Source organism: Haladaptatus ordinarius (assembly GCF_054177595.1).
Window position 1 is genome coordinate 1 of the sequence record NZ_JBPEHH010000039.1, and the last position, 42,872, is coordinate 42,872.

Here is a 42,872-nt window from a genome sequence, read left to right on the forward strand (position 1 = left end):
GTAGCCTCATTACGCACCAATCCGGACAGCGGCTGAATCAGGCGACTGATTCAGTCGCCTCATTCTGACTACTACGTGTCAGCAACTGGTCTCTTGAGCCAGAGTGGACAACTAGCGACTATTCCGGGTGCTTACTATTCCTCCGTAATCCGCCAGACAACCACTCGCGAACTCAACTTCCCTCGCTCGACTTTTCCATTCTCATGCAACGTTTCAAGCCGTCGATGAGCGGATGGCCGCTCAACCCTAAACGTGTCCACCACCACCGAGCGGTCACAGCCCGAAACTCGGACTCATGCTTCGGATTGCTGGTTCTTTTGCGCTATTTTGCCGCTGTCTTTTTGTAGTATTATACCGTCTGGACGCTTGTATGGCTGATTTGATTGTCAAAGCCGCAGTGAAAGACCAGCTCGAAGAACACAATGTGGCGAGTGATTTCTACGATGCACTCGATGAGGAAGTCGCAGAAGTCCTCGACAACGCTGCCCGACGAGCTGAAGAAAACGATCGCAAAACCGTTCAAGCGCGCGATTTGTAGCGATTCATCGCTGCAATGTAGCATCAACCTGTTTTTGTCGCTACACAGAACTCATTTCCCTATCAAAGACCACGTCTGTATCCCATTCATCGATTCCAAGAATTTGGATATCACAAGCTTGGTCAGTGTTGATCTTCGGGGTCGAACTGAGTAACAGCGACATGACTGGATCAGTTTTGTATATCCCTGCTCGGAGGCACGCCATGGCACGCGTTCGAGCAGGAAGGAGGGGTGGCGAGGAAGAGGGCGTGTGGATCGGGAGTGATGGCGCCAGACCCACGTGGGAGCCCATTCAGGGTGTCAGAGACAACCGCGCCACACCTGGTCCTTTGAGGGTTCGGTAAATGCTTTGTGTTACTATTAAAAAATGAGACAGTCAGCATGATGACTATATGCGGGATTTTCACCAGTTGATTGGAGAGCCCACGAATGCGTACTGCTCATCCGATCAGAGGTTCTACTCCATGAAAGGAACGCTACAAATCATGCCTCTCTATCGACCGGTACCCGCTCGAACCCCATCGTCGAAAAGTCACTGTCGAAGGCAAACATCTGCTCTATCCCGTGCTCTCGAGCAAGCACCGCACTCGTCTGATCAACAAAGGAAATCTGCTGATCGTCAAAACGCTCGAACTCCTCACAGGCCTCGTCGAACATCTGCTTTCCCACTGGCAGAATATTGAACGTCTGTGATTGGCGAACCGTTGAGAGCGCCTCAACAGCTGCTGTATGCCCAATCTGGTACAGCATCAGTGTCGCAAACTCCGAAAGCACATATCGACTCGTAAACACCGGTCCATACTCGCCAGCTTCCATTCCATCGAACACAGCATTCGCTGCTTCGTGATTCACATCGTTATCGTCAAAAGCAGCGTACAACCCACCGGTATCGACGAACAAGGGTAGTGGACGACTCATCTCGACCGATTCCCATAGAGAATATCATCTACGTGCTCGGACGCTTCAGTCAGCTCTCCAGAGCTGTAAGTCGTCCGTGAAAAGATTGGGTCACTCGGATCAACTTCATTCACCGAATCCTCATCGACGAGCCACCAGACGACTCGCCCGGCAGTCTGACGACTCTTCACTCGACCCTGGTCTTCGAGTTGGCCAAGCTTTCGCCGAGCAGTCTCTCGTGAACACTCAAGGGCATCAGCGACATCACCAGAGGTCACTACTGGTCCCTCCACTTCCTCGAAGATGGTGAGTACGTCGGCGAGCGTTACTGTCTCGACGTACCGCCCTGAATCACTGCGGTCTTTGGACATACTCCACAGTACACACTACCGAAGTATAGTCCTGTTGGTGTATGCCATGTGGTGAATGCCAACCTTTATGGCCATATGGCGTATACAATATGGTAGGAAGAACGGTGCCCTCGGGCGTGTGTAGAAACGCGCCGGGTGCTCTAACACCCGGCACCGGTCTTCCAATTGGACCAGAAGACCATGAGTACAAAACAATCCGCAGCCCTTGAAGCTGACGAGGCGGCACAGAAACGCGCACAGGCCGAACAATTTTCCTTCGACGTCGATGCCCCCGGACTCATCGAAGTCACCAACGAGAACCACGAGAACCCCGCAGCCCACCAGTACACAGTCTCCATCGACGATGTGACCGAGAACCTGATGGCCTGCACCTGCCCGCACCACGTCCACCGCAACGCATACTGCAAGCACATGGCTGCCGTCGAGACCGCAACCGACGACGGGACGCTTGACGCATTCCCGTCCGCGGACGAAGCCGATGCCGAACTCGAAGATTGTGACTGTGATGGCCTCGGTGACTTCCCGTGCTGGCCGTGCGTGAGAACGGGACGAAAAGAACTGCCGAACTAACCACTGCTTCAGCCTTTTTTCTCCATGGCACGCCAAGTGACGTTCTCAGATATCACCAACCAGCGAACGCTCATGCAAAGCGCGGATACAACGACCGACAATACACCGGAGACACCGACAGCCCTCCTCGACCGAGCACAACAGCACGCAATGAACGTCGCCACCGAGCACTTCACTGACCTGCCGATCGAAGCCATCGACTGGGAGGTTTCACATCGAGCGCAACGACAGGCAGGGGTTACGAAGTACGACCCCAAGATGGACGAGAGGACGGCTTATCGGTCATGGTCAGTGTTTCGACAATGGTGTCTATGAGGTTGCTGAGAGTGCAATTCGACCCTACTCAACGTATTTGCTGAGCTGGGCAACAGCTTGGTCGACAACATCCTCATGGAGTGTTCCCTGTCGATAGCTGATCCAGTCGCTCTTAATAGAATTCACTGATCACGGCATTATCGAACTTGACTTAGGAGCACCACCATCAACCCACTGCTCGTCCGTGAGCGGAATCCGTTCATTATGCCATGTCCGCGTGGTGAGAGAACACGTGATATATTGTTCGCCGTGGAATGGTGTCTCAGTGCGGTTAATAACGAGGAATGGACGACCAGCCATTTCGTCGTCTCTGAACGGGTCAGTTGCGACCACGACGTCTCCGCGCTCCGCAGTCATTCCTGCGGTTCCTCGGCAGCATGTTCACGCCATTCGTCTAAGTCCTCTGCTCCAAACCGCTCATCCAAGTCATCCATGGTCTGATGGAATCGAAATGCGTCTCGGACGCGCTCCTCGCCCCCAAGGGCCCAGTAATCCCCCTTATGCTGAACGAGCTCGCGTTCCTTGAGTCGGCGGAGGACGGTGCTGATGGACGTCTTCTTGACGCTGGTTCCCTCTGCGATTTCGGAGGGAGTGAATGCCTTGTCGTTGTTCTGGTAGAGGAACCGAATAACCTTCTCGGCGTTTGTTACCTCGGTCAACTCTTCGTTGCTAGCCTCAGTGAAGGTCTTGATGTCGATTGGCATGTCTGTCAGTAGTGTCTCCGATGTCTTAAGCGTTAGTTCGTCACCGCTTCAATAGCGGCGCTATTAATGTATTTAAGACGGACGAGATTACCTGAATTGCAGGCGGGTAAGGCCCCTTCCGCAAGGAGCGACCGAAGGGAGCGAGGAGGGAGGGGATACGCCCGCCGACTTTGGTCACTTTCACTGTCCGGCCTAGCCTTCCGACGTCCGCGTTCGACCATTGTAGTAAGGCACTCACTGCAATGTGTCCGGTGTTTGAATGCAAAACCACGCATGCACCGAATGCGGTAGGTGAGTGTCCACCCGGTAGGAGTGGGACACTCCGACCACCTATCAAGGGAAGTCGCCTGCGGAGTCTGGAACCGTCCTCAGAACCATCGGTTCTGATGGGCCGCACAAGAGCGTCGCTCTTGTGGACGCTGTGGAAACGGGGTCTGCACGTTTCGACACAGAAACAGGAAGCTCCCACCGCAACAAGTGAGGGCCGAGGAGGCCCGAACGCGGTAGGGCGGGGTAGTTCACTGTGACACGAGAGAGAACACGTGTGGTTTAAAACAATCCACGTCCCCGTAGTGCGAAGTAGCCGACTTGCTCTGAAATGTGATTCGTCTCAGTATCACCGCTCTTTTCTTCTTCAATACGTATCTCAACGCTGTCCCGTCCAACATTTCGACATCGAACGCCTGCGGTATCAGATCCGTTGAATGTCTGTATATTCGCTAGAAAAATCGGATTAACTCCATATTTTCGTGTCAGTTTGGTCGATTTCCATGTATTAGTACAGTTCGAGATACGCTTTGCTTCGAAGATCTTCGCTCCGTTACGACCACGGCCATGATCGATAGCGATATATCCGACCCGCTCACCCGTATGTGAACCCTTGGTCTCTTCTTCTTGGAGACGAACGTCAAACCCGTTTGTTCCGATATTCTTCAAGCGCGTAACAATCGCGTTCGGTCCGTTGAACGTCTGAGCCTGGCCAAGAACGATCGGTTTCCGATTGAACGACTGGGGGAAGTTGACGAACTCGAAGGTCTGATTCACTCCGTTCACTTGGTGGACTTCTACGTGCGTGCCGTCCTCAAGGATGTGCGAACCAGCCTCCATGACTAGATAGGAGAATTCCTCGGTTGTATGGCTCCCATCCAGATAATCCCATTCTTCGAGTTTGTATTCGAAGCTGCTCTTAGTCACGTTGCGAATTCTGACATGACACGGCTGAGTGCCATTATACGACCCCGGAGTCATGATTACGACCGGATTGGCGTACGAGCCTTCAAAAGAGATTGTATGCCACGTTCCAGGGCTTGATTGATTACTGGACACGCGATCGACTTCGCCGATGCTAGGGGTCTCCTTTGCGGCTACAGCGTCGACTAATCCGAACCCTTGTTTGTCTTCCGAGAGACCAATGTCTTCGGCGGTGTCGCGGAGGTGCTGGCGAGCTTGCGTATGTGAAAGGCTCCCCCCTTCTGGGGACATCAACAATCCAGCCACACCGCTAACGTGTGGACACGCCATCGATGTACCCGACTTATATCCATAACCACCGGGAAGAGTCGAGTATATCTCCGATCCAGGGGCAGCCAGTTCAACCTCGGAACCTACGCTCGAAAACTCAGACAGTGTATCGCTTTTAGTTGTCGAACTGACTGCGATCACTTGTGGGTATGCACCCGGATATGTAACTGGTCCGTGATAGTTATTTCCCGCACACGCAACGAGAAGAACACCTTTGTCGTGGGCATATTTGCAGGCATCCGCGACCGTTTGTGAATAATCATCGCCGGCAATGCTCATACTTGCAACATTATATCCCTGGTCGGCCGCCCATTGAATACCCGCGGCAATCCACGACCATCGCCCCCAGTTGTCCGAGTTAAGAACTTTCCCGGCGTGAAGCTTTAGTGCAGGCGCAGCTCCGATGATACCTTGTAAATTGTCGTTTGCAGCAGCAATGCCCGCACAGTGGGTTCCGTGTCCCGTATCGTCATCCCATGAATTAGTATTTGGAACAAACGATTTCCCAGTCCCGAGATAGGCTTGTAGATCTGGATGATTCTTATCAATTCCCGAATCGATAACGGCAATGTGAGCGCCTGAACCGGTGAATCCAGCATTACTTGTTTTATTGGCATCAATGCGATCAACGCCCCAGGGCAAAGTCTGCCCACCCCCCCGGTATTTACCATCTCGCTCGATATAACGTACATCAGGACGCCGCTCAAGTGCTTCGATAGCCTGTCTTGAGAATCTACCAGCTACCGCTTGCTTGTCTGACTCAAGTTGCAGAATATGGTCAATTGAGTGAGCATGTATTTTCGCGGCGTGCGTACTACCAGACGATTTAGTCCCAACAATATACTGATTGGAGTCTGAAGCGCCGGTTTGTTCTCGGACTTCTCCGAGTCCAATAATCCCTCTGAAAACACTACTTGTTGCGACCCCTCTTAATAATTTTCGTCGCGAAAATATCCCATCAACATTTTTACCAATATCTGTTAACCACATTTTGTAACTACGTCAATTAAAGCGTATAATAAATATTTTGTGTGATGTTACTTGGTTAACGCCAGCACTCGGCATAACGTCCCCTCTCACAACCATTTCGCGTGCACGGAGTGCTTTCTTCTGGTTGGGCTCTGGTGAATCGCCAGACAGCGTTTGATTTCACTGCATCGCGGCACGCTTGATGTTGTGAACGATACATTTTACGACGAGTTCACGAAATTCTCGGTAATTACTGTGAGAGAAAACAAGAAGGGAATTGCAATAAGGAACCAGCGACGTTCCCGCTTGAGGTGAAGCTGTCGTACGCCGTCCGCCCAGAAGTTGAAGAAGACCACTGCGTCGCCGTCTCGAAGCGCCGGTCGGTCGGTGACGAGCGTCGGTTTCACGAACTCGTCGGTTTCGCCGCGGGCGTAGTTTTCCTCGACCGCTTCCACGGCGGCCTCGTACTCGGCCTCGCGGTTCATGACGGGGTCGTTGATTCGGGTGTTCGCCTGGTAGACGACGCGTCCGGTGCCGATGTTAACGTGATCTACCTCGCTGTTCCCCATCTGCCCGTCAAGGAGGCCGACCTGCCGACCATGGACCGTGAGTGATATCGTACGCGCCCCCGCTCCTGCCCGGGTGCGAGTTCCCAGCTGTCGATGATGACGAGTGCCGCTCTCATGCGCTGGAGGATTCGCGGCCGTGACAAGACGGCTTCGATAAGGGTGTGTCGCGGCCGATAGACACATAACCCTCGTGTGTACGTTGATCAGGTATATGCTGACCGAGTGGTTCTGCCGCGCCACTCACTGCGGGGTAGCGTGCCGGAAGCGATTCGAACGATCCGCACGCGGTGGAACACGTCGCTGCGAACCTACAGTTGTATTCGTCTCGCAGCGGTTGGAGAGCCGCCGCTCACAGCGACGGCGCTCCCCTGTCTGTACGTTTTTGTCCAAATCCGGAGGATCACTCGAGATGGACGTCCTCTCTCCCGGCTGTTCTTCCTGAGAATGTTGTGCTGTTCGAGTATATCTACAGTCGTTCGATGGCTTCTGTCGATTTACAGGCTTAACAGGCGCAATGCCACGTCCTTTAGGGCGTGGATACGCGCCGGAAGCCTGATTCGGTTTCGGCCGGTCACTGCATTGCCGGATATTCCACGAGCGATAGGATTAAGCCTCTTACTGCCGTATCTATGGCTACCGACGTTCCCTCGTTGGCGAACACAGTCTTTGACCGTTCCGATACGGTTCGAGAGACACCGCGTCTCTCGTCATCACGAGACGGCTTGCCGTCTCGAACGAATTCGCATCGACTCGCCGCGTGGTAAGAAAGTCGATGCCCAGTCCACCACGTCCGGGCCTCCGGGTCGTCTGACGCTGATGGTGGTACCCAGCAGGCTGAATACCCTGTCGCGGAGGGACGGACGGTATTCCGTCCCGGTGACACGCCGATTGCACATCGGTGGGAAGGCTGCTTTGATACGGCTCCACGCGCTGCAAACCACGTCCGTGGTCATAACTGGACGGGAACCAACGAGGGAGGACGCGAAAGCGTACTTCGCTCCCGAGGAAACGCGCACGCTTAATATCCACGTCGTGGATTCCCGCGTCTTTCGGCGCGGGAGCAGATCAATTGCTCAGTGACTTTATCAACTCGAAACGGGACGGGTCGGAGCATCACTCTATGGCCTCATCGATTGATTTGCCCTCACGTGTTTCATCGGATTCGGTAAGTTCCCCTTCAAGTGTATTCCGCCGTACTTGAAAGATTACATACGCTCCAACAAACGTACCTACAATTGCAGTGGCAACCGAAAGCCATTGTTGTCTTCCACCGACATCGGACGCATACCAATAAATGATAGCGATCACTAAACTTATGACAACCGTGACTCCGAGTTCCGTTCGCTTTAATCTGTAGACCATGAACCCTGACTTTGCTATCGTAGAAGGTGCTTTTGAACGTTTTTGAATGTTCTTTATAACTAATATCTGAACTATGGGTTTAAATTATCAAATTATTAGAGTTCTACTGTCCAATTGATTTTATAATGCATCTCTTGTATGTGTGGATGACAATTCTATTTCCGCTCATGGTTTGAATTGTATTTTTCTCCAGAAAGGGCAATGGCTAGCTAACGAGCGAGCAGTTATTGGAGTCGGGTATCATGGAAACCATGGATCCTTAGAAATTTGCGTTATTGGATTAATTAACAACCGATTTTGTCCGACAATCACTTATTCATTTAAAACTCATAGCTATCACGAATGTAATTCTATGTCAATGGGAACATTCGACGCAGAGGAGTACAAACGTCGCGAGAAGAAAATCAGCTCTGTTGTCGCTGATTCTGACGATCAACGGACGAACTTTGAAGGTCACGTAGAATACACTGGCGATGACTCAATCGAAAAACTCCTCGCACGACTAAAAGAAGTGAAGGCAAAGTAGCCCATAGGTTGTTTGATCACTGTCCTAGCGTATTGTGACAACTCATTCATGACGTTCAATTGTTCGCTAACAGTACATGTACACGTACCACTAGCGGCCAGGCCGCTTGTCTGAAGACAGTTGATCTTGTTTTGTGACTTGGCCACCACATTCCGGACACACTCCTTCCGTGGTATCGAAGGTTTCACCACACATCTGGCATGCAAATCGCGCATCACTCTTTGTCGCGAAGAGCTCTTTGAGTTTGTTCATAAATCCCATTGGTAGTAATGTACTCTCTTTGTGGTATCGGAAAAGTCTGGGGGACTATGCAGTCTCCACTATTCGAAAGCACCCTGCTTCCGATGTCGTTGACGTTGCGGGAGAAGAGTTAATACACTATCCATATGACATGTATTGTGATGTCGACGGACGACCGAATCTCGACGACCCCCAACCACGAGGAGACGTTCAATGACCTCCTCACCTATGCCGAACTCCTGAAATCCCCACAACTGGCTCGCCTCTACATCTACATTCTCCAGAGCGGGCCGGTCGCAATCGAGACGATCAAAACGGATCTCGATATGGCCCATTCGACGACCTACAAATACATCGGGCAGCTTGAAGAGATGGGCGTTCTGTCCCGCCACGACGATGAGACACCAGCAATGGTCACTGTGGAGCCGATTCGCCTGCAAATCGAGACCGAACATGGCAACGTGTCTGCAACACCAACGCTCATCGACGCAATCGGCCGCCAGCACGATACGGAAGATATCCGCGTCTTCGTTGAGCGACAGGGAATCGCCAAGCTGGCCGCGGCGCTCCACTACACGCTACGGGTCATGAATGGTGAACTTACACAACGGACAGGGGCATCCAAACTCGGTGTTCACCCCGTCGAGGGAATGACTGTCTTCACTGCGTTACAAGATGTCGTTGAGAAGGCGGCTGACTACGACCCATATCTGGAGCAGGCCGAATAATGGTAGGGCGGAGATTCCGAGCGGTAGCACTGCGATCATCGACAGTAGTGTCCTGTTCGCGATGGGTGGGCCATCGAACGAAAAATACCAAGCGTTCGAGCGATTCGTTCGCCAACGAAACCTCACCGTCACAGTTCCCGAACAGGTCGCTGCGGAGTTGGGCGAGGGTCCCGACGCGTATGCCTACCAGCGTGATCGATTGCGAGCAGCCCAAGATGCTGGGTGGTTAGAGCCAGGTCGGATCGATTTCTCAACTCCTCGTGTTCCGGAAGTCGTCGACAAAACGCGAAAGCGGATGCTGAGCCTCTCTGCAGAAGATGCTACGGAAGACGAGATCGAGAAAACGGATACTATTTTCGCTGGGTTAGCCTATCAATACGTCACCGAAAGTCAAACTCACGTTGCGGACCGGGAAGACGTCACTTCGGGAGATACTCTCGGTGACGGCATCGTACATGACCAAGGAGACGATTTGTGAGGGCAAAGAGCACGAACAGACGTTTCCGCTGGCGGTGAATGTCACCTACCAGAACGGTGATTGTGAAAAGTCTGGCGTGAAAACGACAGGCTACGCGGCGTACGGTCTGGAAGACCGCACGCCGCGGTAAGTCGCACGTATCTACGATGATCGGTCACGGATCGAGAAGAGCTACGAGAAGTTCCGTGAGGCACGGGCGGTAACGACAACGCCGTCACCGACAATTCGACTGTTCTACGTGGGCGTCGGCTTCCTGTTAGAGCAGTTGTGCATCGTGATCCAGTGGGCGAGCACTCCCCGTGGGGTTCACGTTCGGTGACGCGTTTCTCCATGGGATCGAAGAAGTATTAGACGATGAGCTGGGGTGGAGGGAGAAGTATTGGACAAACGGGGTTGGATTGCCGGCCGGGTGCGACCACGGTCTCAGCTGAGCCGCCTCGCTTCAGGCGAAGCGAGGCTGGCGAACAGCGACAGCTGTGTTCTGAAGGTTGCCTCAGCGACGGCCACAGCAGGAACAAGTGTTCGATTCGACATTCTCTCAAATCCTCGTGTGTTCTTGTCGCTCTTCGGTTCTTTTTCGGTGTCTTTCCGGTGTAAAACCGAGCTTCTGCTTCCGCCTCTATCGATAGAGTGGACAACTAGCGACATTGACCGTGTGCGAACTACCCCACCCTACTTCCTGTTTGATGGCTTACGCTTGAGGGTGGGGCTTCCCGGTTCGACGCCACGCTTTGCAGATTCTGAGGCAGCTATAGAGAACACAGTCTCCACAAGTGATGATTCGGTGCGTCCCGCTCCATCCTCTGTGGGGCTGTGAGACAGAATGTTCCATGCCGCAATTACGTTTCAATTCACTTTGAACCCATACGCAGGACAGGAATGCTCCCGGACCCATAACAGCTTGTCTCTCGTGACGCCACAGGTTGCACACGCTCTGGTCCACTCTGGTCGTTCCATATGAATTGACCGCCATGAAGAAGGAATTTCAGCTAATCTATACCGCGACCCAGAGCCACTCCTCTTTGACCGAGCTTGATTCATCAAGAGATGAGCTCGACCGATCAGTAGATGAGCTCGACCGATCAGTAGATGAGTTCGACGAGCATATATATTCGTTACCTGATGTACTCATGTCTTCAGACTCTGAGGAATCTATTGCTTGTCCAGAGCCTCCGTCGCTGGTCGAGTCTGTTGAGCTGCTATCTTCGTCGCTGGTCGAGTCTGTAGAGCTGCTATCTTCGTCGCTGGTCGAGTCTGTAGAGCTGCTATCTTTGGTGCTGTCCTCGCTTGACGTATCGGAGCTCGTCTCATCACTGGTCGTATCCGAAGACTTCGAGAGATGGTGACTGAGCCAGTTTAGCAGCTCGTCGACATCGTGGTGGGGTGCGATGGTTTCGCCGTTCATGACAAGTGTCGGGGTGAAGCTAACGCCATATTCGCCAGCTGGATAGCGGCTTTGTCTGACGGCGTCCATGTACTTGCCGGACTCGGCGCGGTCGATAATCGTGCTGATGTCATCCACATTACTGGACTGCATTCGGCTTGCCATCTCACTGAATGAAACATTCCCCGAGATGAGATCCGAAAACATGTCGTTGAAGAATTCCCAGTAGTCATCAGGGGAAACGTCCCACACACCCATTGCAGCTTCCGAAATATGCGGATCGCTCTCGGAAATATAAACGTCTGAAGTACCATGGGAAGTAGTTCCAGGTGGCTGGTACGCGAGTGCCCGGAACCGAAGGTTCAGGTCACCAGAGGTCACATACTCGTTTAGCACGGCTTCAAGATAACCTCCACGCACAAATTCCTGTGTGTAGGGACACTTAAAGTTGCCATAAACCGTCGCCGTAGGGTTGTCTTTGTTAGTCCCCATAGTTGCGTACGTGAGTGAGTCAGTGTCATCGGGTATCGGCGCAGCAGGCATTTCTGCAGCACTTCCGCGAGTGCTACCCAGAGCGGCTGCAGTTGCTACTACACCAGTTGTTTTCAGAAACTTTCGACGGGATGCATTTGGGGCCGACATATACGGAGATAATGAAACACCAAGCTTATAATACCCACGCATTCGTTCTACAAATTCTATGATTTTGACCCATTGTATAACTGTTTCATTCACTCTCAAATTGATATAGCCGGATAGGACGTGAACTACCCCACCTTACGCTTCGCGCGTTGAAGGAGCGGCTCCTGCTTCGAGGACGCGCTTTGCAGGAACCGGAGTGGTTCCCGTAGGAAGCGCAGTCTCCACAGGCGTTTCTTCGGAGTGAACCACTCCTAGCTCGTTAAGGCCGCGAGAAAGAACGTTCCACGCCGCGTTCGCATCCCGATCCGCTTCGAAGCTGCACGCAGGACAGGAATGTTTGCGCACCCACAGCGGTTTAGCTGTCTCAACGCCACACTTGAGACACTCCTTGGTCGTCCCTTCGGGTTCAACCACCACGCAGTGCGTGCCTTCGCGTTCACACTTGTATTCAAGCTTCCGTCGGAAGGTGTGCCATGCCGCCGATGCTATGTTGCGACTGTTCTTCGGCAATTCGAGCATCCCCCTCACGTCGAGATCTTCGGCCGCTATGAGGTCGTACTCTTGGGCGTAGTACGCTGAGAGCCGATGGAGAAAGTCACGCCGCTTACGCTTGATGCGCTGATGGCATTCCGCAATACGACGACGTTGTTTTTCTCAATTGTTCGAGCCGTATTCTTTCCGCGAGAGTTTTCGTTGCCCGCGTTCCAGACGTTCCCGCTCATCCGAGAGTTTGAGTGACCCGACGGCGAATCCGTCCGTGTCGTGGGCGTACTTCAGAAACCTGACGTCGATGCCGACGCATTTCTCGGGCGTCTCGGGTTTCGCTGGTGGTTCCGTTCGCGTTCGATGACGAAGATGGCGAATTAGTCGCCAGTCGGTTCGTTTTGAGCGTGACTTCTTTGATCGTCGCGTCGTCGGGGAGTGGGCGGTGGAGTCGGATGGGAATGTCTGCGAGTTTCGACAGGGACAACATGGTCTGACCACTCTTCTTGTCTTGTTAGAAACCAGACTGGTTGTACGTGAAACTGCGGAACTCCCGTGGCGACTTCCACCGAAGCTCACCACCTTGTAGCCTTGCTCTTTGAGCTTCCCGAGTGCCTTGACGTTGTGAGCGAGCCGCATGACGGTGGGTTGCAGTACCTTCGAGTAGATGGCGGTCAACTCTTCCCACCAGTCTTTGAGATCAGGAAGTTCGTCGCGTATCTTCTGCACACGCTGTTTGACCGTTCCCTCGTCCTCGGGAATTTGGGTGCAGCGGTGCAGCGCGTGATTGTAGAGTAGTCTACAGGTATCGCGGTGGTAATCCAGAGACTCACGCTGGTCTTCGGCCGATTCGAGGTGATACCTGTAATTGTAGTTCATCGGTTAACTATCGCGTTCTTCGATGAGTTCGTCTAGTTTCTCCTGCACGAACGAGGAGAGGTTCAGGTGGTTCTCCTGAATCTACTTCTCTTGGTCGTCACGGATAGTGATATTCTTGCGCGTCGCCACACGAGTATTATGCGCATAGTACAAGATAACGCCTGTGATGCGATGTGGTGTGCCTGTGAACCGGCAACAAGACGGTGTGTGGAAGACGATGACTACGCTGTATCCCCGTCGTTCACGACGGGGTTTTAGTTCCTGCAATTCAGGCAATTTAATTTTTGGGTAGAACGACGAATCACGATGAATGAGGTGACTCTACTGGATGTATCGGTCTCATTCGAAGTGACGGATGTCGATTTCATCCCGATACTGCAATCGCCAATCAGTTGCCATCGGAGAATCTCTACTGGTCAATCGCTTCGCGCGTGAACGTTATGTCATTGTGCTCTGTTAGCAGAGTGCAAATGACTTGATTAGCACATCGGAAGAACGCTTTGACGACCTCCCCGAATTTCCGTACGACCCACGGTACGTCGAGGTCGACGACGCGAAAATGGCCTACGTAGACGTCGATGCGGACGTGAGTGCGGGTGACACAGACGAGACATTCCTCTGTCTGCACGGCGAACCGACGTGATCGTACCTCTATCGCAAGATGATTCCGATGCTATCGGAACGTGGGCGAATCGTCGCACCCGACTTCGTTGGGTTCGGTCGTTCCGACAAATACGACGAGATCGAGGAGCACAGCTTCAGCCGTCACTACGATCAATTGACTACTATTATCTAAAATATCGATGATATCTTCATACTGTTTGAAAAAGTCTATTAGACTGCTTTCTATGTACTAAATTAGTAATGAGTCGACGGACACGCCGACAATTTCTCATAAAATCTGGAGCAGTTAGCATATTCGGGGTTACAGCCTATGCTGGCTTACAAAATCAAGGTGATAAAGCACCACCTGCGATTAAGGCGACGAACTCAAATAATAAAACCACTTCTACAACAAATAGACAATCGACAGAGGATGAGACGTCCACAAATAACAACTATCAGATAAAAAGCCCCCAAACGTTCGAGAGCTTCGAAACACTCGATGCTTGGAGTGCTGTTGAGGGTCAGGGAACGTTAAAAAAGAGTACAAAGCAGCCATATGCGGGCTCACAATCGGCGCGCATTATCGGGAGTAATGAGACTATCGAGGGGAAGATTCATCGTATAAATTTTGGCAGTGATCCTGCGGATTTTCATAACAAAAACTTCTCGTTAGCCTTCAAGTGTACGTCACATGACTTTGTGAAAGTTGCCGTCCAGTTGTACGCACCTGACCAATCACATGTTGTTGAGATGAAACGTACGCTCTATGGGCCAAAGGGAAAATGGGTTCGTGTTAATCTAGGCGTCACAAGTACTCAGCGCCACCAGACGATTGATCTCTCACGGGTGTACGAAGTGCGGATCATTGGTCGGCCTGTCGACCCTAATTCCACTACTCCCGTCGAATTTTACGTTGATGACGTGAAGACTGTCCCGACTCCAAATAAAGGGATGGTGATGCTCACGTTTGATGAGGGCCGCGAATCGCAATATTCTGTAGCATACAATAAATATATGAAGAAATACAGATTCCGGGGAGTTGGTGCTATCATTCCAGATGCTATTTCTGATGATGGCTTCATCACACAACCTCAAATGAAGGAGATGATGCAGGATGGCTGGGATATGATTGCACGTCCAAATGTCGGTGCAAATTTGATGTCGGAAATTCCCCCGAAAGAGCAGGAACAGATTATGAAGGACGCGAAAAGTTGGCTCAAACAACACGGCTATGAGGGGTATAAATATATAGCTATCCCAAAGAACGTCGTTGGTCCCAAAACGTTTGATCTTGCAAAAAAACACTTCGACATTACGCTAGCATTTGGTGGATCACCCAACGCCTTGCCAGCAATTCAGAAAGAGACAATTCTTTCAAGAATATATGGTGATAATAATATTGACCAGACAAAGCAGATGGTTGATTATGCTGCGGAATTTAAGCAGCTATCCATTTTGTTCTTCCACAGAATTGGAACAGATGGTATGTCAGAAAAGAATTTTGAGGCCATTCTCCAACATCTCAAACAAAGTAACGTAGAAGTCGTAACAATCACCAATTTGAAAAATAAGGGAATGTTGATGTAAATGAAAACTCATTCCATGATAATTAAGTAAAAACCAGTAAGAACTGACATTATAGCAATCATCTCCATTGGATTTGTATATGTTAGGGCCATGACATAAATTCCGCCAAATCCACCCAAGAGTATTTTGAATTCTCGTTCTAGGCCTGCGGTCGGATTCTTTGTGGGTGCGAATGCTCTCCAATGGTAGATTGCGTTATAACAGTCCACACAGAGCGTCTGGAGGTTGTTCATATGGTGTAAACCACCCTTACTTGTTGGAACAACGTGATGGACGCGCAGTTTTAGATCACCGCTAGTATCACTTTTCCAAACGCGGTTTCGATTACCGTGAATACGATTTTTCCGACCGCAGTTCTGACATTGGTACCCGTCACGCTTGTAGACTTGCCGTTTGCGATACTCCCAATCGTCGGGATACTCATCTTTGCTTTTTATGATTGCACTAATGTACCCAATCATCTCTTGTAGAGTTTTCCACGAAGAGCTCATTTTCCACTCTCCTGTCGCGCATCAGAAACTTCGGTCAACCGCAAGATGATGTCTTCGTATGAATCACTCTCATTACTGTAGTTAAGAGGTCCGTCTGCGCGTAGGGGCGCTACTCTGAAGCTGTTATGTTCAATCATATTCTATGGCTTTAGTCTATTTCTATACTTCAGTATATACTCTCTTTTGAGTTCAATCATATGTATTTAATCCTTTTGGTGCCACTTGTACGGCTGCTTGTAGGTGTAGGCTCCCTTCAGACCAGTATAAAACGAGGAGAGCCGCTGTTGTCCGTCAAGAATAAGTTTTAGACCACCGGCCCCATCGGGCTTCACTTTCGAGTTCCGGGACTGGGCGGGCCTATCAACTCATTTCGTCGACGTGATGTAGTCCTTAATGAACCCGTACATTGTGTATTCGCCCCGATTTTCCTCCTCTATATCCCAATAAAGGAAGGTTCCTATTGGAAAGCCTTGGAGAACTGAGTCAAATAAATCCGTTACGCTCTTCAGAAGCAGATTGTTGGTCGGGGATAGCTGCCGCTAGAAATCGTAGTGGACAAGGGTGACGTGAACGCGTCACCCGATATGTTCCCATTTGAATTGCTGAACTCGGAGGCGAGCGCCACGAACCTGCTCCAGCAGGTTCGCTGGCGCGATGGCCTCCAGTGCCCGCGCTGCCGGTCTGAGTCAGTGATCAAACACGGCAGCTACCAAGAATATCAGTGGTATCTCTGTAAGGAGTGTGACCGTACGTTCAACAACAAGACCGGCACGATCTTCGCACGCGAAGATCGGCCTCGACAAGCTCTTGTTCACGTTCTACGCGTTCCTTCGCTTCAACACGAGTATCCGCCAGCTAAACGCTGAACTCGACTCTCTTACCGGTCACTTCACCGGCACGTCGAGCAGTTCGCAAGTAACGCTCAACGCGCCAGTCATTTCCTTGGTTGGCCCGGTCGAGATTGACGAATTCTACGTCTCTGCAGGAAAGAAAGGACGCGAGCGCGACTGTTGGTCGCGCTCGCGTGGTCTCTCGAAACGGGGGCGAGGAACGTACGCCAAGGACAACCCAACAGTATTCACGCTCGTCGATCGCGGAAGCGATCAGCGATACGTTGTCCCTGCGAAATCCGCTGACGAAACGACCGTCCGACTCCTCCTCGCGCTCAGCGAGGAGGAGTCGCTGATCGTCTATACGGACGGATTTCGGGCCTACGACCCGCGAGAGGACGATGAGAACTTCCACCGAGAAGCAGTCATTCACGGAGAGGGTGAGTACGTCGATGGAGACGCACATGTGAACACCTGCGAGAGCCACGCGTCGCTGGCGCGACGGTGGCTCTCGCCGCATCGAGGTGTCTCAAAGGACAAACTGACAGCGTATCTCAGATCGTTCCAGCTCCGGCGACGAATCCTCCGAAAACCAGGTCGAGAAGCACTCAAATAAATCGTTCGAGCAGTTCTCTGAGTCTCCAACAATGTACTTCACAAGAGCGATTTATTATCTTCCGACGGAAACGCTCTGGAATGCGCAGGCTCCCCGTGCTTCTGTTCGCCCTGCTCGTCGTCTCCGCAGGCTGTGCCGACTTCCTCCCGTGGGTAGAGCAGTCTCCGAAACCGGGGACGACCTCGCCGAACCTGAACCCACCTCCCGGCGCGAACGCCGAGTGGATATTCGACGCGGAGCGATTGCTCTCCGCCCACGAGTCCGCGCTCGCCGAAACGAACTACCGGAAGGAGGTTCGTATCCGGCCGAACCACAGCACTGGCCCGTCGGAGTGGGCGAACTCGACGCTCGTAGCGCACGTCGGAGACGGACGTATCCGGGTCACCCAACGCGGCGAGACACCCGGCTACCTCGGCAGAGGTGGCGCGTACGACGGGTACATCTCGGGGAACACCACGATGTGGTACGTCCCCGGTCAAGCGAACGGCCGGTATCACTCCTCGTTCAACTACATGGACCGTTTCCGGGAGAACGTCGAGAACGAGACCCAGATGGAACGGATTCTTTCGAATTCCGATTTCACGTGGAACGGAACGACGGTTCGCAACGGGACGAGGTTGTATCGGTACAGAGCGACCGGCTACACCGAACTGTCGGACGTGAAATCCATCTCGGCGACCGTGCTCGTCGACGAACGGGGACTCGTTCACGAACTCTCTGGCGTACTCGAGACGACCGGTAGTCGCTCCGTCGCGGTCGATTTTTCCTACCGATATTCCGAGCTGAACGCCCCGCCCACCAAACCGAAGTGGGCCAGAAAGGTACCACAGATGACCGTAACCTTCGAATCCGGTGTCGTCGCGGTCGAACACGAGGGCGGTGCGGTCGTTCCCGCGGGAACGACCGTTACGTTCAGCTTGACGAACGATTCAGACGCCGCACCGGGGACAGTTCGACTCCCGAAATCGCTCGAACCGGGGGACACCGCGTATCTCTCCGTCGAAGGTGTCGAAGCCGACTCCGGACGGCTTACAGCGGACGGAAACATCACGGTCAATCAGCCACCAGCGAACGAATCCTCGCTACCAAACTCCGATTGGGGCGTGATGGTCAGCACGAAGACCGAAGACTGGCGATTCATCGGATTTGCCCGCTCCAGAACGACCGACGACGAAAACTAAGCGTCACCCTCATATTCCTCCTCTTTCTCGAAACGAACAGTGTACAGCCTCAACGTTCCCGTTCCCGGCGAGGTCGCCCGACTCGCTGAAGACCTGCGCCCGTCGCTCCACCAGTTCGAGAGCGTGCGCGACCAGCACACCCTCGTCGTCAAACGATTCGGCGACCGCGCGAACTACAACCGACTGGAGATGCGGGTGCGAACCGCGCTCGTCGGGACGCCGGCCTTCGAAGCCCGCATCGCGGAAATCGATTGTTTCGAACGCCCCGCACGCGGTGACGGCCCGGTCGTCTTCCTCGCCGTCGAGAGTCCCGGCTTGCAGAATCTTCACCGCGAACTGGCCGCCGAGTTCGACCCCATCGAGGACATTGAAGGCGATGACTACGTTCCGCACGTGACGCTGGCGCGTGGCGGAGATCCCGACGTCGCCCGGCAACTCACAGAGCGCGACGTCGCCCCCATCACCTGGACCGTCACGCGACTCCACCTCTGGGACGCGACTTACGAAGAACCCGCCGCGACCATCTCGCTTCCCACGTAATCGGACCAGCGTCACCGCGGCTGGCTTACGGGCTCGGCGGGTTGCCGTCCCACGCTTCCCTGTCGGTAAAGAAGTTCAGCATGGCGAACTTGAGCTTCTCCGGTTCGATGTCTATCGTCTCTTCTCGCTCTTCCGGGGGGAACGTCTCGCGGACGCTGTACTTGCCCATCTCCCTGACGCTGGCCGCGGTGTAGCGTTTGTCGAGGAGGACGCGGACGCCGAAGTCCTCCGGCGAGCGAATCACTCGCCCGAGGGCCTGTCGCGTCTTTCGAATCGTCGGAATCTCGACGGCGTACTCCCACCCCGAATTTCGGCCGGACCGGTCGGCGAACACCTGGTCGTAGGCCTCCTGTACCGCGTCCATCCGGTCGTCGAGATGGGGATAGGGGACGCCAACCACCACCACGGTCCGGGCGTCGTCGCCGTCGAAGCTGACCCCCTCCGCCAGCGTCCCCCACAACGAGGTGAAGAGGACGCCGTTGTCGTCGGCCGTGAACTGCTGGCGGAGTTCCTCAGCGGGGGTCCCGGCCTCGTCGAAGTAGAGCGTCCCGTCGATTCGAGATTGCACAAGGTCGCGGTAGCGTTCGGCCTCGGCGTAACTCGGGAAGAAGACGAGCGTGTTTCCGGCGGTGAATTCGACGGTGTCGCTCAACACGCTCGCGATGGTCTCTTGGGTCTCGGGATTGCCGCGCTCGCTGGCGAAGAGCGCGGGCGTCTCGACGGCGAAGGTACGACGATTTTCCTCGGGGAACTGGAGGCCGTACGCCAGGGTGACCGGGTCGGACAACCCGAGCACGTCCGCCAACACGTCGAACGGGCGGAGGGTCGCGCTCATCAACACCGTCGCGTACACCTCGTCGAAGAGGGCTTTGGTCACCTCGCGCGGGATGCAGGTGTAGAGTTCCGCGCGTCCGTACACCTCGTCGGTGCCCTCGTCGCGTCGAACCGCGACGACGGGATACTGGCCCAGTTCTGCTCCCTCGGCCATGTAGGATTTGACGAACTGCGCGGCCTGCAACGTCTGACACTCCTTTCGCGTCGTCGCGTCGCCCTCCTTGTACGCCTCCTCGTACTGCTGGTCGAGTTCCTTGCCGAGCGAAAGTGCCTCGTCCAGTTCGGCGTCGATACCCTTTCCCGTGTACTCCTGGAGGAAGTTGAGCGTCAGGTCGTCTCGCTTGTTCTCGTTCGCAATCGACACGTCGCGCCAGTTCTCGTTTACCTTCTCGCGCTCGCCGAACCCGAACGAATCCTCGTAGGTCGTCGTGAGCGCGCGCTGGAACGCGGCGAGCACGTTGTAGCCCGACTCGCTCCGGAAGTCGTCGCTCTCCTGTAGTTCGTCCAGTCCGCTGTCGATGGTGTTCTCGGTCAGCGTCCGGGAGGCGTGGTCGCGGGCCGTCCCTTCGATGTTGTGTGCCTCGTCGAAGATGGTGATGACGTCTTCCGGGTCGCGGCCCAGCCACCGGAAAAACTGTTCGCGAATCATCGGGTCGAGCAGGTGGTGGTAGTTGCAGACGACCAGGTCGACGCCCTCCATGCCGTCTTTCAACAGTTCGTAGCCACACAGCGTGCGCTGGTCGGCGTACTCGTAGATGTCATCGGGCGTGCGCACGTCGTCGTAGAGCCACTGGTAGAACTCGTCCGTGTCCTCGGTGAGGTTGTTGTAGTAGTACTCACAGACGTTCGTCTCTCGCAGATTCTCGACCTCCTCATCGACCTGCTGGAGTTCGTCCATGACGGCGCTCCGGGCGTCCGCGGCGTCCGAATCGCCCTCTTGCATCTCCTCTAGAAGTTCGCTCTGGCGCTGTTCGAGTTCCCGTTTGTCGCGCTCTTTGTCAACGACCTCGTAGGTGTTGTCCCGGAGCACCTGACACTCCTGATAGTCCACGTCGATGTGGCACATCGACCCCTTCCCCCGGAAGACGACGGCGCGCAGGGGTTCCTTACGAGTGATTTCGCGGGCCTCCCGGACGAACTGGCGCATCTGCTGGTGAACGTTGGTCGTGATGACCACCGTCTTGTCCTCCTCGCGAGCGTATTCGAGCGCGGGCACGAGCGAAGAGAGGGTCTTGCCCGTCCCGCAGGCTCCCTCGAAGACCACGTCCTGCCCGCGTGCCAGTCCGTTGTAGATGCGGTCCATCGCCTCCTGCTGGTTCTCGTACGGCGAATCGTACGGGAAGAACCGCATGTACTCGTTCGTCGTCGACACGATACGGGATATTCGCGCCTTAGTTCAAAAAGTCTTGCCTACGTGGGAAGTCAGCCTGACAGGTTCGCCCCGAACGCCGGTCGGCGTGCTATTCGAAAGTGACGAGTTTCCGTGGTGCGGTGCGCTCGAATCCACCCCGTTCACAACCGCTTGCGAAGTGCCTGGACCGTCTTCTCACCCACGCCGTCGACCGCCTGCAGTTCCACGTCCGACGCACGTTGGATTCCGTCGAGACTGCCGAACCGCCGGAGCAGTTTGTGGCGCGTCTGTGGTCCGACACCGCGAACGTCGTCGAGGGCAGTCGAGACGTCGTCACGGAGCGTCTGATGGTACTGCACCGCGAACCGGTGGGCTTCGTCGCGCACGCGCTGGAGCACGTGGAGGTGCGGGGCGTCTTGCGGCCAGTCGTAGCTTCCGGTCGGCGTGACGACTTTCTCCTCGGCTTTGGCGAGGCCGACGGCGGGGACGTCCCACCCGACCTCGTCCAGCGCCTCGCGTGCTGCGTCGAGTTGTCCCCTCCCGCCGTCGATGAGGAGCAAGTCGGGGTCGGGCCGGTCGTCGCGCCCCTCGACCGTCCGTTTCGCGCGCCACCGAAGCAGGGAACGCATGTTTGCGTAGTCGTCGTTTCGCTCGTCCAACTTCTTCCGGCGGTAGTCGGCCTTCTCCGGCGACCCGCCGACGAAGACCACGTTACTGCCGACGACCGACGACCCTTGCGCGTGGCTCACGTCGAACCCTTCGATTCGCTCGGCGGCGGGGAGCGAGAGGGCCTCGGCGAGCGCTCCGAGTTCGTCGGGGTCGGTCGCGCCACTCCGCGCGTTCTTCAACGCGAGGTCGACGAGCGTGGCTTCTCGTCCCGCGCCGGGGACGCGCACCGCGACGCCCTCGGCTTCCAGCCAGTCGAGCACGTCCGCGTCGTCGGGACGCTCCGAGAGCAGGAGGGCGTCTGGCATCTCGCGCTCGGCGTAGAACTGCGGGATGAAGGCTGCGAGCACTGCCGCCACGCTGTCGCCCTCGCCGTCGGGCACCGAGAGCGTGTGGCGGTCGCGGTCGACGAGTTGTCCGCGCTCGCTGTGGAGTCGGGCGACCGTCGCCCGGTCACCTTCGACGGCGGCCCCGAGTACGTCCACGGTACGTTCGTCGGTCTGGGAGGCGATGGCGGCCGCGTCACCGCCGTGGAACGTCTCGACGGCTTCGAGGCGGTCACGGAGGTTGGCCGCGCGTTCGAACTCCCGTTCCTGTGAGGCCGCGTCCATCTCCTGTCGGAGGGGCGTGGCGAGCACGTCCGTCTCGCCACCCAGAAATCGTTCGACGCTCTCCACGTCGGCGAGGTACGCCTCGCGCCCGATTTCGTTCGTGCAGGGTGCCGTACAGAGGCCGATGTCGTAGTCGAGACAGGGACGGTCGCGGTTCGCGTACTTGTAGTCCGAACAGCCACGGACACCGTACGTCTCCCTGAGCGCCTTGACGACCGTCTCGACGTGTGATTTGTTCGTGAACGGCCCGAAGACGGTCGCCCCCTCGCGGTCCGGGTCCCGGGTAATCTCGATTCGGGAAAATTCGTGGCCCGTCAACTGGACGAGGGGATACGATTTGTCGTCTTTCAGCCGAACGTTGTATCGCGGCTGGTAGCGTTTGATGAGATTCGCTTCCAACAAGAGCGCCTGTGTCTCCGTGTCGGTGACCGCGAAATCGAGCGCGTCGGCTCGGTCGACCATCCGGCCGATGCGGTTGCTTCGCGGGTCTGCGTACGAGCGCACGCGCGAGCGAAGGTCGACTGCCTTGCCGACGTAGCGAACGGTGTCTCCCTCCAGAAACTGATAGACACCGGGTTCGCGCGGTAGCTCCGTCGCACGCTCCCTGACGGTCGCCGCGTCCATCGACTTCGCCTAGTCAGCGCTTGGCTTTGAACTTGTCCCTACCGCCTCTCGGATGCGCCGGGCAGCGTCTTTCGCTTCCTCGCCGTCGACTGGGACGCGAATGGGGTCGCGGCCAGCACGTTCGATGACCAGCTCCTCCGAGCGGCTGGCGAGATAGAGTCCGCCGAACACGACGGCGGCGAGCAGCAATCCCCCACCGGCCAGAAGGAGGACGTCCGTGAGTACGGTGAACAGCCCTATCATGAGCGTAATCAACTCCTTTACGCCACCGACGACCTGGCCGCTCGTCGTCTCCGCCGCCCCAAACTGTGTGAGGACGCCGCTGCTGTTGATGAGGTAGCCGCCACCCAGGAGGAGGACCCCGTAGACGAAACTCCGCACGCTCCACGAGAGATAGCCCTGGTGTCCTGCCGGTTGGACCTGTGCGTCGAGGACGTTCGGCCTGTCTTCGTGGTCGAACCGACGCTCCCCACCCTCGGGCATGAACGCGAGGACGCGGTGACTGGTCACTGCGATTCGCGCGTCCGTGAGTTCTATCTCGTCTTCGATCTCCTCGCCCGCGAATAGCATGTCCAGCAGACGGTCGTCGGACGCCTGGGACAGCGGGGACTGTTGCATCGTTTATCGGGTCGGTGACTGAGATAAATAATGTTGCGGCTTACTATCCTCGCCAGATACAAACATGTGACTCACGAACGACCGTCCATGACCGACGTGGACGACGTAGACAGCGAGAGCGATGCTAGTGAGGACGCGAACGACTTTCGTGTCTGGTTGGTCGAACGAACGTACTCCGACCGCGACCTGTTGACGCTGGTGTACGCCACTCCAGACGGTGACGAATATCTCCAGAAAGAGCGGGCAGGACGACTCGGCGGCGAGACGACCGCAGCAATCGAAGTCGATTCTGCCAGACTTTCGACCGTCGAAGACGACGAAACTCGACGAAGATATTCGGCGGAGGCAGCGCGTATGGCGAAGAAACACGAACCGGACGACACCGTGTGACATGGAACAGTAGTGTTTTGTATCCGTTGGCGTAACCGAAAACTATGACCGCTATTCGATTCGACGGGGTGACCAAGCGGTACGGTGATGTCACCGCCGTCAACGACCTCTCGCTCGAAGTGGAGGAGGGAGAGGTGTTCGGCTTTCTCGGGCCGAACGGCGCGGGCAAATCGACGACCATCAATCTCGTCCTCGATTTCATTCGTCCGACGCACGGTACGGTTTCCGTGCTCGGCCACGACGCACAGGCCGAAAGCGTCGCCGTGCGCGAGCGAACCGGCGTCCTCCCGGAGGGCTTTTCGGTGTACGACCGACTGACGGGCAGACAGCACGTCGAGTTCGCCATCGAATCGAAGGAGACGGAAGACGACCCCGACGTCCTCCTCGAACGGGTCGGCCTGTTAGACGACGCAGACAGAAAGGCGGGCGAGTATTCGAAAGGGATGGCTCAGCGCCTCGCGCTCGCAATGGCGCTCGTCGGCGAACCGGACCTGCTCATCCTGGACGAACCGTCGACCGGCCTCGACCCGAACGGGGCACGCGAGATGCGCGAAATCGTCCGCGAGGAACGCGACCGTGGTGCAACCGTGTTCTTCTCGAGCCACATCCTCGGGCAGGTCGAAGCCGTCTGCGACCGCGTCGGCATTCTTCGTGACGGGGAACTCGTCGCCGAAGACACCATCGAAGGCTTGCGCGCCACCGCCGGCGGCGACACGACGCTTCGGGTCGAGACGACCTCGCTTCCGCCCGGCGCACTCGAACAGGTGCGCGACATCGAGGGCGTCTCGGACGTGAACAGGGACGGGGAGACGCTGTACGTCATCTGCGACTCCGGCGTCAAGCCGACCGTCATCACCACGCTGGAGAACGCGGGCGCAGACGTCGACGACTTCGAAGCCGAGGAGGCGTCGCTGGAAGACCTCTTCGTGGCCTACACCGAACCGGAGGCCACAGCATGACGTGGCAGGCCGTCGCGCGAAAGGATTTCCGCGATTCACTTCGCTCGCGGTGGCTGTGGGTGCTGTCGGCGATTTTCGTCGGACTGTTCGTCGGAAGCGCGTACTTCGTCGGCTCCGACGTTGCCGGGTCGAACCCGTCGGTCAGTTCCGACGCGTTCATCGCCGCCCTCGGAAACAGGGTCGTCGCACTCCTCGTCCCGCTCATCGCCGTCGTCGTGGCCTACAGTGCTATCGTCGGCGAACGGGAGTCCGGTACGATAAAGCTCCTCCTGTCGCTCCCGCACTCCCGACAGGACGTCATCGTCGGGAAGACGGTCGGTCGGAGCGGCGTCGTCGCCGTTCCGATATTCCTCGGACTCGTCGCCGCCGCCGCCGTGCTCGTCGCCTACGGCGTCGCCATCAAGCTGGTGAGCTATCTCCTGTTCGGGCTCCTGACCGTTGCACTCGCCGTGACGTTCGTCAGTCTCGCGGTCGGGATTTCCGCGGCGGCGTCCACGAACCGTCGGGCGATGGTCGGCTCTGTCGGACTGTACGTGCTGTTTACGATTCTCTGGCGGAGTGTGAGACGGCTCTTGCTCGTCGTGAACGACGAACTCTCGCTCCAGTGGGAGACGATAGAGCTGGTGAAGTACGGACTGTTCATCAAGTTCTTCAACCCGGTTCGAGCCTACGAGACGCTGGTACAGGCGCTGTACGCAGAATCCACGTTGGCGGCTCGGCTGTACGGTGCAGGTCGATTGGCCCCGGTCATCCAACAGCAGATGGGGACGACCCCGTTCTACCTCTCCGACGCCGTCGTGGTCGCGCAGTTTTCGCTCTGGTTGCTCATCCCCGTCGCAATCGGCTATCTGGTGTTCGACAGGGCCGACCTCTAGGCTTTCCGACCGCTACGTTTCGACGCCTTTCTCTTCCAGCAGGCTCCAGAACTGGTCTTCGTCTACCACCGGCACGCCCTCGTCGTCGGCGTCGTCGCGCTTCGTCTGCCCCGGATTCTCACCGACGACGAGGTAGTCGGTGTTCCCCGAAACGCTCCCCGTCGCGTTCGCGCCGTGGCTCTCGACGAGGTCGGCGACGTCGGAACGCGGTCGTGAGAGCGACCCGGTGAACACGAAGGTGAGTCCGGCGAGTTCGTCGCCGCCCTTCCTCTCTTCTCGTTCGGGTTCGACGTGGGTCAGCAGTTCCGCGATGACCTCGCGGTTCTGCTCGGAGTCGAAGAACTCCCGAATCTGTCCGGCGACGGTCGGCCCGATGTCGGGGACCGATTCGAGTTCGTCACGGCTGGCGTCCATTATTGCTTCGAACGTCCCGAACTCGCGGGCCAACTCGCGGGCCGTCTCGGTGCCGACCCGTGGAATCCCGATGGCCGAGACGAAGTCGTCGAGGGCGGGCCGTCTCGACGCTTCGATTTCGGCGAGGAGGTTCTCGGCACTCTTCTCGCCCCACCCCTCCAGTTCGAGCAGGTCGCCCCGGTCGAGTTCGTAGAGGTCGGGGAGCGTCTCGAGGATACCGGCGTCGACGAGTTGCTCGACGCGCTCTTCACCCAATCCCTCGATGTCGAGTCCGTCGTCGCTGGCGTAGTATGCGACGGCGCGGCGTAGTTGGGCGTCACAGGCCAGTCCGCCCGTACAGAACGCGATAGGTCCGTCGCGTTCGACCGGACTGTCACAGACGGGGCAGTGGTCGGGGAATTCGTAGTGGCCGTCGGCGTGCTTTTCGGTCACTTCGTCGACGTACGGAATCACGTCGCCCGCGCGTTCGACGCGCACCTCGTCACCGACGTTGACGTTCTTCTCGGCGATCTCCTCGGGGTTGTGGAGGCTTGCGCGCGAGACGGTGACGCCGCCGACGTCGACCGGTTCGAGGAGTGCGACGGGTGTGAGTCGCCCCGTTCGACCGACCTGTACGATGACGTCGGTTATCTTCGTCACCTCCGAGCGCGCGGGGAACTTGTACGCGTAGGCCCAGCGATAGAAGCGGGCGGTCGTTCCGAGTTCCTCGCATTTCGCCCAGTCGTCGACCTTGACGACGATGCCGTCGATTTCGTAGTCCAGTTCCGCTCGCTCGGCCATCATCTGGTCGCGGTAATCGATGGCGTCCTCGATGTCGGCGACGAGTTCGGTTCGGTCGGTCACCTGCAGACCGTACTTCGGGAGGGTTTCGTACTCCTCCCAGTGGGATTCAAACTCCTCGCTGGCGTCCAGCACGTCGTAGAAGAAACAGTCGAGCGGGCGCTCTGCGGTCACCGAGGGGTCGAGTTGGCGGAGCGACCCGGCGGCGGCGTTCCGCGGGTTCGCGAAGGGGTCTTCGCCCCGCTCGACTCGCTCGCGGTTGAACTCGTCGAAGGCGTCCCGTGGCATGTGTACCTCTCCGCGAACCGCGAGAAAGTCCGGATAGTCGCCCCGAAGGTGGTGGGGGATGCTGGCGATGGTGCGGACGTTCTCGGTCACGTCCTCGCCCGTCTCGCCGTCTCCTCGCGTGGCGGCCCGGACGTACTCGCCGTCTTCGTAGACGACTTCGAGCGATAGCCCGTCGAACTTCGGATCACAGACGTACTCAACGTCGCCGACTGCTCTTCGGACTCGGTCGTCGAACGCACGCACGTCCTCGGCGTCGCCACTGGAATCGAGCGAGAGCATCGGGACGACGTGGTCGACCGTGCCGAGTTCCTCCAGCGGTTCGCCACCGACTCGGCGGGTCGGACTGTCCTCCGTCTGGATGTCGAAGGTCGCTTCGAGTTCCTGGAGACGCGTGAAGAGGGCGTCGTACGTTCGGTCGGCGACGATGGGGTCGTTCTCGACGTAGTAACGGTAATCGTGATGACGAATCGCCGCCCGGAGCAGTTCGGCCTGTTCGCGCGCCTCGTCCTCGCGCAGCGTTTCGACCGGCTCGAACTCGGTCTGTGGGTCTTCGACGTACGGGTTCTCGTCCGCGCTCACCTCTGCCATCGTCCGGGGATTGTTCGCCATCCGGTAAAAACTTCGGCGACGGCGAGTTCCGGACGTCCCTCGCACCGCCCCGAGACTCCGACCCCGCCGAACCTGAGTTCGAAACGTCACGTTACCGTCGACGTCGAAGGCGAAACGATTTTCAACGCGCCATTACTCGCCCGACGTATGAGCGACGATTCCCAGTACGCGTACTCGCTCGCCACGCTCGACTGGGCGCGCGAGGAACACGACGTACTGGGTGACCGGCGACGAATAGACGGTCAGCGACTGCGAGCACGGGTACTGTCACGGATGCTCGGGCGGCTGTGGAACCTGTTCCGGTAGCGGATTACAACAGTTCGGCGACGTTCTCTATCGTGTTCCGACAGAACGGACAGCGGTAGCTCGTCGAGAATCCGTCCGATTGGGCCACCGTGTTGGTTTCGAGTTCGTGGAACGCGATGTTCCGTCGGCAGTCGGGGCAGGATACCTTCGGCACGTGCGATGGTATGCTATCACAGACACTTAAAATCACACGAGATAGGACGGTATCGATGAGAAAAATAGCATCGTGGGTCTCTTTGCTGCGTGTTTTCTCGGTCTCGTTTCCTGTTACCACCGTACTACGCTTCGAATCCATCCTCGAATCGGAACGTCCCGTCGCGTTGGACGACTTCGCCGTCCACTTCGATGAACGAGTCCTCGCTCATATCGACGATCATGTCGACGTGGACCGCACTCTCGTTCGGCTCTCGGTCGTCGGGAACGCAGATGTCGTAGGCCATGCCGACGGCGAGGTGGACGGTGTCGCCCATCTTCTCGTCGAACAGCATGTTGTAGGAAAACTGGTCGATGTCGCGGTTCATCCCGATGCCGAGTTCGCCCAATCTGCGAGCGCCCTCGTCGGTGTCGAGGACGCCCGCGAGTACGTCCTCGTTCTTTCTGGCGCTGAAATCGACGACCTCGCCCGCTTCGAATTCCAGCCAGACGTCTTCTACGATGTGGCCCTGGTGGACGAGGGGTTTGTCGAACAGCACCTCGCCCTCGACCGAATCGGGGACGGGTGCGGTGAACACCTCGCCGCCGGGCAGGTTGTTCTTGCCGTAGTCGTTGATGGTCTTCATGTCCGTGACGGACATGCGGAGGTCGGTGGTGTCGCCCGAGACGATGCGGACCTCGTCTGCGGCATCGAGGATTTCGACCATCTGCTCCTGGAACTCGCGCTGTTCGTCCCAGTCTTTGTTCATCGCGCCGTAGACGAACTCCTCGTAGGTCGACGTGCTCATCTCCGCGAGTTGCGCGCTCCCGGGCGAGGGGTGCTGGGTGAGACACCACGGTTTCGAGAGGATTTCCTGCTGGACCGGTTGGTACGCCTGGTTGTACGCCGCGTGCGTCTCCGCGTCCACGTCGCTCATATCCGAGGCGTTCTCGTAGGCTCGGACGTGAACGATGGCGTCTGCGGCTTCGAACAGGGCACGCTCGTGGTCGGGCGTTTCGACGTCGCTCGGGTCGATTGCACCGAGGAAGGCAGCCTGTTTTCGGTCTCGTCGGCCAGCAGTGACGAGGGGGAACGCGCCGCGTTCACCGAGCAGTTCGGAGAGTGCGACTGCGAGGTCGTCTGCGGGCGTTGGCGCGCGAACGACCACCGCGTCGCCTCGCTCGACGTCGAGCGAGTGGTCGACGACGATCTCCGCGTGTTCCCTGATTCGAGAGTCCATGGTGATGGATTTCGTGGATGGCGGAAACCGCTTTCGATACGCCATCTAGAGCGGGATATGCAGACGAGAGCGGCGTATGAATCGGTCGACACATTCCATCACGGAGAGAAACGATGCACTCGACGCGAGAATCGTGCGTCGCTTTCTCCCATCTCCGTCGATTCTTTCATCCGTCTTCCGTCGCCGAAATCGGAACCTGGGTCCGGACGCCCCCGCGCCTCGCCGGGAACGTCGGCTATTTGCACCAGGGGAACGACGCATCGTACATGATAGACCTTCGGAGCGACACGGTGACGAAACCGAGCGACGAGATGCGCGAGGCCGCCCGCGACGCCGACGTCGGCGACGACGTGTACGGCGAGGACCCGACGGTGAACGAACTGGAGGCTCGCGCCGCCGAGTTGATGGGAATGGAAGCCGCCCTCTACGTCCCGACCGGGACGATGGGCAACCAAATTGCCGCCCGCGTCCACACAGAGCGCGGACAGGAGGTGCTCGTCGAACGCGAGAGCCACGTGTACAAGTGGGAACTCGGTGGCCTCGCACAACACGCCGCTCTCCAAGTTCGAACGCTCGACGGTGGCGCAAGAGGGGTGCCGACGCCCGACCAGGTACGAGAGGGGTACGTCGAAGAAGACGCTCACCGACCCGGAACCGGTCTATTGACCCTCGAAAACACGCACAACAGCAAGGGCGGCGTCGCTATCGACCCCGAGAAGATCGACGCCGCGACGGAGGCGGCCCACAACCTCGACGTGCCCGTTCACCTTGATGGTGCGCGAGTGTGCAACGCCGCCGTCGCACACGACGTGCCGCCAGCGCGATTCACGGAGGAAGTCGATTCCGTGATGTTCTGTCTCTCGAAGGGGCTCGGCGCACCCGTCGGATCGATGTTGGCCGGGAGTGAAGAGTTCGTCTCGCATGCGCGCCGCACGCGCAAACTGTTCGGCGGTGGGATGCGACAGGTCGGTGTGCTGGCCGGACCAGGGCTACTGGCGCTCGAGAACGTCTCCCGTCTCGCCGACGACCACGACAACGCTCGCGTCCTCGCCGAAGAACTGGCCGACGTCGACGGACTCTCGGTCCAACCCCCGGAGACGAACATCGTCCTCGTGAACACCGAAGGGTCGGGACTCGCCGCAGACGAGTTCCTCGAAGCCTGTGAAGACCAGGGCGTTCTCGGAACGCAGTTCGACACGCACGTCGCCCGGTTCTGTACGCACTGGAATGCCGACCGAGACGACGTGAAAGCGGCCGCAGACGGGATTCGAAACGCGCTCTGAGAACCGGTCGTTCGCGTTCGAGAGTGCCCCGACTGTGCCCCCGCTATCGGACGGTAAGTATCATTGTCGAGTAAATCCGTAGTGGATGACATGGCACCTCGGTTTCGTCGAGAATCGGAAGATACGGACAGACTCCTGGCGCTGAGCGACGGCGTGATCGCGATTGCGATCACGCTGTTGGTGCTAGAAATCACGGTTCCGACAGTCCCAGCAGGCAGTTCTGGGTCGGTTCTCGCCGAGCGTATCGTAGAACAGTGGAGCGAGTTCTTCGGCTACGTGCTGAGCTTTCTGGTCGTCGGGCTGTACTGGGTACTCCACCGTCGCGTCTTCATTCACATCAAACACCACGATAAGGGAGTGCTCTGGTTGAATCTCCTCTTTCTTCTAATGGTCGCGTTCGTACCGTACGGAACGAACGTGTTCAGCAGCTATCCGAATCGGTTCGGTATCGTGTTTTATGCGGGTGTGTTGGCACTCACTGGATTCAGTCTCACGCTCCTGTGGGGCTACGCCTCGCGGAGAGATCTCTTGGAGGAAGGGCTCACGTCGCGAACCATCTTGCTTCAGGGGGCCAGATTCCTCGCTTCACCGCTGGTGTTTCTCCTCTCGATGGTCGTCGCGGTCTTCGACCCGAGGCTGGCCATCCTCACCTGGTTTCTCCTGGTCCCGATAACCGCCGTGTTTCAGTCACGACTCGTCGAGAGTCTGGAAGAAACGTCGTAGAAAACTCCGTTATCGCTGTCCTTTCTGCACGCCTTCTTTGAATCCAGTAAGCGTGCGGCGGATAAACAGGTAGACGAAGAAGACGAACGCGAGCAAAGCGACGAGAACGCCGATGAACACGGGGTCGCTCAGGAGATCTCCGATGAGGCCGAGTGGTTCCATACTCTGCCTATCAGTTCACGAACCAAATTCGTTTCGCCGTGCTAGTGACAAACTTGATTGATGAGTAGTCGTATAGCTCTGCTATGGCAGACCTCTTGCCCTCCAGTTCAGACGTCGAAGCGCCGACGGGTGGTTCCCCGAGGGTGCTCGGCGTCGACAGCGACGACGCCGACGACCTGCTCGGGGCGCTCTCGTCGGACACGGCGCGGAGTCTTCTCTCTGCGCTCCACGAGGACCCCGCGACGGCGTCCGAACTCAGCGACCGAGTAGACACCTCGCTCCAGAACGCACAGTACCACCTCGGGAAACTCGAGGACGCCGACCTCATCTCTCCCATCGATACCATCTATTCGGAGAAGGGCCGCGAGATGAAGGTGTACGCACCGAGTGACGGCCCGCTCATCCTCTTTGCGGGCCGCGAAGAGCAGACGACCGGCCTCAAAGACGCCCTCTCACGGGTGCTCGGCGTGGGCATCGTGCTCGGCGTCGTGAGTGCCGCGGTCCAGTACGTCGTCACGGAAGGGTTGTTCGGCCTCGGCGGTTCCTCGACGAACACCGATTCGGGTGGACAGGTGGGATTGTCGGCGCAGTCTTCGGACGCGTCGCAGGCCGCTACTGACGCTGTAGCGACAGTTCCGCCGGGACTCCTCTTTTTCGCCGGGGGTGCACTCGTCCTCACGCTCGGTGCCGTCTGGTGGTATTTCCGAGCCGACCGATGACTAAAATGGATTTTTGAGCTTACCAAGCGTATATCATATTCTCGCTCCTACGAGTAACTGGTGCCGCCTTGCTTCGGCCCTCCGCCAAACATCATTGGCTTTCCAGCCCTCCAACGCGGAACTCTTCGACGAGTTCCCCGTTCTGTGTGTAAATTCCCCCAGTGAAGCCGCCGTCCTCCGGTTCGAGTTCGACGTGCGTCGGTCGATTTCCCCGTGGACGAGCGTAGCTCCCCGGATTGACCAGCGTCACCGCCCCGGCCCTACGTGCGAGATGCCGGTGTGAGTGCCCGTAGACGACCACGTCCGCCTCTCGCTCGCGACCGAACAGTTCAAGTCCCGTGCTCCCGCCGTCTCGTCGGTGGGTGAGCGCGAATCGAACGTCGTTCTCCTCGAAGGTGCGTACCGCCGGGAGGCGCTCGCGGACCGCCGGGGTCGCGTTGTTCCCGTGAACCGCGAGTAGACAAGAACTCACGCGTTCGAAGGCATCGAGGGCGGTCTCGGTCGTGAAGTCCCCCGCATGAACGACGAGGTCGGCGTTTCGGACTGCATCGGCGGTTCGCCCCGAGAGTTCGTGTCCGGTCGTGCTGTGAGTGTCGGAGACGAGCGTTATCATGGCCGATGCTACCAGCCGAAGGGTTTTGATTGCGTCGCAAGGATTTTGGCACCTCCCGAACGCTAGTCGAACGATGGCGAGTAGCAAGTCCGTCGTGATAGCCGCCCTCGTCGCCAACGGGGCGATTGCTGTATTGAAGTTCGCCGGGTTCCTCCTCACCGGGAGTGCGGCGATGCTCTCGGAGACGTATCACTCCATCTCGGACACCGGCAATCAGGTGTTTCTCCTCATCGGAATCCGCTACGGGCAGCGCGAACCGACCCGAGGCCACCCTTTCGGCTACGGCAAGGCACAGTTTTTCTACAGTTTTCTCGTGAGCGTCTTGCTCTTCGGTATCGCCGGGTGGGAGAGCGCGAAACACGGCTATGAAGCCCTGATGCACCCCCACGCAGTCGGCAGTGGTGAATCGGTCACCCTGCTCGGGCAGACGTTCGACCCCGTCTTCGTGAACTACGCCGTGCTCGTCGGCGCGATTCTGTTCGAGAGCTACGCGTTCAAGAAAGCATACACGGCGATGAAACTCGAAATCGACCGCCGTGAGTGGAGTGGATTCGGGGAGGCGTTCCACAAGACCAGCGACGTGACGACCCTGACGGCGCTCACTGAGGACACCATCGCCCTCGGCGGTGCGGGCATCGCACTCTTCGGCATCTTCCTTTCGCGCTGGACGGGCAATCCGATGTACGACGCGATTTCGGCCCTGCTCATCGGACTCATGCTGATGGGTTTTGCCGTCGCGCTGGCGTGGGAGAACAAGCGACTCCTGCTCGGTGAGAGTCTCCCCGAAGACGAAGAGGACAAACTCCGCGCGATGCTCGACCGATGGGACGGCGTGACCGAGATCATCGACTTCCGCACCGTCTACTTCGGCCCGGACCGTCTCATCGTCACCGCCGACGTGGCGTTCGACCCGGCGCTCGATACGGGCGAGATAGACGACCGAATCACCGACATCGAAAACGAGATGTTCGACGTCAACGAGCACATCAAAAAGGTGTACATCGAACCAGAAGTGAAAGAAGAGACCGCGTCACGGTCGGTCGTCTGAGGTCGTCCCTTCGCTTCGCTGTTACCGAACTGGTCGCGGTGGCTGTTGCGAGCCCGGACAGGAATGTTCGTCCTCGCATCATCTTATAACGGATATATTAGAATATAGGTTATTAAATTCTATCATTTGGAATTATGTATTAATAAATGTATGATTATATATAATAAAACTATCAGCGTTATATCTCGTCGTCGGGGTCGTGTTCGTCGGCCATCCGACGGGCCTCGGTCGCGTATCGCTCTCGCGTCGCGTCGTCGTCTACCGCACCCAACTGGTCCGGCGACACGTCGAGTGCGGCTAGCGTCGGGCGAGCAGCGCCGGTGAAACTCGGGAGTGCGCGCTCTTTTCTGAAATAGCGTCTCCCGTCGGGTGTGGCGTAGACGAGGATGATGAGGTTCTGTTCGTCGTCGGAGTAGGTTCGTTCGACCAGCCAAACGCGCACGCTGTCGTCCATACGCCTCGTCGTCGGCGAGGACGTATAGTTCCTGCCGGGCGGTTTATGTCATGATGTCTCGTAGCTCCACTGTCATGGAGGTCAACTGCGAGGGGTGTGCTGGTTGCTGTATCGACTGGCGCGCGATCGCACCGACGGTTTCGGACCACGAGCGACGAGGGCCTCGCACGCCGCTGGACGACTCCTACAATCTCGTCCCGCTGACGCGTGGCGACGCACAGGCGTTCCTCGACGCCGGACTCGCTGACGCGCTGACGCCACGACTCTGGGCGGACGAGTCGGGCGTGGTGGTCGACGGGGTGAAACTGGCGGCCATCGAGGGAAAGCCCGCCTTCTTCCTCGGACTTCGCAAGCCGCCGAAACCGGTCGCCCCCTTCGGAACCGACGAATCGGACGGTTCCGACGCCGACGCCATCTCCCCGGTGTGGCTCCCGACGTGCGTCTTTCTCGACCCACGGACGCTCCGGTGCCGGATACACGACGAGGACGTGTATCCGATGGAGTGTGCGGAGTATCCGGGCCACAACCTCAAACTCGGCCAGCAGACCGAGTGTGAACGCGTCGAAGAAGCCTTCGGCGGCGAGCGTCTGCTCGACGGCGAACCGCCGCGCGCCCTCTCTGGACTGCTACTCGGGCCACAGGCTATCGGAGAGAAAGTCTTCGTCTATCCCGACCCCGACGACTTAGAAGGCGTCGTCGACCGACTGCTCGCAGACGAGTTGACCGACGAGGACCGTGCTCGATTCGTCGCTGCCGCAATCGCGGGCCGCCCCGGAACGACCGGCACCAACCGCGAAACCTACGATGCGGTCCGAAAACGAGCGTTAGAGGCGGACTCGTGGGCTGGCCGCGCAATCGCCGAGTGGGAGACGATGACGGACGACGAACCGAACCCGTCGGTAGCGAGACGAGTCGAAGACGGCCACGGTGCACCGCCCACCCACCGCTGGTGAGCACCGGCGGAAAACGACTGCTCTACTTCGATTTTATCTCTTCGAACTGCTTGAGCAGATCTTCCGCCGAGTCGCCAGAGTCGTACTCTACAGTCCCGTGATAATCCGACCGCTCGTCGTCGAAACTCGCGTCCACGGTACTGTTTTTTCGCTCACGGCGCTCGTGCTCTTCTTCGTCATAGGCACCCATTGACATGACAACCACACCCATGATAGGCGATAGCAGGTTATTAATGTAACGGATATTCACACCATTCTTACAGACTGGATAATTTTCAGACAGAGAAGAGACCGGGAACACGACACGGAGACGCACCCTGTGAATACACGACACGGAAACTCCCCCCGTGAGTACACAACACGTAAACGCCCACGGTGACTACAGTTCCTCGTGGCAAGCCCGCTCCGCTTTCGCCGCTCTACGGAGCGGTGGGACGATGACCGCATCACCGACCAGTTGTACGCGCACCTCGATTCGAATCTCGGTGCACGGTCGGTGTCACCTCACTACGTCGAACCAAACGGTTTCGACGCCGTCCGGTTCGAGATGGACAACGGCGACATCGCATTGTTTGCGTGGGACGACGACCGAGCGTTCTGGCTCGGCAACACCGAGACGCCACCAGCCCTCTGGCGCACGACGAAGTACACCTTCGACGAAGTTCCCTACTCAGTCGCGCGCTGGGGCCAGCGGGAACTGCTCGCCGACCTCACCGTCGAGTCTCCGTGGTTGGCCGAGTACGATTATCTCTCGTGGTTCTTCCTGCCTGTGCTCTTTTCCAAGGACGGCAGGGAAACGTCACGGTCGTTCTTCCGCGAACACGCCGCTGGATTTCCGGACGCGACACGCGAGGAGGCGCTGTCGTTCTACGAGCGATTCCTTCGAACTGGTGCACTGGACGACTATCGCTACACGATGGCCTCCAAACTCGGCACCAGCCAGTACGTCGACGAGACTCGGATGAGTTCTACGATGAGCGAGTTCACCGTCGCCAAACTGTTGACCGACGCCGGCTACGACGTCGAACCCGAAATCGAGGTGACGACCGGCCACTCGCTCGATTTCCGCGCCAACCCCACCAGTGGTGGACAGGCACCCCTCGTCGAAGTCACGCGCCCGCTACCGCCCACACGCAGGTCTGCGGACACGCCCGTGGCCGCACTGCGCGAGACGGCGGCGACGAAATCGACTGGCCAGTTGCGCGAACACGGCGGTGGCGCTGTGCTGTTCGTAGACTGTTCTAGCTTCCGGGACGACGAGTGGTCGGCGATCGTCGGCGAAAAGCCCGGCGTCCGCCATCGGCCAGCAGTCGTCTTCCGTGCTCGTCCCTCCGGGGACGTCGAAGCGTACAAGAAAGGGTCGGTGCCGCTGTCGTTGAATTCCTCCGTCGAGTGGGTCTAGAACGACACCTGTTCGGGGCCGAACGTTCCCATCGTCGTCGGGTCGCGGTCGCTGTAGTGGCGTCGGCCGACGGCTTTGTGACTGAGCGCACAGTACATTGCTTCCCGTGCCTGTTGTGCCGATTCGTACGTCTCGTTTTCGATGCGTTCAAACACGTCGGCGAACGCTTCTGTACCGTTCGGGAGGTCGATGACGTAGTCACCGTGGGCGGCGATTAGCTGCTCGGTGTCTGCCGGATACTGGTGTGCGTCGAGCAACTCGTCTGCCTCTTTGAGAGTCATTACGATTAATCGAACAGCAAAGTTCATTATAAACATTGTCGCCTAGGGAGGGGGATGAATATAAGGTATATTAATGGGGTATAGTCACACCCCCGGACCGCGCTGGACCACAACTCCCTTGCTTCCCCCCCGCCACAACGGGAACAATGAGTGTTTTCGCGGATCTCCACGTCCACACGACCAACTCGGATGGGTCGATGGAGCTGGAGGACGTTCCCGCCGCCGCCCGGTCCGCGGGCGTGTCGGTCGTCGCTATCACTGACCACGACCGCTTACATCCCGACCTCCCAACGCCCGTGACGGTTCTAAAGGGCATCTCCGTCGTCCACGGCATCGAACTCCGGGTGGAAGCACCCGACGGCCAGCACGTCGACCTGCTCGGCTATGGCGTCTATCCGACGCCCGAACTCGCGGACGAACTGGGACGTCTCCAAGCCGACCGAATCGAACGCGGCCAGGCCATCATCGACTGCGTCGAAGACGAACTCGGAATCGACCTCGACGTCGAATCACGGGAGGGATTCGGCCGACCCCACGTCGCTCGGGCCATCGACGACCATCCGGGAACGGAGTACGATTTCGGAGGTGCGTTCGCCGACCTCATCGGTTCCGAGAAACCGTGTTACGTACCCCGTGACGTGCCGAGTTTCGAACGCGGCGTCGAACTGCTCTCCGATGCGAGCGGACTGGTCGGGTTGGCCCACCCGTTTCGGTACGACGACCCGAACGCGGCGCTCTCGCTGACGAGCGAACTCGACGCAGTCGAACGATACTACCCCTACGGATACGACGTCGACTCGCGGCCGATAGAGCGGGCGATTGCCGACCACGGACTCGTGCCGACCGGCGGGAGCGACGCACACGAAGACGAACTGGGACAGGCGGGGCTATCGAAAGCGGAGTACCGACACTTCCGGAGCGCGGTGAACACCTGAACGCAGGGTTCAATTCGATGGAGACCGAAGCACATGACATGCGGTGTCACTACTGCGACAGGGAAGCGGAGTTCGCACCCGAACTGGGTGGCGTACGGGTTGGTCTCTGCGACACTCACTTCGGCGAGCAATTCGAAGAGCTCGCAGAGTCCGAGGCGTTAGCGTCACTTCGACAAGAACTGGACGTCGAGCGACCCGACTAATCTTCGCGTTTCGCGGTAAACGTCACGTTTTCGTGCCGAAAGAGTGCGCCGTCTCCGAGTGCGGAGAGCGAGTCCACGACGGAGTCCGGGTCAGTCCGAACGCGAACCGTCTGGACGCCGTCGCGAAAGAGGTAGGCGAGTCCCGTTTCGAGCGTCGGCGTGAGCTCGTCCCGATGGACTTGCGTCGGACGCGTGGTGGAGGAGGGTTCGGACGAGAGTACCAGTGCTGCACCGCCGCCAGCGACGGTAAACGCGGTGAGCACCTCCCCTTCGTGATCGGTACCGAGGACGCCCTTCGGCTCGAACGGCACCTCAGTTTCGCCGAAGTCGAGGTCGAGCACGTCGTCGTTTCGCTCCGTCTCGGGACTCATAGCCACCACCTGGAGGGTCGTCGTTGGAGGGAAGAGGGATGCATACCACTACATAGGAATGGAAATATATAAAAGTTCGAGGAGAAACGAAGATGATTTTTTCGTTGCTGGTTCTCAGACGCGGCCAGCGTCAACGTCGATCGCGTCGACCGGACAGACGTCGACACAGAGCATGCAGTCGATGCACTGGGCTTCGTTGGCCGGATCTGCTTTCTCTTCGCTCTCGGGATGTCCCGGGGAGTCTACCCACTCGAACACGTCGACGGGGCAGTCTTCGAGACAGGCACCGTCGGCGATGCAGATGTCGAAGTCCACCGCGACGTGCGTGCCGTGGATGCCGAGTTTCTCGGGTTCGTCTACCGGCCCCCAGACGTCGTGGCCGTCGTGCTCGTCAACTTTCTCGCGGTTGTCAGTGAATTGTGGGTCAATAGCCATAAGTCGTCCACCTGCCTCTACCAACGAGGATGGTATACTTAAATCCCTGTCCCGAACTTAAAGCTTTGTGTCGCGTGAATTTTTTAGGTCGGGCTAAAAACACATAGAAGCGGCCTGGAGATACGGTTTCTCGATTTTCGACAAACAAAGAATTTAAATACCAGTTTGTTGTCAGCGCCAGGTTTTACGGCATCCCGTTGCGGAGACCCCCGCATGGAGAAAGTCACCATCGAAGCTATCGAGTCACGGATGAGTCCTGCCGACGTGCGACGGGAACTCTCTGACCCGCTCGGAGCCGAAAATCTGGCCGTCAACTACTACGAACTCGCGCCGGGCGAGAGTTTCGCCTTTGGATACCACGCACACAAGACACAAGAGGAGATATTCTACATCCAATCCGGGTCGGTGACGTTCGAAACGGAAGAGGGGAACATCACGGTCGGAGCGGGCGAGGTGGTTCGGTTCGCCCCCGGCGAGTTCCAGCAGGGTGTGAACGAGGGTGACGAGCGCGTGGTCGCCCTGGCGCTCGGTGCACCCCAAAAGAGCGAAGTGGTGGAGATGCGCCGCGAGTGTTCAGATTGTGGGGAGCGGACCCCGAACACCATCGAGATGGCAGAGAGCAAAGACGCCCTCCTGACACGCTGTCTGGAGTGTGGGGCCCAGACGGGACGATTCGACTGAGTTTTCGGAAGCGAGTGGGAGACTCCCCCGACGATGTCACCACGTTCGGAAAGCCACTGACGAGTACCGACGTCGGTCCTTGGCTCGGTCGACGGTTCCACCGGAAACTGTCCCCTCGCCCCGCGGAAACCATTCTGCACACGAAATACAACTCTAGGGAAAACCTCTCGATAACTTCTCCACCTGAAATGAGGGGGTTCGTGAACGGTCCACAAACCAGAACCCTCCGTCCGGAAACGACTCTTATAATGAACTTTTCAACTACGAATCCATAACGAAAGATTCGGTGGTGACTGCGAATCCGGGGCTGACCTTGTACCCCCACGTTTCGACTGCAAACGACGTGGACGAGTGCAATGTGAGGCTTGATGCGCACCCCGATCCATTCTCGTCTTCCGCGACACTGACTTTTTTCGTCCCTCCGCTCCTCGACGGTGTCATGAGAGAAATACCGTCACCCGGACTCGGCACCTCGGGTAATAGCGACCCCGAGCAGTGCGCCGAGACGGTCGAGACCGCGCTCGAACTGGGTTATCGACACGTCGATACCGCACAGATGTACGAGAACGAAGCCGCGGTCGGAGATGGCATTGCTCGCGCTGACATTTCGCGAGAGGACGTCTTCCTCGCCACGAAAGTCCTGCCGGACAACCTCGCATACGACGACGTGCTCGAAACCACCGACGAGAGCCTCGACCGGCTCGGCGTCGAGTACGTCGACCTCCTCTACGTTCACTGGCCCATGCGCGCTTACGACGCATCGGACACGCTCCCCGCCTTCGACCGACTCTACGAGGCTGGCAAAGCCCGCAACGTGGCAGTGAGCAACTTCACGCCCGACCTGCTGGACGAAGCACGCGAGATTCTCGACGCACCACTCGTCGCCAACCAGGTCGAGATGCATCCCCTTCTCCAGCAGGACGACCTCCAGTCGTACGCCGACGTACACGACCTCACGCTCGTCGCCTACGCCCCTATCATGCAAGGTGACGCTGGCGACGTACCAGAACTGCAGACGGTTGCCGCGAAACACGGCGCGACACCGGCACAGGTCAGTCTGGCGTGGCTCCAGCAGAAACCGAACGTCGTCCCGATTCCAAAGTCCACGGGGGAGACGCATCTCCGAGAGAATCTCTCGGTCCCTCAACTCGACGCCGAGGACGTGGCCGAAATCGACGCCATCGACCGCGAACGACGCCTCGTCGACCCGGACGAAGCCCCCTGGAACTAACTGACAGTGGCTACGGCCGCCACTGTGCAGTCCACGAACCGGTGCCGTCGTTTCCTTTCCACTCGACGGCGAGGTCGCTCGCAGAGCGGTCGGCGGAGATCTCGTAGGCTATCCAGCCGCTGTTGCTTCCGCCTGGCTCGACCTTCCGCTTTCCGAACTGTTCTAGCTTGTACTGACCGTTTTTCTTCGCTATCTCGGTAGGCGCTTGCGCTCGGTCCCCGACGAGCAGGTGGAAACTGTCTCGCTTCGGAAGTGCCTGACCCATCCGGAACTGATTTTCTGCGCGCAGCGTGACGAAGGCCCACTGGCGGCCGTTGCTGGCGGTCACGTCCACCTTCCGGCCACTCTCTCGGACGTACTGATACCGGTCGGTCAGGGTGACGTTTCGAACCGTGACCGCCACTTCCGTCGGACTGAGGTATGTCTCGCCGACGGACAGACGTTCGCCGACGACGTCGACCGTGAACGTCTTGTCTAACGCTTCGATTCGGTACGCGACCTGCCCGACGTAGGGATAGGAGAGGTTCGTCTTCCACGTCGTCGTCTTCCCTGGTGCGATTTCGTTCGTCTGGATGCTCCCGGACTGCTGGGAACTGCCACCGCTTCCTTCGACTCGAATCGCCGATTCGAACGCGGCAGGGCTACTGCCCCGGTTCTCGATGGTGAGTTCGAGCGTGAACTCCTCGCCCATGGTGACCTGCTTGGGCACATTGGACGAGACGAGGGTGAAACCACCCTCCTCACTCGTTGTGCCCCCACTACCGGAGTCATTCTCCGTAGTCGTCCCGTCAGCCCCCGTCGTCTGCTTCGTTGTCGTTCGATCCCCATTCCCGCTGTCTTCCGGCCCGGAACCGGTACATCCCGCCAAGGCCCCCCCGGCGAATGCAGCTCCGGACGCCGTCAGAAATCTTCTACGGCGCATGGGTAATTTATATACCACTAGGTAAATAAAGCCTCGGTAAGACGTTCGTTTTCTGATAAATACGGTATGCGTTCCGACTGATTGTGAGTGGAATGCTCGTTAAAACCAGTATAAACGCCGAGTCGTCCGGAATTACTATCTGGACGAGGGACCTTCGTTCGTTATGGCCCCGCCACGACTCGTCTACGACGACGACTGTGGATTCTGTACGTGGTCGGCGGAGTACGCCGACGCCCACGGCGACTTCGAACTCGTTGGTTTCTCCGAGCTCACGCCCGACCAGCGTGCCCGCCTTCCACCGCAGTTCGAACAGTGTGTTCACCTCCTCACCGACGACCGCGTGTTCTCCTGTGGTGCGGCGACGGAGGAAGTCATCTCACGACTCGACTCGCCGGAACGTGCTGCTGTCGAACTATTTCGCCTTCTGCCCGACGCCACCCGAGCCCGGGTTCGCGAACCCCTCTATCGCTGGGCCGCCGACCGTCGAACCTGGTGGGGAAAACTCGTCAATCGCTGAGTTCGTCCCGTAGTCGAACACGCGTCAGATTTTCACTTCACCTATCTTCGTCATTTTAATCGCGGCATCCGTGATAGGGTTGGGAAAAGTTGGACTGAGCGTGTCATAGAATCCATCTCATAGCTTTTCGCAGCCCGGGTCGTTTCCTCGCTCGTAGTTGGTGATTGCAACCACGAGTCGGAGACAGAGCGCAACGAACACTTCTGTTCGTGCG

General features: G+C 57.8%; 46 protein-coding genes and 5 pseudogenes. 28 read left to right on the plus strand and 23 right to left on the minus strand.

Features of this window, described 5'->3' with window-relative positions:
- The first annotated feature begins 370 nt into the window (after positions 1–370).
- Positions 371–538 carry a DUF1931 domain-containing protein gene (locus ACR3FF_RS14895; protein ID WP_458188876.1) on the plus strand — a complete coding sequence of 56 codons (168 nt, stop codon included), beginning with the start codon at positions 371–373 and terminating at the stop codon, positions 536–538.
- A 483-nt stretch (positions 539–1,021) separates the two neighbouring features.
- On the opposite strand, the gene ACR3FF_RS14900 is transcribed toward ACR3FF_RS14895, so the two are convergent.
- Both ACR3FF_RS14900 and ACR3FF_RS14905 read right to left on the minus strand, forming a co-directional pair.
- Positions 1,022–1,438, minus strand: coding sequence for a type II toxin-antitoxin system VapC family toxin (locus ACR3FF_RS14900; protein ID WP_458188877.1), 417 nt, complete (start codon positions 1,436–1,438; stop codon positions 1,022–1,024).
- Positions 1,439–1,452: 14 nt separating this feature from the next.
- Entirely contained in the window at positions 1,453–1,806 is a 354-nt protein-coding gene (locus ACR3FF_RS14905; RefSeq protein ID WP_458188878.1) for an HTH domain-containing protein, read from the minus strand.
- 180 nt (positions 1,807–1,986) lie between these two features.
- Between ACR3FF_RS14905 and ACR3FF_RS14910 the strand changes: the two genes are divergently transcribed.
- Both ACR3FF_RS14910 and ACR3FF_RS14915 read left to right on the plus strand, forming a co-directional pair.
- Entirely contained in the window at positions 1,987–2,376 is a 390-nt protein-coding gene (locus tag ACR3FF_RS14910; RefSeq protein WP_458188879.1) for an SWIM zinc finger family protein, read from the plus strand.
- Between the two features lie 24 nt (positions 2,377–2,400).
- Positions 2,401–2,691: a hypothetical protein gene (locus tag ACR3FF_RS14915; protein ID WP_458188880.1), complete on the plus strand. Its 291-nt coding sequence runs from the start codon at positions 2,401–2,403 to the stop codon at positions 2,689–2,691.
- Positions 2,692–3,044: 353 nt separating this feature from the next.
- Here the strand turns inward: ACR3FF_RS14915 and ACR3FF_RS14920 are convergent, their stop codons facing one another.
- The 3 genes and pseudogenes from ACR3FF_RS14920 to ACR3FF_RS14930 all read right to left on the minus strand — a co-directional run.
- Positions 3,045–3,395 carry a MarR family transcriptional regulator gene (locus tag ACR3FF_RS14920; RefSeq protein WP_458188881.1) on the minus strand — a complete coding sequence of 117 codons (351 nt, stop codon included), beginning with the start codon at positions 3,393–3,395 and terminating at the stop codon, positions 3,045–3,047.
- A 549-nt stretch (positions 3,396–3,944) separates the two neighbouring features.
- On the minus strand, positions 3,945–5,906 hold the full coding sequence (locus ACR3FF_RS14925) for a S8 family serine peptidase (protein WP_458188882.1): 1,962 nt from the start codon (positions 5,904–5,906) through the stop codon (positions 3,945–3,947).
- A 293-nt stretch (positions 5,907–6,199) separates the two neighbouring features.
- A pseudogene (locus tag ACR3FF_RS14930) lies at positions 6,200–6,499 on the minus strand (hypothetical protein); the annotation flags it as partial.
- 1,675 nt (positions 6,500–8,174) lie between these two features.
- On the opposite strand from ACR3FF_RS14930, the gene ACR3FF_RS14935 reads away from it, so the two are divergent.
- The 4 genes and pseudogenes from ACR3FF_RS14935 to ACR3FF_RS14945 form a co-directional block, all read left to right on the plus strand.
- Positions 8,175–8,342, plus strand: a complete 168-nt coding sequence (locus ACR3FF_RS14935) for a DUF5786 family protein (protein ID WP_458188883.1) — start codon at positions 8,175–8,177, stop codon at positions 8,340–8,342.
- Positions 8,343–8,743: 401 nt separating this feature from the next.
- The gene (locus ACR3FF_RS14940) at positions 8,744–9,310 is read left to right on the plus strand and encodes a DUF7437 domain-containing protein (RefSeq protein WP_458188884.1); all 567 of its coding nucleotides are present in this window, start codon (positions 8,744–8,746) and stop codon (positions 9,308–9,310) included.
- Between the two features lie 61 nt (positions 9,311–9,371).
- Positions 9,372–9,788 (plus strand): PIN domain-containing protein, encoded by a 417-nt coding sequence (locus ACR3FF_RS27430; RefSeq protein ID WP_472850154.1) that lies wholly within the window; start codon positions 9,372–9,374, stop codon positions 9,786–9,788.
- Positions 9,712–10,219: pseudogene (locus ACR3FF_RS14945) on the plus strand (ISH3 family transposase); the annotation flags it as partial. The gene ACR3FF_RS27430 and the pseudogene ACR3FF_RS14945, both read left to right, overlap by 77 nt.
- Positions 10,220–10,782: 563 nt before the next feature.
- On the opposite strand, the gene ACR3FF_RS14950 reads toward ACR3FF_RS14945, so the two are convergent.
- The 3 genes and pseudogenes from ACR3FF_RS14950 to ACR3FF_RS14960 form a co-directional block, all read right to left on the minus strand.
- Positions 10,783–11,664: a DsbA family protein gene (locus tag ACR3FF_RS14950; protein ID WP_458188920.1), complete on the minus strand. Its 882-nt coding sequence runs from the start codon at positions 11,662–11,664 to the stop codon at positions 10,783–10,785.
- A 69-nt stretch (positions 11,665–11,733) separates the two neighbouring features.
- Positions 11,734–11,856, minus strand: a pseudogene (locus ACR3FF_RS14955) (twin-arginine translocation signal domain-containing protein); the annotation flags it as partial.
- 93 nt (positions 11,857–11,949) lie between these two features.
- Positions 11,950–13,176: pseudogene (locus tag ACR3FF_RS14960) on the minus strand (RNA-guided endonuclease InsQ/TnpB family protein).
- A 475-nt stretch (positions 13,177–13,651) separates the two neighbouring features.
- Between ACR3FF_RS14960 and ACR3FF_RS14965 the strand changes: the two are divergent.
- Positions 13,652–13,819: a hypothetical protein gene (locus ACR3FF_RS14965; RefSeq protein ID WP_458188885.1), complete on the plus strand. Its 168-nt coding sequence runs from the start codon at positions 13,652–13,654 to the stop codon at positions 13,817–13,819.
- A gap of 221 nt (positions 13,820–14,040) precedes the next feature.
- Positions 14,041–15,369, plus strand: coding sequence for a polysaccharide deacetylase family protein (locus ACR3FF_RS14970; protein WP_458188886.1), 1,329 nt, complete (start codon positions 14,041–14,043; stop codon positions 15,367–15,369).
- Between the two features lie 8 nt (positions 15,370–15,377).
- On the opposite strand, the gene ACR3FF_RS14975 is transcribed toward ACR3FF_RS14970, so the two are convergent.
- Positions 15,378–15,860 (minus strand): HNH endonuclease, encoded by a 483-nt coding sequence (locus tag ACR3FF_RS14975; protein ID WP_458188887.1) that lies wholly within the window; start codon positions 15,858–15,860, stop codon positions 15,378–15,380.
- A gap of 584 nt (positions 15,861–16,444) precedes the next feature.
- Between ACR3FF_RS14975 and ACR3FF_RS14980 the strand changes: the two are divergent.
- The 4 genes and pseudogenes from ACR3FF_RS14980 to ACR3FF_RS14995 all read left to right on the plus strand — a co-directional run.
- Positions 16,445–16,576: pseudogene (locus tag ACR3FF_RS14980) on the plus strand (transposase); the annotation flags it as partial.
- Positions 16,577–16,601: 25 nt separating this feature from the next.
- Positions 16,602–17,306 (plus strand): IS1595 family transposase, encoded by a 705-nt coding sequence (locus tag ACR3FF_RS14985; RefSeq protein WP_458188888.1) that lies wholly within the window; start codon positions 16,602–16,604, stop codon positions 17,304–17,306.
- Positions 17,307–17,386: 80 nt separating this feature from the next.
- Positions 17,387–18,487, plus strand: coding sequence for a hypothetical protein (locus ACR3FF_RS14990; protein ID WP_458188889.1), 1,101 nt, complete (start codon positions 17,387–17,389; stop codon positions 18,485–18,487).
- 39 nt (positions 18,488–18,526) lie between these two features.
- Positions 18,527–19,027 (plus strand): 2'-5' RNA ligase family protein, encoded by a 501-nt coding sequence (locus tag ACR3FF_RS14995; protein ID WP_458188890.1) that lies wholly within the window; start codon positions 18,527–18,529, stop codon positions 19,025–19,027.
- 25 nt (positions 19,028–19,052) lie between these two features.
- Here the strand turns inward: ACR3FF_RS14995 and ACR3FF_RS15000 are convergent, their stop codons facing one another.
- The 3 genes from ACR3FF_RS15000 to ACR3FF_RS15010 all read right to left on the minus strand — a co-directional run bounded on the left by ACR3FF_RS15000 (position 19,053) and on the right by ACR3FF_RS15010 (position 23,731).
- Positions 19,053–21,233 carry an ATP-dependent DNA helicase gene (locus ACR3FF_RS15000; protein ID WP_458188891.1) on the minus strand — a complete coding sequence of 727 codons (2,181 nt, stop codon included), beginning with the start codon at positions 21,231–21,233 and terminating at the stop codon, positions 19,053–19,055.
- A 140-nt stretch (positions 21,234–21,373) separates the two neighbouring features.
- Positions 21,374–23,113: an excinuclease ABC subunit C gene (locus ACR3FF_RS15005; protein WP_458188892.1), complete on the minus strand. Its 1,740-nt coding sequence runs from the start codon at positions 23,111–23,113 to the stop codon at positions 21,374–21,376.
- 9 nt (positions 23,114–23,122) lie between these two features.
- On the minus strand, positions 23,123–23,731 hold the full coding sequence (locus ACR3FF_RS15010; RefSeq protein ID WP_458188893.1) for a hypothetical protein: 609 nt from the start codon (positions 23,729–23,731) through the stop codon (positions 23,123–23,125).
- Positions 23,732–23,818: 87 nt separating this feature from the next.
- On the opposite strand from ACR3FF_RS15010, the gene ACR3FF_RS15015 reads away from it, so the two are divergent.
- The 3 genes from ACR3FF_RS15015 to ACR3FF_RS15025 are packed head-to-tail and all read left to right on the plus strand — an operon-like array spanning position 23,819 to position 25,955.
- Positions 23,819–24,121: a DUF7967 family protein gene (locus ACR3FF_RS15015; RefSeq protein ID WP_458188894.1), complete on the plus strand. Its 303-nt coding sequence runs from the start codon at positions 23,819–23,821 to the stop codon at positions 24,119–24,121.
- A gap of 44 nt (positions 24,122–24,165) precedes the next feature.
- Positions 24,166–25,080, plus strand: a complete 915-nt coding sequence (locus tag ACR3FF_RS15020) for an ABC transporter ATP-binding protein (protein ID WP_458188895.1) — start codon at positions 24,166–24,168, stop codon at positions 25,078–25,080.
- On the plus strand, positions 25,077–25,955 hold the full coding sequence (locus tag ACR3FF_RS15025) for an ABC transporter permease (protein ID WP_458188896.1): 879 nt from the start codon (positions 25,077–25,079) through the stop codon (positions 25,953–25,955). The genes ACR3FF_RS15020 and ACR3FF_RS15025 overlap by 4 nt, the downstream gene beginning before the upstream one ends.
- A 12-nt stretch (positions 25,956–25,967) precedes the next feature.
- On the opposite strand, the gene ligA is transcribed toward ACR3FF_RS15025, so the two are convergent.
- Positions 25,968–28,025 (minus strand): NAD-dependent DNA ligase LigA, encoded by a 2,058-nt coding sequence (gene ligA, locus ACR3FF_RS15030; protein WP_458188897.1) that lies wholly within the window; start codon positions 28,023–28,025, stop codon positions 25,968–25,970.
- A 168-nt stretch (positions 28,026–28,193) separates the two neighbouring features.
- Between ligA and ACR3FF_RS15035 the strand changes: the two genes are divergently transcribed.
- Entirely contained in the window at positions 28,194–28,352 is a 159-nt protein-coding gene (locus ACR3FF_RS15035; RefSeq protein WP_458188898.1) for a hypothetical protein, read from the plus strand.
- Between the two features lie 4 nt (positions 28,353–28,356).
- On the opposite strand, the gene ACR3FF_RS15040 is transcribed toward ACR3FF_RS15035, so the two are convergent.
- Both ACR3FF_RS15040 and ACR3FF_RS15045 read right to left on the minus strand, forming a co-directional pair.
- Positions 28,357–28,506 carry a hypothetical protein gene (locus tag ACR3FF_RS15040; RefSeq protein ID WP_458188899.1) on the minus strand — a complete coding sequence of 50 codons (150 nt, stop codon included), beginning with the start codon at positions 28,504–28,506 and terminating at the stop codon, positions 28,357–28,359.
- A gap of 124 nt (positions 28,507–28,630) precedes the next feature.
- Positions 28,631–29,725, minus strand: coding sequence for an aminopeptidase (locus ACR3FF_RS15045; protein ID WP_458188900.1), 1,095 nt, complete (start codon positions 29,723–29,725; stop codon positions 28,631–28,633).
- 266 nt (positions 29,726–29,991) lie between these two features.
- Between ACR3FF_RS15045 and ACR3FF_RS15050 the strand changes: the two genes are divergently transcribed.
- Positions 29,992–31,008 (plus strand): threonine aldolase family protein, encoded by a 1,017-nt coding sequence (locus tag ACR3FF_RS15050; RefSeq protein WP_458188921.1) that lies wholly within the window; start codon positions 29,992–29,994, stop codon positions 31,006–31,008.
- A gap of 90 nt (positions 31,009–31,098) precedes the next feature.
- Entirely contained in the window at positions 31,099–31,731 is a 633-nt protein-coding gene (locus ACR3FF_RS15055; protein ID WP_458188901.1) for a TMEM175 family protein, read from the plus strand.
- Positions 31,732–31,740: 9 nt separating this feature from the next.
- On the opposite strand, the gene ACR3FF_RS15060 is transcribed toward ACR3FF_RS15055, so the two are convergent.
- A complete protein-coding gene (locus ACR3FF_RS15060) occupies positions 31,741–31,893 on the minus strand; it encodes a DUF7859 family protein (RefSeq protein WP_458188902.1) in 153 nt (50 codons plus the stop codon).
- Between the two features lie 83 nt (positions 31,894–31,976).
- Here ACR3FF_RS15060 and ACR3FF_RS15065 point away from each other — a divergent pair, with 83 nt between their 5' ends.
- Complete coding sequence (locus ACR3FF_RS15065; protein ID WP_458188903.1) at positions 31,977–32,612, plus strand: ArsR/SmtB family transcription factor; 636 nt, start codon at positions 31,977–31,979, stop codon at positions 32,610–32,612.
- Between the two features lie 91 nt (positions 32,613–32,703).
- On the opposite strand, the gene ACR3FF_RS15070 is transcribed toward ACR3FF_RS15065, so the two are convergent.
- The gene (locus tag ACR3FF_RS15070; RefSeq protein ID WP_458188904.1) at positions 32,704–33,225 is read right to left on the minus strand and encodes a metallophosphoesterase; all 522 of its coding nucleotides are present in this window, start codon (positions 33,223–33,225) and stop codon (positions 32,704–32,706) included.
- Positions 33,226–33,298: 73 nt separating this feature from the next.
- Here ACR3FF_RS15070 and ACR3FF_RS15075 point away from each other — a divergent pair, with 73 nt between their 5' ends.
- Positions 33,299–34,273, plus strand: coding sequence for a cation diffusion facilitator family transporter (locus tag ACR3FF_RS15075; RefSeq protein ID WP_458188905.1), 975 nt, complete (start codon positions 33,299–33,301; stop codon positions 34,271–34,273).
- Positions 34,274–34,451: 178 nt separating this feature from the next.
- On the opposite strand, the gene ACR3FF_RS15080 is transcribed toward ACR3FF_RS15075, so the two are convergent.
- Positions 34,452–34,727, minus strand: a complete 276-nt coding sequence (locus ACR3FF_RS15080) for a DUF7967 family protein (protein ID WP_458188906.1) — start codon at positions 34,725–34,727, stop codon at positions 34,452–34,454.
- A 74-nt stretch (positions 34,728–34,801) separates the two neighbouring features.
- On the opposite strand from ACR3FF_RS15080, the gene ACR3FF_RS15085 reads away from it, so the two are divergent.
- Positions 34,802–35,680, plus strand: a complete 879-nt coding sequence (locus tag ACR3FF_RS15085) for a YkgJ family cysteine cluster protein (protein WP_458188907.1) — start codon at positions 34,802–34,804, stop codon at positions 35,678–35,680.
- A 22-nt stretch (positions 35,681–35,702) separates the two neighbouring features.
- Here the strand turns inward: ACR3FF_RS15085 and ACR3FF_RS15090 are convergent, their stop codons facing one another.
- Positions 35,703–35,876, minus strand: coding sequence for a DUF5786 family protein (locus ACR3FF_RS15090; RefSeq protein WP_458188908.1), 174 nt, complete (start codon positions 35,874–35,876; stop codon positions 35,703–35,705).
- 195 nt (positions 35,877–36,071) lie between these two features.
- On the opposite strand from ACR3FF_RS15090, the gene ACR3FF_RS15095 reads away from it, so the two are divergent.
- Positions 36,072–37,082: a DUF5784 family protein gene (locus ACR3FF_RS15095; protein WP_458188909.1), complete on the plus strand. Its 1,011-nt coding sequence runs from the start codon at positions 36,072–36,074 to the stop codon at positions 37,080–37,082.
- Here ACR3FF_RS15095 and ACR3FF_RS15100 read toward each other — a convergent pair.
- Positions 37,079–37,363 (minus strand): DUF5789 family protein, encoded by a 285-nt coding sequence (locus ACR3FF_RS15100; protein WP_458188910.1) that lies wholly within the window; start codon positions 37,361–37,363, stop codon positions 37,079–37,081. The genes ACR3FF_RS15095 and ACR3FF_RS15100 overlap by 4 nt on opposite strands.
- A gap of 146 nt (positions 37,364–37,509) precedes the next feature.
- On the opposite strand from ACR3FF_RS15100, the gene ACR3FF_RS15105 reads away from it, so the two are divergent.
- Together ACR3FF_RS15105 and ACR3FF_RS15110 are read left to right on the plus strand one after the other, a co-directional pair.
- A complete protein-coding gene (locus tag ACR3FF_RS15105) occupies positions 37,510–38,298 on the plus strand; it encodes a PHP domain-containing protein (protein ID WP_458188911.1) in 789 nt (262 codons plus the stop codon).
- Positions 38,299–38,315: 17 nt separating this feature from the next.
- A complete protein-coding gene (locus ACR3FF_RS15110; protein WP_458188912.1) occupies positions 38,316–38,501 on the plus strand; it encodes a DUF6757 family protein in 186 nt (61 codons plus the stop codon).
- On the opposite strand, the gene ACR3FF_RS15115 is transcribed toward ACR3FF_RS15110, so the two are convergent.
- Together ACR3FF_RS15115 and ACR3FF_RS15120 are read right to left on the minus strand one after the other, a co-directional pair.
- Complete coding sequence (locus tag ACR3FF_RS15115) at positions 38,498–38,872, minus strand: hypothetical protein (protein ID WP_458188914.1); 375 nt, start codon at positions 38,870–38,872, stop codon at positions 38,498–38,500. The two genes, ACR3FF_RS15110 and ACR3FF_RS15115, sit on opposite strands and share 4 nt — an antisense overlap.
- Positions 38,873–38,986: 114 nt before the next feature.
- Positions 38,987–39,307 carry a 4Fe-4S dicluster domain-containing protein gene (locus tag ACR3FF_RS15120; protein ID WP_458188915.1) on the minus strand — a complete coding sequence of 107 codons (321 nt, stop codon included), beginning with the start codon at positions 39,305–39,307 and terminating at the stop codon, positions 38,987–38,989.
- Positions 39,308–39,520: 213 nt separating this feature from the next.
- On the opposite strand from ACR3FF_RS15120, the gene ACR3FF_RS15125 reads away from it, so the two are divergent.
- Together ACR3FF_RS15125 and ACR3FF_RS15130 are read left to right on the plus strand one after the other, a co-directional pair.
- Entirely contained in the window at positions 39,521–39,988 is a 468-nt protein-coding gene (locus tag ACR3FF_RS15125; protein WP_458188916.1) for a cupin domain-containing protein, read from the plus strand.
- A 439-nt stretch (positions 39,989–40,427) separates the two neighbouring features.
- A complete protein-coding gene (locus ACR3FF_RS15130) occupies positions 40,428–41,219 on the plus strand; it encodes an aldo/keto reductase (RefSeq protein ID WP_458188917.1) in 792 nt (263 codons plus the stop codon).
- Between the two features lie 10 nt (positions 41,220–41,229).
- Here the strand turns inward: ACR3FF_RS15130 and ACR3FF_RS15135 are convergent, their stop codons facing one another.
- Complete coding sequence (locus ACR3FF_RS15135) at positions 41,230–42,141, minus strand: twin-arginine translocation signal domain-containing protein (RefSeq protein ID WP_458188918.1); 912 nt, start codon at positions 42,139–42,141, stop codon at positions 41,230–41,232.
- 163 nt (positions 42,142–42,304) lie between these two features.
- On the opposite strand from ACR3FF_RS15135, the gene ACR3FF_RS15140 reads away from it, so the two are divergent.
- Positions 42,305–42,658: a thiol-disulfide oxidoreductase DCC family protein gene (locus ACR3FF_RS15140; RefSeq protein ID WP_458188919.1), complete on the plus strand. Its 354-nt coding sequence runs from the start codon at positions 42,305–42,307 to the stop codon at positions 42,656–42,658.
- Positions 42,659–42,872 lie beyond the last annotated feature (214 nt).

Bases quoted from the DNA above. Each gene is read 5' to 3' on its own strand.
- ACR3FF_RS15120 (WP_458188915.1), bottom strand. From the start codon at position 39,307: ATGGCTATTGACCCACAATTCACTGACAACCGCGAGAAAGTTGACGAG.
- ACR3FF_RS15130 (WP_458188917.1), top strand. From the start codon at position 40,428: ATGAGAGAAATACCGTCACCCGGACTCGGCACCTCGGGTAATAGCGAC.
- ACR3FF_RS14970 (WP_458188886.1), top strand. From the start codon at position 14,041: ATGAGTCGACGGACACGCCGACAATTTCTCATAAAATCTGGAGCAGTT.
- ACR3FF_RS15110 (WP_458188912.1), top strand. From the start codon at position 38,316: ATGGAGACCGAAGCACATGACATGCGGTGTCACTACTGCGACAGGGAA.
- ACR3FF_RS15090 (WP_458188908.1), bottom strand. From the start codon at position 35,876: ATGTCAATGGGTGCCTATGACGAAGAAGAGCACGAGCGCCGTGAGCGA.
- ACR3FF_RS27430 (WP_472850154.1), top strand. From the start codon at position 9,372: ATGGGTGGGCCATCGAACGAAAAATACCAAGCGTTCGAGCGATTCGTT.
- ACR3FF_RS14915 (WP_458188880.1), top strand. From the start codon at position 2,401: ATGGCACGCCAAGTGACGTTCTCAGATATCACCAACCAGCGAACGCTC.
- ACR3FF_RS14975 (WP_458188887.1), bottom strand. From the start codon at position 15,860: ATGAGCTCTTCGTGGAAAACTCTACAAGAGATGATTGGGTACATTAGT.
- ACR3FF_RS14940 (WP_458188884.1), top strand. From the start codon at position 8,744: ATGTCGACGGACGACCGAATCTCGACGACCCCCAACCACGAGGAGACG.
- ACR3FF_RS14905 (WP_458188878.1), bottom strand. From the start codon at position 1,806: ATGTCCAAAGACCGCAGTGATTCAGGGCGGTACGTCGAGACAGTAACG.
- ACR3FF_RS15125 (WP_458188916.1), top strand. From the start codon at position 39,521: ATGGAGAAAGTCACCATCGAAGCTATCGAGTCACGGATGAGTCCTGCC.
- ACR3FF_RS15085 (WP_458188907.1), top strand. From the start codon at position 34,802: ATGGAGGTCAACTGCGAGGGGTGTGCTGGTTGCTGTATCGACTGGCGC.
- ACR3FF_RS15020 (WP_458188895.1), top strand. From the start codon at position 24,166: ATGACCGCTATTCGATTCGACGGGGTGACCAAGCGGTACGGTGATGTC.
- ACR3FF_RS15080 (WP_458188906.1), bottom strand. From the start codon at position 34,727: ATGGACGACAGCGTGCGCGTTTGGCTGGTCGAACGAACCTACTCCGAC.
- ACR3FF_RS15060 (WP_458188902.1), bottom strand. From the start codon at position 31,893: ATGGAACCACTCGGCCTCATCGGAGATCTCCTGAGCGACCCCGTGTTC.
- ACR3FF_RS15140 (WP_458188919.1), top strand. From the start codon at position 42,305: ATGGCCCCGCCACGACTCGTCTACGACGACGACTGTGGATTCTGTACG.
- ACR3FF_RS15075 (WP_458188905.1), top strand. From the start codon at position 33,299: ATGGCGAGTAGCAAGTCCGTCGTGATAGCCGCCCTCGTCGCCAACGGG.
- ACR3FF_RS15045 (WP_458188900.1), bottom strand. From the start codon at position 29,725: ATGGACTCTCGAATCAGGGAACACGCGGAGATCGTCGTCGACCACTCG.
- ACR3FF_RS15105 (WP_458188911.1), top strand. From the start codon at position 37,510: ATGAGTGTTTTCGCGGATCTCCACGTCCACACGACCAACTCGGATGGG.
- ACR3FF_RS14920 (WP_458188881.1), bottom strand. From the start codon at position 3,395: ATGCCAATCGACATCAAGACCTTCACTGAGGCTAGCAACGAAGAGTTG.
- ACR3FF_RS14950 (WP_458188920.1), bottom strand. From the start codon at position 11,664: ATGGGGACTAACAAAGACAACCCTACGGCGACGGTTTATGGCAACTTT.
- ACR3FF_RS15065 (WP_458188903.1), top strand. From the start codon at position 31,977: ATGGCAGACCTCTTGCCCTCCAGTTCAGACGTCGAAGCGCCGACGGGT.
- ACR3FF_RS15015 (WP_458188894.1), top strand. From the start codon at position 23,819: ATGACCGACGTGGACGACGTAGACAGCGAGAGCGATGCTAGTGAGGAC.
- ACR3FF_RS14925 (WP_458188882.1), bottom strand. From the start codon at position 5,906: ATGTGGTTAACAGATATTGGTAAAAATGTTGATGGGATATTTTCGCGA.
- ACR3FF_RS15055 (WP_458188901.1), top strand. From the start codon at position 31,099: ATGGCACCTCGGTTTCGTCGAGAATCGGAAGATACGGACAGACTCCTG.
- ACR3FF_RS15115 (WP_458188914.1), bottom strand. From the start codon at position 38,872: ATGAGTCCCGAGACGGAGCGAAACGACGACGTGCTCGACCTCGACTTC.
- ACR3FF_RS15005 (WP_458188892.1), bottom strand. From the start codon at position 23,113: ATGGACGCGGCGACCGTCAGGGAGCGTGCGACGGAGCTACCGCGCGAA.
- ACR3FF_RS15070 (WP_458188904.1), bottom strand. From the start codon at position 33,225: ATGATAACGCTCGTCTCCGACACTCACAGCACGACCGGACACGAACTC.
- ACR3FF_RS15025 (WP_458188896.1), top strand. From the start codon at position 25,077: ATGACGTGGCAGGCCGTCGCGCGAAAGGATTTCCGCGATTCACTTCGC.
- ACR3FF_RS14910 (WP_458188879.1), top strand. From the start codon at position 1,987: ATGAGTACAAAACAATCCGCAGCCCTTGAAGCTGACGAGGCGGCACAG.
- ACR3FF_RS14935 (WP_458188883.1), top strand. From the start codon at position 8,175: ATGGGAACATTCGACGCAGAGGAGTACAAACGTCGCGAGAAGAAAATC.
- ACR3FF_RS15050 (WP_458188921.1), top strand. From the start codon at position 29,992: ATGATAGACCTTCGGAGCGACACGGTGACGAAACCGAGCGACGAGATG.
- ACR3FF_RS14895 (WP_458188876.1), top strand. From the start codon at position 371: ATGGCTGATTTGATTGTCAAAGCCGCAGTGAAAGACCAGCTCGAAGAA.
- ligA (WP_458188897.1), bottom strand. From the start codon at position 28,025: ATGGCAGAGGTGAGCGCGGACGAGAACCCGTACGTCGAAGACCCACAG.
- ACR3FF_RS15100 (WP_458188910.1), bottom strand. From the start codon at position 37,363: ATGACTCTCAAAGAGGCAGACGAGTTGCTCGACGCACACCAGTATCCG.
- ACR3FF_RS15035 (WP_458188898.1), top strand. From the start codon at position 28,194: ATGAGCGACGATTCCCAGTACGCGTACTCGCTCGCCACGCTCGACTGG.
- ACR3FF_RS15135 (WP_458188918.1), bottom strand. From the start codon at position 42,141: ATGCGCCGTAGAAGATTTCTGACGGCGTCCGGAGCTGCATTCGCCGGG.
- ACR3FF_RS15010 (WP_458188893.1), bottom strand. From the start codon at position 23,731: ATGCAACAGTCCCCGCTGTCCCAGGCGTCCGACGACCGTCTGCTGGAC.
- ACR3FF_RS14990 (WP_458188889.1), top strand. From the start codon at position 17,387: ATGCGCAGGCTCCCCGTGCTTCTGTTCGCCCTGCTCGTCGTCTCCGCA.